The sequence below is a fragment of the Cohnella sp. GCM10012308 genome, assembly GCF_042649185.1.
Classification (GTDB): domain Bacteria; phylum Bacillota; class Bacilli; order Paenibacillales; family Paenibacillaceae; genus Cohnella.
In genome coordinates, this window is sequence record NZ_JBHRYU010000022.1 from 1 (window position 1) to 57671 (window position 57671).

Here is a 57671-nt window from a genome sequence, read left to right on the forward strand (position 1 = left end):
TACAACCGCAAACGAATCCATAGCTCGCTGGGATACCTGTCGCCGGCTCAGTTTCGTGCACAATTTTCTGTAAGAGAGATAAGCTAAAACTCGTTAAAGTACTGTCCACTTTCTTGACAGAGGTCCAGGCACATCGCTATTTTGAGGTAGAGCCCGGATTTTTGCGAAATAAGGATGTGGCACATCGCTATATCGAGGTAAAGCGTCTGATTTTGCGGAATAAGGATGTGGCACATCGCTATTCCGCCAGAGTTATCCCTACTCATAGCAAAAAAACTGTCGCGCCCGATATCGGATGCGGCAGTTTTTTTGGCTTCAAGCGTGCGGAACCGCCGGTTGCGGATGCCAGCCTTCCTTGTATACGGGCTTGGGGGCCAGGGCCAGCAGCGCGAGCATGAGGATCGCGAAGGACAGGAAAAATGGAGACAAATGCCCGCGGAAGGCGCCTGCCGCAACCGGACCGAGGAAGGCGCCGACGGAGGAGGCGATCGCCATCAGCGAGAAGGTACGGCCGTAGCGTGCCGGGCCGCTGAGCTGCAGCAGGAACGATGTCATCGCGGGAAATACGACGCCTTTGGCCATGCCGACGACGAACAGCAGCGCCATCATGGGGACCGGCCAGTCCGAGGCGAGCCCGTAGTAAGCTAACGCAAGCAGCAGCACCCCGATAATGCAGCGCGAATAAGGAAGGTAGCGCTGCAAAAACAGCAGGCCAAGCGTGGCGAGCGCGCCGAGGCTTACGACGGAGAACAGAATGCCCGTCTTCAGGACGCCGCCATCCTCGGCCGAGAGCGCCCGCAGCGGCAGCTCGAAGGAGAGGATGCCTTGCGCGAATGCCATGGCCACCGGCAGCAGGAATACAGCCCATGGAAACCTGCGCGACCCGGCCCCGGCCGAGGTCCCTTCCGCTTCTTCGGCCGGCACAGGCGCCCCGACCGAAGCCGAATCGGGCGCCAGCGCGGCTTCGCTCGCTACCCCAGCTGCGCCATCGGCAGCCGCGTCAGCCATAGGCGCATCCGCATCGGCGGCATGCTTCGGATCTCGCACGAACCAGAGCGACAGCAGGCCGGTAGCGAGCAAGCCCCAGCCGAGAAGCGCGAACGACTGGGCGAAGCCGACTTTGGCGGCGAGATAGGCGCCCGCGGCAGGAGATACGACGGAGGCGATCGTATGGACGAGCCCGTTCCCCGCCATCAATTTGCCGCGCTTAATGTGATCCCGCGTGAGCTTCGCCAGCAGCGAGAGGCATGCCGGAGACAAAAAGGCGAGCACGAAGCCGCTCACCGAGCGGACGTAGAGCAGATGCCAGGGATCGGTGACCCTGGACTGCAGCAGGAGCAGCACGCCGGCGCCGACGAGACTGGCCGAGATGAAAAAACGGCTTCCGAACCGGTCGACGCCGTATCCCGCCAGCAGATTGCCCGGCAGGTGCGTGAGCGAGTACATCCCCATGACCAGTCCGATGAACGAAGGCGCCGCGCCAAGCGACACGGCGAACGGCGTGAGCATCGGATACTGGGCGTGCAGATCGAAGAACGCGACGAATAAAAACAAATACAGCCAGATGGCCATCCTCACCGGCGTTCGCCTCCATTTGCAAAGACGCAGGAAGGGCGTCTTAAACGTTATTCCTACTTGTACGCGCAGTGGGACGAGGATATGACCTTTGCAGGGAAAGAGGAATTGAAGTGTGTGGCGGTGCGTGGTACACTGTGTATATAGTGTATGGTGTGTGGTCATACACTTCATACAAAGGAAGCGGGGTGTGGCAATGCCGCCGATCCGCATATGGAAGCCGGAGGAATTTCGGCTCGATCCGGCCCGTCCATTATACGAGCAGTTCGTGGAGCAGATGCGCGCGATGATCGCCAGAGGCGAGCTGGAGCCCGGAACGCGGCTGCCGTCCGTCCGCGAGGCGGCGGCGAGCCTGCGCGTCAATCCGACGACGATCATGAAGACCTATCAGGAGCTGGAGCGCACGGGAATAATCGTGACTTACAGGGGGCAGGGAACGTTCGTGACGGAGGATGAAGCGGTAATTGGGATCTCGCGCAGAGAACTGGCGCGGGAAGCGGTCGCGAGACTCGAAGAGACGGCTCGCTCGATCGGATTGACTCTCGATCAATTATTGGCGTTAGCCCGGGAAAAGGAGTGATCGTCATGGCGGAATCTCGATACTCGGACAGGAATATCCTTATAGGACCCGCAGCCAAGGCGCCAGCCATCCGCTGCGCGGACGTAACGCTTCGCTTCAAAAAGAAAACCGTGCTCGACGGCGTATCCTTTGAGATACCGGCCGGCAGTCTCGCAGGATTGCTCGGTCCGAACGGCGCGGGCAAGTCGTCGCTCATGCGCATTCTGACGGGCATGTACCCGCCGGACAGCGGTCGGGCGGAGCTGTTCGGCGCCCCTGCCGGTCCCGAGCGGCTCGGCGTACTGTCCTTTCTGCCGGACCGGGGACAACTGCCGCCGTACCTCGGCGCGGGAGAGTGGCTGCGGCTGGCGGCGGGTCTGTATCCGGATTGGAGCCAGGACCGGATGGAAGAGCTGAGCGTCAAGCTGGACGTGGATCGCGGCCAGCGGATCGGTTCGATGTCGCGCGGTCAGGAGGCGCGGCTTCAACTGCTCACCAGCCTGTCGCGGCAGGCGCCGATCATCATTCTCGACGAGCCGTTCGCGGGCGTCGACTTGGTCTCGCGCGAGTCGATCGCGCAGGCGGTGGTCGGAGAATTGGCGGACGGCGAGCGCACGTTCCTGATCGCCACGCACGATATCCGCGAGATGGAAAACTTATTCGACCGGATCGTGCTTATCGGCGAAGGGCGCTTGCTCGGCTGTCACGACGTGGAGACGCTCCGGGCCGGCGGACGTTCGGTCGAATCGTGTTACAGGGACGTGTTCGCATGAGGCTGAGGAGCGATCGCGACATGAGTCGGAACGAGTCGGCGAACGCCCGCGTTGCACTGCTCAGACTTGAATGGCAGGCCTACCGAACTTATTTGCCGAGGGACGCAGCCTCTTGGTCCTACTGGGCGCTTATTCTGGCGGCGCTGCTCGTCGCTGCCGTACTTTTTCTGGGAGACCGTTTCACGATCGAGACCGTATTCGCGCTCGGCGCCAGTCTGTCGTTTTTGATCGCTTTGTATGCGGGCGGCGGGATGGCATTGACGTTATGGGAAAACGGATTTCGGGAATGGTGGCTCTGTCTGCCTGTCTCCCGCCGCGAACTGGCGAGGGCAAAAGTCGTCGCTGCCTGCGGCATGCAGTACGTTACGGCAGGAGGCGTCTGGCTCGTATGCTGCCTGTTCGGCCTGGTCCGCTTGGCGGGACAGGACGATACCGCGGCGATGATAAGCGGGGGCGGCTTAGTGACTACGGCAATCAGCTACGGCTTGCTGTCCGCGGCGATCGTCCCTCTCGGCGTAACCGCCGGATATTGCCTGGCGGGCATGAACTACGGCTGGAGAAGGTGGTTGCTCATCCCATGGCTCGCGCTGTTTATCGCACCGTTCATCCTGTTCGCCCTCATATATGGCGCGGATACGGCAGACTACCTGGACGCCGGCAGCGCGGCGATATACGCCTGCTTGGCGGCGCTGCTCGCAACCGGCGCATACCGTGTCTGCCTCGCGCTGAATTCGAAGTACGGCATGGCGGATCTTGCGCGCCATCGGCCGGGCGGCACAGTCATGAGCGACAAGCGCGCGCGCCGCACGAAAGCGATCGGCGCCGGCCGAATCGGCACCGGCTTTTCCGCGGTGTATGCGCTGGAGCGTTCGCGGTACCGTTACTGGGGGGCGATCAAGTCGGTTCGCGTCATCTACGCAAGCCTACTCGCGGCGGCAGGGGGCGGCGGCTACTTCGGGGCCGGCAATCCGCACCAGACGATGGATATGCTCAGAACCATGCTGGTGATTCCTTGCATCCTGCCGGTCGTTGTCCTCACGGTAATGATGTCCCACGAAGCGAACAAACGCAGACTGGAGTGGTGGCTGGGGCTTCCGTATTCGCGGACGCGCCTGCTGATTGCGAGATTCGCGGCCGTTTGGGCGTTCACGCTGCGGTACGTCGGAGGACTATTGGCTGCGCTTTCTGCGGGCATGGCGCTGAACGGACGGGAAGCCGCGTCTTACTTTTCGGAAGGCGACAGAATATGGATTCCGGTCTATCTGCTGGGCGCATACGCACTTTGCGGCATGCTTGTCAGCGCGCTGTCCTTTACCCAAATTTACTCGATGCGCAGTACCCTGACGGGATGGCTATTCATGCCGCTCTGGCTTGGCTGCTATTTTCTGCCGGGCACGATACCCCGCTGGGCGGTGCCTGACGAATTGCTCGCTACGCGGGTCGGCACGGACTACTGGATCGGATTGGCAGCAGCCGCGGCGCTTGCGCTAGCCGTCGTTCCGCTTTGCTTCCGTTCGGGCGCCAAGTGGATGCATCTTTACCTTTTCAATACGACAGAAAACCGCCAGCGCAAGCGCGGCGAGCAAGCTTTTAAATTCCGGTCCTAAGTCCGGGGTTTTACGCGGGGCAAATCTGTAAAGTATAATAGAGTACAGATTTATAGCTATGGAGGAGATCCTATGAGCTTCGAACCAGAGGCCTGGAAGCAGTTCGTCACCGATCATTGGGTGTTGATTCTGATCGCAGTCGTCGCGCTGCTGGTCATATTGAACGTGGTCAAAACCGTGTTGAAGTGGGTGCTGGCCGCGGCGATTATCGTAGGCGTCGTCGTCTACGGCGGCTATACGGTCAACGATCTGAAAGAGATCGGCGGGCAGGTCGTGGAGACCGCCACTTCGGCCGTGAAGGACGAAGCGGCCAAAGCGATGGCCGACGAAGCCAAAAAAGCGACCTATACGTTGAACCCGGACGGCACCTATCTCGTCAAATCACCGAATCTGGAATTAACGGGCACCCCTAACTCCGGCGAGGTGGACGTGAAGTTCCGGGGCGTATCGCTGGGCACGTGGAAAATGGAAGGGCCCGTTCGCGACTTCGTGACGACGGCGCTTCAAGCATCGAAATGAGTTGGCTGGACGGGAACTTCGTCACTATCGCGCTGCTTGCGCTCGTAGCGGTGTCCCTGCTCCAAGGTATGAGGCGGGGCGCCAAGGGCTCCGCCAAGCAGTTGTTTTTGTTCCTGTCGGGCGCGCTTCTGACGCTCGTCTCGATGGCGGCGGCAGCCTGGTGCGCTTCGGCGGCGTCGCCGGCAGTCCAGCGCTGGCTTGCGGATCGCGAATGGGCGCAGCCCGCCGCGGACGCTTCGACGTGGCGCCAGCTTGGCTACACCGCCTATTCCGGCGTGCGGGATCTCCCGCTGCTGCGCTTTGCCGTCTTGTTTTTGATCGCCTACTTGCTGCTTCGTTATGTGCTTGGCACGGTTTCCTCGCTGCTCATTCGCGTGGGCGCCGCGCCTTTTGTTCTTGTACCGGGCGGCGGGCCGGTCAGCCGGACCGTCGGTGGCCTCATCGGTGCGGCGCTCGGCGGCGGACGGGCGATTCTCGTGACCGCCGTGCTGTTCGCTTATTGCGCGTTGTCGCCCCAGAGCGTGTTCGCCCAGTATATTGAGCAGTCCGCGCTTTATCGCGAGGCGGCTGCGCAGATTATCCGGCCGGCGGCCGGCGATCTGCTGACCGAGCGGCTGCCGGTGCTCGCCGCGTCGATGCAGGGCGAGATGGATAAGTTATGGCAGAAGCGCTACGACATCATCGACGCCGACCTGCCGACGGATATCGTGAGCGCGGCAAAGGAAGTGACGGCGCAGTCCGACGGCGACGAGGCAATGGCGAGGGCGCTGTACGACTGGGTCGGTACGCGGGTCGCCTATGACAACGGCAAAGCCGAGGCGTACGAGCAGCGCGGGGAGTGGCGCGAGCAGTCGCCGGAGGATACGTTCCGCACGCGCGAAGGCGTCTGCATCGACTATGCGCGGCTTTATGCGGCCATGGCGCGATCGGTCGGTCTCAACGTGCGCGTGGTGACCGGGCAAGGCTACAACGGGCAGGGCGGCTACGGCCCGCATGCCTGGAACGAGGTACTGCTCGGCGACCGAGGCGAGTGGATACCGCTCGACTCGACGTGGGCAAAGACGGGCGACTGGTTCAACCCGCCGCGGTTCGACGATACGCATATTCGCTCGGCGTAGGCGGTAGCGGAAAAAAGTTCCGCTATCGCGCCGGGTAACGTGTGATTGCGAGGCGGTAGCGGAAAAAAGTTCCGCTACCGTGCGGGCAAAAGTGTGTTCAGAGGCTGATAGCGGCAATCACTGCCGCTAATGCGGCGCCTACATCTTTATTGTCGGCCCATCACTTTCGGCCAAGTATTTACAGGAGGAACTGACTTATGAGCGACAAGCTGACGGAAGAGGCGGAGCGCAGAGGGTTACGCAACCGCCGTCACTTCAGCATTCGTCTGAACTTTTTCTTTTTTACCGTATTCGGATTGTTCTCCGTACTGATCATTCGTCTTGCTTACCTGCAATTTGTCGAGGGGCCGAGCCTGAAGGAACAAGAGCATCAGATGGCGACCAAGGACGTGTCGATTCCGCCGATTCGCGGCAATATTTACGATTCGACGGGGGTTCCGATCGCGTATTCCACGTCGACGCAGTCGCTCTACTTCACGCTGGAGCCGGGTACCAAGAAAGCCGCGGGTCTCGACCTGGCCGCGCGCATCGAGGCCGTGTTCAAGCAGTACGGGGATAAGACCAAGGAACCGCTCGCGGCGTCCGAGATTTACGACGACATGGACTTCGAGGGCAAGGTCCATTATCCGTTTCAGCAGCGCCGGATCAAGTCGGGGCTGACCAAGGACGAGATCGCCTACTTCAGCGAGCACCGCGACGAATTCAAGGGCATCGACATCGTCGAGGAGAGCATCCGCCAATACAGCACGGATCGCGTCGCGACGCAGCTCGTCGGCTATATGAAGCAGCTGTCGGGAGCGACCTCGCTTGATTTTTACAAGGACATTAACAAAGATCAGGACGATCCGACGCTTAAATACCTGGATACGGAGGACGTCGGCTTCGATGGTCTTGAGTTGATGTATCAGTCGGAGCTGCGCGGCCGCAACGGGCTGAAAACTTATCCGGTCAACAACCAAAGCCAGATCATCGGTCCGATGGAGCTGACCAAGCCGGTCAAGGGTGACAATCTCTATCTGACGATCAACAAGGACGTACAGCTGGCGACACAGAACGCGATTACCGAGCATCTGCAAAAAATTCGCACGTCGAACAACAAGCAGGAGCGCGCGTCGAACGCCAAAACCGGATATGCGGTGGCGATGGAGGTCAAAACGGGCAAGGTCGTCGCGATGGCGAGCATGCCCGACTACGACGCGAATGTATGGCAGGGCGGCATTAGCGCGAAGAATTACGAGCAGTTCCAATTTTATTTGAGCAACGGCGCGATCCGCGAGGTCCAGGCGCCTTATGCTGACGAGAAGGAACGCAAAAAGCACCCGTCCTCGCTCGTCAACCTGGGATCGACGCAGAAGCCGCTCACCATTTTGCTCGGCCTGAACGAAGGCTTGATCAATACCGGCTCCACGATGTCCGATCCGGGCTACTTCGAATTCGGCGCCGAAGGCCACAAGACGAAGGTTCGCAACGCGGGCAGCGCCGCCAACGGCACGCTCACGCCGTCGTCGGCGATCGCTCATTCGTCCAACGCCTACATGGCCAAGATGGTCGGCAATGCGCTTTACTTGCGTAGTGGAACCAAGGGACTGGATATCTGGGACAGTTATATGAAGGAATTCGGTCTTGGCGTCAAGACGGATAGCGGACTGCCGGGCGAATCCAAAGGCTCGGTCAACTATTATATCGAGTCCAAGCGGGGCAGCGCGCAGTCCGCGCTCATCTATTCCTCGTTCGGTCAACAGGGTCGTTATACGGCGCTGCAGCTGGCGCAGTACGCGACGACTCTCGCGAGCAGAGGAACGCGTCTGAAGCCGCAGTTCGTCGACCGCATCGAGGACACGGACGGCAACGTCGTGCAGGACTACGAGGCCGAAGTGCTGAACAAGATCGAGTTTCCGAAAAGCTACTGGCAGACGATCGAGAGCGGCATGTCGCAGGTTAAGGTGCAGGGCTTCGAGGACTTCAAGTACTCGTTCCGGCGGAAGACCGGTACGTCGGAGCAGGATGTCGGCGGCGGCCGGGTCGAGAACGCGGTGTTCATCGCCTACGCGCCTGCCAACGATCCAAAGCTCGCCGTCGCCGTCGTCGTTCCCGAAGGCGGCTACGGCGGCTGGGGCGCGGCGCCGATCGCGCGCAAAATCTTCGACGCGTACGACGCGGCGGTGGGATTGACGGACGCAGGGCCGACGAAGAGCGCGACGAATACGTCCGCAGGGCAGTGAGGAATAAAAGTAACACGCATGTTTAGAAGTAATGATAAACGCTCCGTCTGCACGACCGTGCTCTCCCGCGAGAGCCGATCTGCGGGCGGGGCTTTTTTTCTGGTTTAAATTACTATTAAGTTAAAAATGAGGATTTTATACCAGCATAATATTTATACTTATATAGTTATTTTTCTTCTTTTTTTCTATATATTCGACATGTTTCGTCAAATAAAGACTAATATATACAAATTCTCTGATGTACTGTGCTATTTTTAGCCATTATACTGGGCTTTGGGTTAAAAAATAGAGATAAAAATATCTTGGGGGATGGGAGGCTTTAAAATGTAGTAAGTACCATAAAAAGGGCATTTCTTTGTTATCTTATTCTGAATATTCAAACTAGTCTGAAAAGTGAGGAACTATTATGAAAATTAGTAGATTTAAAACATTGCTGTCCGCTCTTTTAATTTTCCTTTTGATTGGGCAAGGACAAGTCATTTACGCCAACTCAAATTCAATCGATAAAATAAGCGAAGACAATTCTTTATCCGTATCATCTGGCGTGTACGATCTAGAGGACTCTTATTTAAATCTGGATAATAAGTGGAATCCACTGCAGTCGGACACTAAACTCCGGAATGATAACAGCAATCCTGCATTTACGTATAGTTTGCAAGCGAAAAAATTTAAAGTCAGGTTAAACAATAAGGTTGATAAGCAAGCGGTTAGTTTCTCGGTTGCAGATCGAACGGTTTCTTATCGTGCTCAGAATATGAGCAATGTAGCAGGCACGGTTGAAAATAACATTCTTACCTATCGTAACGCTTGGGAAAGTACAGATTTAAAGTATGTCATCCAAGCAGACAAAATGAAAATGGAATTGCATCTGGCAAACGAACAGGCGCCAAAGAGCTATTCCTTTGCGCTCAGCGTAGCTAACGTTACGTATTCCAATGAGTTTGACGGTTCGATTGGTTTCTACGACGAGAACGGGGAACTGGCATTCAGAATCCCAAAACCGTGGGTGAAGGATTCATCGAGCGATAATTATCGTTACGACAAGGTTCAAATGAAAATGAGAACGGAAGGCAAAATAACGTTTCTTGATTTAATTCTTGATGATAGTGGATTGCAGTATCCTCTTATTGTCGACCCCACGACGACTATTCCCCAGTTCGGTAGCAGTCACACGCTCCGTATTAAAAGTGACGGTACAGTGTGGGCTTGGGGTACCAATTATAGCGGCCAATTAGGCAATGGTACGACTGTGGAGAGCTCTACCCCCGTACAGGTTAGCGGATTAACGAATGTAATCGATGTAGCTGCAGCCGAAGAATTATCATTGGCTTTAAAGGGCGACGGTACGGTGTGGGCATGGGGGAATCTCTACAATTTAACAGGTGGTAGCTTTGAAACGACTACGCCAGTTCAGATTGCAGGACTTTCAAATGTCGTGAAAATTTCGGCAAAGAATGGCAATGGCCATGCACTGGCACTGAAACAAGACGGTACGGTATGGGCATGGGGACTCAATGAATCCGGTCAATTAGGTGATGGGACCACAGCAGACCACTATGTACCTGCTCCTGTCAGCGGATTATCGAATGTTTCTGCGATTATCGCATCCAACGAAGGCTCAATCGCGCTAAAAAACGACGGTACTGTGTGGACTTGGGGCGGGATGGGCACGTTGGGCACGGGTTCAACGAATCCAAGCCTGGTACCTGTTAAAGTAACTAGTCTTAGCAATGTTATATCAGTCGATCTAGGTCAGGAATCGGCTGCGGCACTATTACAAAACGGAACGGTATGGACATGGGGTTCTAATCGTTACGGTGAGCTCGGCAATTCTGTTTCTAGTGGTAGCCTTACCCCCGTGCAGGTTACCGGCTTGACCGGTGCTACTAAAATCATAGGCGGTAGCCATCATTACCTTGTACTTAAACAGAACGGGAGCGTGTGGGGCTGGGGAAGAAATTCAAAAGGCCAGCTAGGCAACGGTACGACCTCAAGTAAAAATATTACGCCTGTTGAGGCGCAATCGCTGACGACCGTGACAAGCATTCATGCCGGAGGCTTGCAATCCGGAGCTGTGACAAGTGACGGTTCTTTTTGGGCGTGGGGTGAGAACGTCGCGTCTCAATATGGCGCGGGTTCGACTTCGCAGACAACGCCGCTTCTTTTTATTCCAGCCAATGATACTCAAGCACCGACAAAACCCGGTCCGTTAACAATGACAGCCAGTACACCAACGAGCATAACGTTAAGCTGGGGAGCTTCTACCGATAATGTGGGGGTTGCAGGCTACGATATTTATAATGGAACAGTCGTTATAGATACAGTTCCTGGAACGATGACAAGCAAAACAGTATTATTGCAGGCGGACATGCTATACGTCTTGACCGTCAAGGCAAGGGATATGCAAGGGAATATCTCCCCCGCAAGCAATTCCGTAACTTACAATACCGATAATACCCCTCCGACAGCTCCGACCGTGAAGCTCGGTGCAAGAACTGCGAGCAGCGTTACTTTGGAATGGACGCCTTCCTATGATCAATCAGGCGTTGCAGGCTATGAGATTTATAAAGGAAATGCTCTGATTGATACGGTATCGGGAACGACCACCAGTTATCTTGTATCCAATCTGACAGAGAACAGCATCTATTCATTTAAGGTCCGCGCATACGACACAAGTAATCATTTTTCTGACTACAGCAATATTTTGCAAGCAAGTCCGGATGTCACGGCTCCGAGCGCATTAAGCGTTCGCGTTAGCTATGATATCAGCTTTGGATTTTTCGTGTCCTGGGTGCCGCCAACCGATGCATCCGGCATAACTAAATACGAGATTTACTTTGAAGACCAGTTAGTAAAAGAGATTAAAACTTCAGAATCTACAAGCACGCTTTACCAAATAATCAGAACCTTCCAAGCGAATCACGACTACAACTTTAAAGTAAAGGCATACGACTATGGCAACAATGTAACGGTAGGTAGCTTTACTAGGAGCACGGATTTAACGCCACCTACTGTTCCCGGAGCCCTGCAGGTCACTAATCGTTCTGCAAACTCTATTTCTTTATCTTGGACTGCTTCTACTGATAACAGGCAATTAAAAGGTTATTTGATTTACAGCGGTAGTTCGAATGTGGACCCGATAAAGCAAGTCGATCATCCCCTTACTACGGCCGTGATAACAGGATTGGCAGCAAATCAAATATATAATTTTAGAGTGGCTGCCATTGATACAGATGGAAATATCTCATCAGTAAGTAATGAGGTCAAGGGAAGTACGGATATGACACCGCCGTCTGTACCTTCCGGATTAACGGTTACGAATCGTTCATCTACAGGCTTTACAGTATCCTGGCAAGCTTCTACTGATAATCTGGGAGTCGCGGGATATCAGGTCAGTATATTGGACACGATCACACAAACGACTACAACAAAAGAAGTGGTAACGCCCTCCATTCAAGTGAGTAACTTGGAGGCAAATAAAATGTATCGGGTTTCTGTAAAGGCTTATGATGGATCGAATAATGTATCAAATGCCAGTCCGTTCGTTAATGCAAGTACGGATATAACTGCACCTATTATGACAGGGACCATGCAAACGACCGCTAGAACATCGACAAGCGTAACTGTTACATGGCCAGCAGCAACGGACAACATTGGTGTGGAGGCATATCAAATCCTTAAGGGAAATGTTCTGGTTGCAACGTTGAACGCCAACCAAAGCTCTTATATGTTTTCAGGTTTGCCTTCTAACGATGGATTTATCGTTACTATTCAAGCTGTCGATGCTGCGGGCAACATAGCATCAAATCCGTTGACACTGCGGACAGGGACGGATTTGACCCCTCCATCGGCTCCTACATCCTTGGTAGTTATCAGCAGGAGCGCTACGAGCGTTAAACTTGGGTGGAGTCCCTCGACCGATAATGTGGGAATTTCCGAATATCACATATTCAACAACGGCCTATATGTTGTAACTGTTCCTTCAGCAAATGCCTTCTATAAGGAGTATACGTTAACAGGTTTAAGCGAAAATACAATTTTCAACTTTACTGTTAAAGGGATGGATTACTCCGGAAACTTATCGCAGGCAAGCAATTCGGTAAAAGTAGGGACTGACTTTCAAAAGCCGGACATTCCAAGCAGTCTAGAGGTTAAGAGTCATACCGCTTCAACGGTGACTTTGCGTTGGGGGCGGAGCTTGGACAATGTTGGCGTAACTTCGTATGACATTTATTTAGGAACAACATTGCTCGGAACTGTAGCTGAGCCGGTAGGCACTATAGATTATTACCGAGAATTTAAAGCAATCAACTTAGAGGAAAACAAAAAATATACTTTCAAAGTTGTTGCAAAAGATGAGTCCGGAAACGTGTCCGATGGCGCTGAGATTATCGCAATCACAGATGTAACAAAGCCTAGTGCGCCTACAAAGCTCGTCGTAACACAAGTTGGAAATAAGTATAAATTGGAGTGGGGCGCTTCTACAGATAATTTTAAAGTGGAGTTCTACAGGGTTTATTACGGGGATGATGTCTATAAGATGGCTTATGCCAACACTTCATCCTATGAATTTAGTTCTTCTAATGGAAGCAATTACAAATTCTCAATTAGAGCGATAGACGAATCGGGGAATATCTCTGATCCGAGCAATCAAGTTACTGCTATATCTACGGATAATGTGGTCACCTATGTTTATGATTCCAGAGGTCGACTCCAGTACATTTTGTTCGCAGACGGCAAGAAAATTTACTACGACTACGATGATAACGGCAACCTTATTCGTATTCGGACTTAAATCGATTACAAGGAGAGAATTATCCAATGAAATTAAATAATAAGCTCATTACGACCGCGATGTGTTTATCCATTGTCCTGTCCAGCTTCTCAGGTGTCTTCCAGAAGTCCAAAGCCACTGAGAACAGCGAGTACCAATTGACGGAAAGCAACGCAACGTTGGCAGAGTCTCAATTAACTCAGCCAAGTGGCTTTCAAGCGGGAATAACAACAAAACAGTTTATGAACAACGAAGTAATAACTAACATTGAGTCAATCCGTCTAGGACAAAATGCTACTCAAGCATTTTCGCTTGAAGCAGATGAAATGGAGCAAATGTTAGAAAAAGGATACGGGATAGAAGATATTTTTAAAGTGAATGAAGTAGCCAATCAATTTGCCTTAGAACCAAAAGATCTTATCGCTCTCAAATCCGAGAGGAAGGATTGGGACCAAGTAAAAAATGAACTTCTAGCACAAAAGCTAAATTCGTTCCGCAAGGAATTGCGAAGCAGTTTAAAAGATGATTATGCCAAAATAAAAAAATATAAACTAACGGAAGAAGAGGAAGACCTTCTCTTAATGAGCAAGCGGGAAAATGAAGGGCTTAGTGTGGAAGCAATTATGACTACTTACGCTAAGCAACCAGGCACTAAAAGTATGAAAAGAGCTATTGAAGAAAAGCTGGCTGGCGCGGCTAATACCCAAAAGATGACCATTATTGATTCTAAGACTAAAAAAGCTATGGATGTCAGCGATATACCACCGGTATATCTAAAAAAGCTCAAGGCTTATTCCGAAAGAGAGCATTTAGATTTGCCCGAGCTTATAAAAAAATATCGTGCGGAAAAACAAAAGCAAGCATCAAATGTAAAAATGTATAAAGAGGTGAAGTAGCATTATGCATGTATTCAAAAGAAATATGTTAAGCCTTGTTATCTCATTGATGTTATTTGTTGCTTTTAGCGGCAACGTTAGCGCAGAAGTAGACACACAAACACTCGAAAACGTATTAAATCATATTGCTAGCAAGCAGAAGAATGAGAACCAAAAGCCATATTTAGCTGATCGCAACCAATCAAATGAAATCATTGATCCAGTAACAGGCTCATTAACCTTAAATCAGACTGATATTGTTCTGCCAGGAAAAGATGGATTAGATCTTTCTATTTCCCGCATCTATAATTCAACCCAAGCAGAAGCGACGAACAAAAAAGTTACACTAAGTGCGTCTCCTGCCGTAACATCCACCGCAGATTCTTCATTAGGGTGGTATGTTGAACTTGAAAGAAACTTTATTGTATCAGGAAACATTATTCATCTTTATTATGGACCGTTTCCTTCTGAAAGTCTCGCGCTTGCTACAGAAAATCAAATTAATGATTCTATGGACGATTCAAGTGTTATTGATAGTGCAATTCATTTTTATGGACAGGTTCACACGACTTACACAACCTATAACATAACGAAAACCAATATTCCTGACAGATCAACGTACATGCTATCTCGATATAATCTTGGTCTTGGATGGTCTTTTGCCTTTCCTTCTATTCAAAAAGAAGAGTCCAACGGACTTGTTAACCTGACCTACCATGATGGAACGGGGGCTTCCTATGTGGTAGACTTCACGCAAGATAGCGGAGATTCCAACTTGGTGGGCTTTGAGGGCAAAGATGCAGAGTTTAAAGAGGTGGCAGCCGGGGACACAGAAAATAGTTACAGCTACGACCTAAGTACGGCTGCATACGTGTTCATCAGCTCCGACAAACGCAAAACCTTTTTTGCCGGCGATGGTAGACTTATTGGCATTAAGGATCGGTTTGGAAACGAAATCAAGTTTAAATATATAAAACGAAACTATTTAGGTAATGATCTTCCATTTATTTCCGAAATAAAAGACAGCATTGACAGAACAATTAGTTTTAGCTATCAAAACCCGGTAACCCATGAAGGCCCGACAGCGGGCTCAACGTTTACGACCGAAGATATTGTTATTAATGTGAGTGATCCGGTTAATTCTACTGAAAAAACCTCTTTTACTTATACTAGAGAGATGCTGCCAGTAAATCTAAGTAGTAGTAATACAGCGGGGCAATATTACATCCCTTCTCTCTGGATCGTAAAAGACCGCCTTGGTCAAAAGAGCTCCTTCGGGTATACTTCAGGGCTGAATCGCTTTAATTTTAATGCAAAAAATATCGAATCGGCATCGGCCGAAACATTTTCTTGGCTACTCACGGAAGCGCGCTACCCTAATTCCAGATCAATTTATAATTTTGAATCGGTTATCCGCAATCTAGGACCGGATGGAGCTGGAGAGGGATATCGCGTCAAAAAAAGATATGATGAAGTTGAAAGAGTTGGTACGAATAATGAAACACTTTACACCGGAAACGATCAGCTAACCCAAACCAAGATTAATGAAATAAATTATAGTTATGAAAATGATTATACGGGAGCGCCCACCTATTCTTCACTCGAAATGGCCCCGGAAACTTTCCGGATGTGGTCCGAATATACGCTGGCGAGTGGGCAAAAAGTAAAGCAAATTTACAACAAACATACTCAAAAGGTTCAATCGCAAGTTACGGCTGCGAATAATGAAAAGAAACTGGTTACTTATGAAGAGTACGATACGCGGTATTCAAATAAACCGACAAAAATTAGAGTTGAAGACGTTGATCAAGCCGGCACTTCCTATAACAAAATGTATATTGGTCAAACCTATACAAATTGGGGTGGGATTGCTACTACAACTGATCCGTTGACGGAATCTCAGTATCAAAATGAGACGGTAAAAAGCAAGCATACCACTGCTTTTACGTATGAACCTATCTACAAGCTAATTGCTTCGAAGGCGTGGTATCAAGATGAAAACACATTGCTAGGCGAATCATTTTCATACGATAGTTTGGGAAGAATCCTCACCTATACGAATGCATTAAACGAAACAACTCAGTACAAGTATACGCAAGTTGCAGGCGGTAACCAGATTGAGGTAACGAAAGCGCTAGAAAATAATAAACAGTCGAAATCCGTCTCAATCTATGGATCCAGTGCTAAATATGCGTTTCCGACAATGATTAAAAAATATTACACAGACTCAAACAATCAACTTGTTGAATCTTCCTCAACGCTAACGTACGACCTCCTGCAAGGATTGGTACTTACAGATACCAATGAAAAAGGAGACACGACAACTTATGCGTACGACAAAGGCGGAAGAGTAACTTCAGTCAGTATGCCGCCTTACCAAGACAAGGAAGACAATGACTTAGAATATTTTATTCGTCAAAATTATTCTTACACACCAAGAGCAGCATACGAGAATGTATCGGAAAAGCTGATTACGACCTTAATGACCTCTTCCCTGGAGGTTATTAAAAAGGGAAGTACATCCGGAACACAATACAACCAGAAGTATGAATACTTTGACGGGTACGGCAACCTACGCAAAGCATTTGATAACAGCAATGGAGGAGAAGGCGCGGAATATAAGTACGATGAGTTCGGAAGAGTCATAGAAGCTAAAGATAAATTAAATAATAAAGTAGGCTATAAGTATGACGTTTGGGGAGATGTGCTAGAGACCTCAGATACTTATGGCAATATCAATCGAAGCGAATATGATTTTAAGACAAGGACAAGAAAAAATTATTTTGTTGCTGCGAATAATGTAAGCCCTACGAATCAACCTTTAAGTGATTCTGTGAAAGAGAACGTTACAGAATCCGTAATGGATCAGTGGGGGAATGTCCTTCAGGTACAGGTGTACCCGGAGTGGCCGCTTAAAACAAATCCAAACAAGCAATCCTATACTTACAATTTGCTGGGTAACGTAAAAACGGTTAAGGATCCAAAGGGGAACGATACGAGCTTCGGCTACGACAAACTGGGACGATTAACTTCGGTGACCGATCCTCTTCTGGCCACTACAACCTATTCGTACAACATATTAGGGGAACTAAGCGGTATTAATCAAGGAGGAACCTGGACAACCAATATTACGTTTGACGAATTGGGGAGAGCAGTCACCAAAACCGATGCCGGCGGGAAAGTAGAGAACTTTGTTCCCGACAAGCTGGGCAATTTGACTTCAAAAACGGATCTAAATCAAAAAGTATTTAACTATCAGTATGATTCAAACAGTCGAGTGACTCAGGAAAATATTGGACAATTTGAAACGCGAAATAACTATAAGACTCCTTTTGGAGTAAGCAGTTCAACGCTATATCAAAATGCAGTTGAATTACAAAAACAAACGCTAACGTATACCAATGAAGGACTCTTGCAGTCCGAGACTTTAAAGATTGACGGTATTGATACGACTACCGCATATCAATACGATAGTATCAATCGTTTGAAGCAAACAAAAGATAATTATAATGGCTACACGAATTACTATTATGACCGAGAAAGACTACAGCGCGTACAGACAGACGGTCAAAACGTGCCTGACTCAACGAACAGCCAGTATGCGGAATACAAATACTATGCGGATGGGAAGCTTGAGTCTGTAGCCTATCCGAAGTTCTCCGACGGAACGCAGTTAAAATCGACATACCTATACGACAAAATTAACCGACTGACCGATGTTATTAACAAAAAAGGAGATGCGGAGCTATCTACGTTCAAGTATGGATATGATAACAACGGAAATGTTACATCCGTTCTAGACAAGAATGGTACCACAACTTATGTATACGATAAACTAAATAGGCTTGAAAAAACGATCGCTGCAGACGGTACAATTTCCGATTACACCTATGACGCATTTGGGAACCGCAAAACAAAGAAAAATACAGGTTCTCCGGCTCATTTCTTATTCAATGAGACGCAATTCAGCTACGATCTTTGGAATCGTCTGGAGAAGTCTAGCAGATCAGGCGATGAGACTAGTTACCAATATGGTCTGAATGGTCTGCGTATCAAGAAAACGAGTTCAACGAATACAACCAGGTATCAGTACAATGCTCAAGGAGAATTGATTGCCGAGTCGGGGAGCGATAAAGTGGCTATACCGGCGGCAACTGCCCAAAATAACGGAATTAACACGGCCAACTCGGCGGCAACTGCTACTGATTTTAAAGCTATTGAACATGGTTTTGCGGAAAATACAAGTCCTGACGTTGACCGATTTGTTAATGAGTCCTATGCAGCAGGTAAAACGCACTGGACAATCGCAACTTCGGTATCTCAGAACATGCGGTTTCTTTTAATGTCTAAATCGGCTGTATCTGTTTCTGACGGCGCTGTCTCTACTACTGATGGGACTTCTTATGATTGGGTTCTTCAAGCGTGGGCAGGAATCAACTATAGTGTCGCTGTCCAAAAGGATATTCCATCCGGTATAAATGTAGGATTAGCTGATTTGGCTATTGTTCAATCTGGCACGTTGGCTTCGACACCGACACCGACACCGACACCGACACCGACACCGACACCGACACCGACACCGACACCGACACCGACACCGACACCGACACCGACGCAGACACTGACAACGTTTAAAGCTATAGACCACGGCTTTGCGGAAAATACAAGTTCGGACGTTGACCAATTGGTTGATGAGTCCTATGCAGCAGGTAAAACGCACTGGACGATTGCAACATCGGTATCTCAGAATATGCGGTTGCTTTTAATGTCTAAATCGGTTGTATCTGTTTCTGACGGTGCTGTCTCTACTGCTGATGGAACTTCTTATGATTTAGTTCTTCAATTGCGGGCAGGAATAACCTATAGTGTTGCTGTCCAAAAAGATATTTCATCCGGCCTAAACGTAGGATTAGCTGATTTGGCTATCGTACAATCTGGCACGTTTGCTTCGACACCGACACCGACACCTGATTCAGAAAATAACATCCTTAAAGCTCAATACATTCACGGTCCCGATCGCTTGCTCGTCAAAATCGAAAAAGGAACAGAACCAAGTGCAGATAAAAAGTACTATTATCTGTACAACGGACATGGTGATGTGGTCCAGATCGTCAATTCCACAGGGGCTGTCGTGAATAACTATTCGTATGATGAATGGGGCAACACGATAGTAAAAGAGGAGACGATTCAGAACCAGTTCCGATATGCGGGAGAAATGTACGATGAAGAGACGGGACTCTATTATTTACGAGCTCGGTATTACGATCCTTCTATCGGACGTTTTTTGAATAAGGATACGAATGAAGGGGACATTTCCAACCCTGTAACCTTAAACCTTTATACGTATGTTTATAACAATCCGTTAGGGTTTGTAGACCCATCAGGCAATATCGGTATTCGCCAGATCGACAACTTGCTCAAAGGCATTGCAATTTCCGCAGGCGAATCTATAACGGATATGCTGAAATCGCCTTGGACCATACTGCAATTAGGCAAAGCGCTTCTTACCGGGAAACTATCCATTGTGGATTTAGGAAAGGCAATCGGAGCTAGTGCAGTAGATCCCATTAAATATCTGGTTAATAACTCCAAACATATATGGGGAGGCAAGCCAACAGACGCCGAGGTGCAAGAATACGGCAGACAGCTTGGGAATGTATTGCAGATGGCGCTGGGAAGTAGTGCGGCCATTAAAATCATATCTAAGGCTGTTCCAAGAATGGCAAAAGCTTTAAGGGCTGTTGAAAAAGCGGGTTGCAATTGCTTTACGGCGGGGACGAAGGTCTTGACAGACGAAGGGGAGAAGAATATCGAAGACATTGAAGTCGGAGATAAGGTTCTCGCCAAGGATGAGAATAACCCTGATGGAGAGTTGGCTTACAAGGAAGTAACAGCTTTATTCCGCAACCAACGTGATGATATTATTAAGTTGCATGTTGGAGAGCAAGTCATTGAGACGACTAATAATCATCCATTCTATGTTGAAGGAAAAGGTTGGGTACTTGCAGGTGAGCTTCAAGCAGGCAATAAACTCCAAAAAGCTGACGGAAGCAATCTAACGATTGACAAGGTAGAGTTTGTCAAGAAAGATGAGTCTGTTACAGTTTACAATTTTGCCGTTGCTGACTACCATACGTATTATGTAACCGATTTAGGAATTTGGGTACACAATACGAATACTGGTGATTGTATTATTAAAACAGGTGACAAGACACCTGGAGGTCATTCATTTAGTGAACATGGTGCAGAACGTGCAAATGAGAGAGGGTTTTCATCTCAAACGATTGACAACATAATAAACAACAATAAAAAGAATAGGAAAAGTAAGGTTGATGACCAAGGGCGGAAAACATGGGAATATACAGATGCTCGGGGCAATAAGGTTGTAACCAACGAAAGTGGAGGAATTATTTCTGTCCATTCCCCTGCTTCGGGGGGCGTGTATATTCCTAAACCTTAATAATGATAATTGGAGTTGATAAGAAAAGATGAATAAGGATGTATTATTAGAATTATCAAAGAATCTAAATACTGAATATGAGATAGGGATTTGGTCAGAGACAACGGACTTCTTTGAAAGACAGGATAATATCGCGGACTTTTCTGTTAAATATGATGATGGTCAGTATAATATTGTGATTAAACTAAAAGACTTTAACTTAAATGCGGCAAAAACCATATTCGCCTCATTAGTACGATTTATAGAGTATAAATCGACATTCTATGTGAGGGAAGATAAAAAAGATTCATTCGTATACTACCTACTCTCTTCAACTGATAGCAAAAAAGCGTTCTTATTTTATGTAGTTATTCAATAAGTTTGAGACCTTGAGGCGGCAATCCTCAGGGTCTTTTTTTTCCCCACCCAGTGCCGAATGAATCGGGCGGCAAGTCCCGAAAGAACCTAACCCTCATCACCTCCGTATAATATTCCTCTAAATGCCTGTACGCACATGCAATGCTTGAAAATATAACCCTTTATCACAACCCTTTAATCTCACCATAGACTCAATATCATCAGATACCACCATGTTTACTTCAAATACCTTATCTTTGTTTTCTCACGGATTTTCTGAAAATAATATTCTGCAATTATCGCAACAGATTACAGGCAAGTCTCGATAGAGAGGTTGAACAGGTCAGTTGTCGCACCTATTTAGACAGATGCACCGACTATAAATAGTGAGGGTGTAAAGTTAATTTTGTTCCGCAACTATCTAGACATTTGCTCCGATTGTTACTGTGCAAGAACACTCTGGTAACGTGCCAGTTAACATATACAGGTAAGGCAACGTGAAGGCTAGCCACCTTGCCCTCTAATTATAGACGGAAATTCGTTAAAAAATTTCCGCAGGGGGATGAGCAATGAATGGAGTAAAGGTTTCGATTGACCGTATTGTAGTTGACTTTACGAACGTGTATTGGAAGTTCTTCAATCCGCTTCGTCAGCGGCTTTGTGATTACTAAAACGCTTCATTTTATGTTAAGGACAAGGGATTCAAGTACCGTGTTCGAGTTAGAGAGGGGAAACATTGGGCGTATCTTTCGTATAAGCTAGTTTATGCCCGAATGGCGAGGAAGCATACGCTTCGGCTAGAATGCCCTCCTGACTCTTTGGTTCATTTCCAATCTTGGATTTCAGAGATTGGAAATCATTCAACAGAAATCCTCTATGTACGCTCTGACGTAGCATTTGACATTCCGTTATCCTTGACTGAAATGTTCGTCCTGTCCTTGACGGGGCGGAATATGAAGAAGAGGAAGGGAACGTTCTACTCCAACAAGCGACATCAGCGGCAAGTAGCAGGATATTGCCGAGTGTATGACAAGAAGTTGGAACTTCTGCAACGGCGTGGGGTGATAGTCGAAGGTGAATTAACGAGGTTTGAAATCGTGTATAAGCCTGATGAGAAAATCCCGATGCAGGTTTTAGTCCAGTTTCCGGCCCGTTTCAATAGGCTTTATATGTGTTCCCAAGTCGTTGGACTTGAGCAAATGAAACCGAAACTCCAACAAAGAGTGCAGGCCTTGATGAGCGGCGAACTGGAACAAAAGCAAGTAACGGCTTATTACCGCAGGGAAATCGAGAAGCAGATGCGGCAGTGTCCGACTTTGGACTTCGATAAACTAGCGGAAGAACAGTGGGAGGATGTCATAACGATACCTTGTGCCATACTGGGCGGCGTGGTGAGCAAAGTACCAGTGGCGTTATGACTTACTCGTCCTCCATAACAAGCAGTTCATGGAGACTTATGTCCAACGTTCGGCAGATGTGTTCCAAAGTGTCAAAGAAAGCAGTAGTTACGTTATCTTGGCATAATCGGTTAATGGTGTTTGGTCTTACTTGCATTAGTCGGGCTAGTTCACGTTGCGACATATTTCTATCAGCAAGTATCTCTTTAAGCCGTATTCTGATTGGCATATTGCATCTCTCCTTCAACGTCCAATATAGCACAAAAATTCCTTGTGTGAAACGCACATGAGTTATATAATGTAACCTATATAAGTTACATAACTCAAGTGCGTTACGATAATCAAAGTTATCGTAACTGAGGGGGAATCTGCATGAATGTCATAGGCTACATCAGAGTTTCAACTAGCGGACAGGCGAAAGACGGTTACAGTTTAGCCTACCAACAGGATGAAATCCGCTCCTATTGTCAGGAGCAAGGATGGAACTTGCAAGACATCTTTACGGATGAAGGAATTAGTGGGGCAAAGGTGGATGAGGATGCTCTTGAAGTGGACAGAATCGGCTTTCAGAGCATGTTAGCCGCCCTAGCCACACGAATCTATGATGCTGTTGTTGTCCTCAGTACAAGCCGTTTAAGGCGGTCTGACATCGTGAAAGTGTTGGTTCATCGGGAGTTTAAGAAGTACGGCGTGGATGTGAAAAGCATCGAACAGCCGACCTACTCCATTCACAAGAAAGATCCTAGCGATTTTCTCATAAATGGACTTATGGAATTGCTCGACCAGTATCAGCGGCTAGAAATCGCCCTCAAGCTAGGCAGAGGACGTAACAAGAAAGCACAGCAAGGCGGTTATGCAGGTGGACGGGCGGCATTTGGTTACAGAGCCCGTAAAGGACACAAGGCAATAGAAGTGAACGACAAGCATGCCCAAGCAGTGAAACGGCTCTTTGACATACGGGAACAGAACCCGAATTGGACGTTATCCGAAATCGCATTTCAATTGAATCAAGAAGGCTTCACGATACAGCAAGGCAAGCAGTTCACGAAAGTACAAGTCAAACGGATACTCGACCGCAGAGCGTTATACGAAGGTCAGTATCAGTACGGTGGCATAACTGCAACAGGACTACATCAAGCCATTTTATAGCGTTTATAGAGGAAGAATAGACACGCTTACCCTTCAATGTACGCCTTTGGGCGAATACTAAACAGACGATGCGGCTATTCTTTTTCCCTAAACGCTATAAAGGCTAAGGGGGATACTCGAAATGAGACATCGTAAAGAGCAGTATATCTATGTTGGCGTTGATTTACATAAGCGGACGCATACCGCAGTTGTCATCAACTGTTGGAACGAGAAGCTAGAGGTCATTGAGTTTGAGAACAAGCCATCGGCATTTCCTTCGGTGGTAAACAAGGTCAAGAAGCATGTGCAGGACGGTATGACGGTTGTATTCGGTCTTGAGGACGTGGGCGGCTAAGGAAGGTCTTTAGCCGTATTCCTAGTCGAGAATCATTTCCTTGTCAAAGAAGTAAATGCTGCTCTATCTAACTGGAAGCGCAAAAGCTATGCCATGACGGAGAAGCATGACAGTTGGGATGCGGAGAACATCGCCAAACTGTTACTCGATGAACTGGACAGGTTGCCGAATGCTCACCCACAAGACGATTACTGGATTCTGAAACAACTAGTGATGCGGCGGTACAGTTTACGGGATACCCTCGTCATGCTCAAGAATCAGCTTCACACGCAATTAAGCTACAACTATCCAAGCTACAGCAAGTTTTTCTGTGAAGTCGATGGACAAACGGCATTAGCCGTGTGGCATGAGTTCCCTTCACCGTATCTATTGGAGGGCGTGACCCTAGAAGTATTGGCGGAGTTCTTGCGGAAGAATAGCCGTAATGTGTGTTCGACCAAGAAAGCTGCTCTAATCCTTGAGTCTGTTCAAGCTGACGGGAATACGAAGCGGAACGGACAGGATTATCGTGATTTCCTTGTGCGAAGCCATGTAAACCAAATCCGTGACGTTCAGCGAGAAATGAACGATGTAGAGGACAATATCCGTCACATCATGCAAAAGCTAGACTTCAAGCTGAACACATTTACAGGAGTTGATGATGTAACGGCTTCGGCTATTGTCGCTGAAATCGGAGATATTAGCCGTTTTACGAGTGCTGACAAGCTAGCTAAGTATGCAGGGCTTACTCCAAGCCAAATGAGCAGCGGTGGCAGGGGCAAAGACCGCAACCAACGGCAAGGAAATCGTGCCTTAAACAAGATTCTGTGGGGGCTAGCTGTAAGGCAAGTGCATACCGCTAGGACTTCTAGTAAGCCGCTCAATCCTATATTCCGTGAATACTACGAGAAACGATTAGGAGAAGGCAAAAAGAAGAAACAGGCAATCATCTGCATCATGAGAAGGCTTGTCACCATTCTATACAGCATGATTAAGAACAAAACCGAATACCGACTTGACGCTTTATCTGAAAGGGCGGCAAGCTAACGATACAATGGTGGTAGCTGAAAAACAGTTGCCACCTTCTTTATTCCCTGAATCAAGGTTCTAACTAACGAAGGAGAGAAGAATATTGAAGACGTTCGAGTCGGAGATAAGGTTCTCTCGAAGGATGAAACGACTGGTGAGTTAGCTTATAAAGAGGTTTCAGCGACATTCAACCACGAAACGGGAACAGACGAAATTTATAGAATTCATGTTGGTGACCAAGTAATTGAATCGACCTTTAATCATCCTTTCTGGGTTGATGGACGAGGGTGGACATTTGTTGAAGATCTTAAAGTCGGGGACTTGCTAGTTCAGAGTAATGGAAATAAGCTTAAAATAGAAAGTATTAAACTGGAGCATGAGTCAGCTAAGGTTTACAACATGACGGTGGATGAGTTCCATACTTATTTTGTAAGTGAACTTGGGATTTGGGTTCATAATACGAGTTGTATTCCATGGTCGTCAAAAAGTGTTGGAAACGCAGCTAACCAATTAAGTAAGGGTGCAAAAGATGTTACAGTGGGGAGCAGGTCGGAGGCAGAAGAATTGTTCCTGAGACTTTATCAGGGGAAAGGATTTAAAAATACAACAGGAATGTCTGCAAAAGAGGCAAAAGATTTCTTTGGAAAGAAAAGTACGTATCATTGGGATGATGAAGTTGGTGCAGATGGCAGAGTTACTGGGCATGGCCCCGGAAATGCACATGGAGATATGCCGCATCTTCAAATTCATGATGAAAACGGAAAGGTAATTAGAATTTTCTTTAAATAACTTAGGGAAGTGTTTCAAACGCCATGATAAAGTTTGATACGAGGCAAATTAATAATCTTATCGCAGGAAATACACTAGCGGTAGAAATTACCTCCTCTTCAGAGGAGAGACGAGCATTTGTTGTCGTTAGCTCCTCTGAAATGGGTGGGAGTCTTAACACATCAAATATTTCTAAGATGATGTATTGGCTACGAAAATATGAAATTTCTATCGAACACCTTGAGAATGATTGGGATGTTTCGGATGAAGAACTAGTCAATTCTATTCATGTTACAGATATTTTAGGATTGGAGAATCTCGAAAAGGAATTGTCAAAATATCTCTCCAACTTCTCTAAGTTGGATGTGGAATGGAAATGTGACAATCCACTCTAAATTTGTTAGACCTCGGATGGAGTAATCCTTTGAGGTCTTTTTTAATTCTTAGTGCTTTGCCGGATGAACTCCTTGTGATTTAGCTATTATGGGGAGTAATCGTTAATTAGCTAATAATAAAACTAGTTTATTACAATCGATGATATGCTGATCAGACATGCATTCAAACATCGAATATTCAATGATGAAGCCGGCATCCCGAACCGAGATTTCAATTTCTCGGCCTATTCACGGTTACAATGATATTCGGGGTAGCCAAGCCGGAAAAAATGTTAAGCAATAAATTGCAGCTGTGCCGTGAATGAAAATTGTTTTTGCGACTCTTAAGCGGGCAGGAGCAGTTGTTCTCATGGAACTACAGAATGAAGACTAGTTGGAAAGCTGGACGCAACTAGAAAACGATTTATATTCACACTGTTGAAGGTTATGAGTCATGCTTATCATTGAATCTTGGTTTATATTCATTAGGCAAATGATTCAATCGGTCGGATGAACCAACATTAGGGCAAATACTCGGTTGAAATGATGGCTGGGCACTTTAACTTTAGCAAAAACAACAGTGCTTTTTAATTTACAAATCCAGCATTAGCATCTGACTGCTTTAAAAGCTTACAATGACATGTATTAAATAGTTTTGCTCCTTAAATAGTAATAAATCGAAGAACAAATCAAAACAAAACTTGCTTGATTTTAAGAAAGTATTGAATGTAATCGCGTCTATTTTTGTCACGTCTCAAAAAAGATAATCTAGACAGTTCGGCAGGCCGAAATTAACCTGACGTTCCTTTTATAAATCTAATTCTTTTGAAAATAATTTTAGCGCAAGTATGCGAATATCGGTTTTCACTATTTAATAACGGAGGAATCCGCCCATGCACGAAAAAATAATGGTGATCGAGGACGAGCGGAAAATTGCCGACGCCATCGCCTATGCCCTGAAGCGGGAAGGCTATGAGGTCGAGGCGGTCTACGACGGCGGCGAGGCATTGGCAAGACTAAGCGTCTACCAGCCGGATGCCATAATCCTGGACGTCATGCTGCCCGGCATGGACGGCTATGACATTCTCAAAAAGCTCCAGAATAAAGGACGCATCGGCGTCATCATGCTGACGGCCAAGGAGGATATCGTCAACAAAATTCTCGGACTGGAGCTTGGCGCCGACGACTATATGACCAAGCCGTTCGATATGCGGGAGCTGCTGGCGCGCCTCCGGTCGCTGCTGCGGAGAATGCAGGCGGCGGGGGAGAAGGAGGCGTCCGCCGAGATCGAGCTGGAAGGCGTCGCGCTGCATATCGGCAAAAGGCGGGCGGAGGCGGGCGGGAGACAGCTCGACCTGACGCCCAAGGAGTTCGACCTGCTGGCACAGCTCGCTGCCCGGCCCGGCTTAGTGTACACGCGGGAGCAACTGCTGGACCTGGTGTGGGGCATGGATTTCGCAGGAGGCACGAGAACCGTCGATATCCACGTGCAGCGGCTGAGAAAAAAGCTGGGCGAGCCGTACAGCGAGGCGATCCAGACTGTACACGGGATCGGTTATAAAGCCGCGGGAGGCGGGCGCGTTGAGAATTAGCATCAAGCTGAAAACGAGCGCTTTTCTGGCTGCGCTGCTGCTGCTGACGGTTATTGTGCTAAGCCTGCTCGTGCTCCAGGGCATTCAGAAAAATCAGCGCGCGCAGGTGGAGCAATACTTGGCGCAGCAGGCTTCTACGGCGAATACGTATTTGTATCAGTCGCTGACGGCCGAGCCGAACAAGGTGCCCGAGACTTACCTCGCTTCCAAAGGAGCGGAATTCGGCAAGCAACTGGAGTGGATCAGCGGGCAGACGGTCGAGCTGTACGATGCGGACGGGAAGGCGATTTATAAAAACAAATCCGGCGCCGTGTCCGAGGGCATCGGGCAGACGCTGTCCTATGCGCTTCAGCAGAAAACGGCGTATTTAGTCGAAGGAGATTCGCTTTATTATCTGTCCCCCTTAAACGTCGGCAACGAGCAGGTTGGCGTCGTGCAGTTTTATTACGATCTGGCTGCAAACGACGTTTTTTATCATCAGATCAGGCAGCTTTTTGTGTTTATCGGCGCCGGCACGTTTCTGCTGAGCTTTATTTTGGCGTATTTTTATTTCAACGCGCTTTCCGGCAGCATTATCAAGCTGAACCAAACGGTGAACCGTATCAGGGAGGGCAGCTACGAGACGGCCGTCCTGGCGCGCAAGGACGAGCTCGGCGAGCTTGGCGAAGGCATTCGAATGATGAGCGAGCGCATCAGACGGACGATCCGGGACAAGGACGAGGAGCAGGAGAAGCTGAAGCTGGCGGTCGACAAGCTGTCCAAGCTGGATCAGCAGCAAAAGCAGTTCATCGGCAATGTCACGCATGAATTCAAAACGCCGTTAACGTCGATCAAAGCCTATCTCGACCTCATGGATATGTATCCGGACGACGAGGAGCTGCTGCAGACGGCCAAGACGAACATTGCCGGCGACACCCAGCGTTTGTACGAAATGGTCGAAAAGGTGCTGCAGCTTTCCGCGCTGGAAAAATACGATTTTGAATTTTCGAAGGAAAAGGTGGACGTGCGTCGGACGATCGAGTCGGTGCTCGGCAGTCTGCAGGGCAAGATGGAGAAGTTCGGCCTCCGTCTGGAGACGAACCTGACGGAAGCCAGCGCGGACGCGGACCGCGACAGCTTGACGATTGTGCTGATGAATCTGCTAGACAACGCGATCAAGTATAACAAGGCCAAAGGCAGCATCAGCGTCAGCTGCGCGGAGCGGGCCGGTCAAGTCGTCATCGAGATTGCCGATACGGGCATCGGCATTCCGCAAGCGGTCGTGCACAAAATTTTCGAGCCTTTTTATACGGTGGATAAGAACCGGTCGCGGGAAAACGGCGGCGCCGGCCTGGGACTCGCGCTGGCTAAAAAATATGCGGAAATGCAAGGCGGCTCCATCGCGCTCCTCCGGTCGGATGCGGAGGGCACGACGTTCAGCGTCGCTTACCCGGCCTGGGGCAGCAGAGAATCCGCATAAACATCGCACATTTTCGATATGTTTGTTTACATTTTCGAAATAATCGGCCGTACTTTATCAACATTTGATTGGTAAATTGAATGGCAAGGAGGGGATTTAAATGAAAGCAAACGTATTGAAACTCGCGGTCGCCGTTCCGGCGCTGCTCATGACGCTCGCTGCGTGCAGCGACAATCAGGCCGGCAATCGCGAAGTGATCAAGGAGCCCGGCAAAACGATAACGGTCATCGACGATGCCGGCAAGGAAGCGGGCACGCCCGATATAACACTGGGTAAAATCGAACCTCACGAGCATGTCGCGATTACCGGCTGGCTTGACGAAGAGACTACGGTCGCGATTAAAGCCAATGAAGCGCTGGGCAAGATGAGCCTGGCGGAGCTGGCCGATTCCTACCCGAGGAGTCTTTACCGCTACAATCTCGGAACCAAGAAGTTCGAACCGCTGAAGGAACAGAAAAACGTGAATTTGGGCGACGGGGAGCTGTCGCCGGATAAAAAGCATCTGCTTTACAGCGAATTTTCGCTGGGCGATCCGATCTACCGCGTGCTCGACCTTGCGACGATGGATACGTTCCCGATTACGGACGGTCCGACGGCCGGCGCGATGAGCGCGCATTGGACGGACGACGGCAAGGTAATCGGCGCCGCATACAGCGGTGGAGCCTATACGGCGAGTGCCGACGGCAAGATCGAGGCTCTCAAAGGGGTTCCGGCGGAAGGTCTGATCATCGTGAGGCAGATGAACAGCAAGATTTATTACAATAGCAATGCGGACGAGACGCTGCATATGGCAGACCCGGCCACAGGTACGCAGACCAATCTGAATCTGGCGCGCGTAGCCGATCTGGTGCCGTCCCCGGACGGTAAGCAGATGCTTGTGCTGCAGTACGCCGATTCCAAAAAGACGTTGACGATGTACGATGCCGAAGGGAAAAATCCGAAAGTCATCGCGGAGGGGACGGAGCTTGACGGCGTTTCCTGGTCGCCGGATCAGCGGCTGATCGCATACGGTCTCAAAGGCGCCGCGTCGGGAACGAATGTGATGGGACTTTACGTGTACGACCTGCTGGCCGACAAGTCGACCAGCATCGCGGTGGACGTCGAGAATCCGCAGACGGTCTGGAGTCCGTCCGGGCAAGCCTTTGCTTATACCGTATGGGACGGCAAGGAATTCAACAGCAGCGTCGTTCATCTGACGTTGGGGATGAAATAAGCCGTTCGGCGCTCCGGATACTTCTATGTTTCTCCCGAAAGATCGTTCTCTGCCCAAGGCCACGAGCCGGGCAGCGGACGATCTTTTTCGTGCTCAGCTCTCATAGTCGACCATCGATCAGTCTGTTAATAAGCTGGCAATATTGAATAAAATTTCAATATCTTTATTTATTTAAGAATTTGTTCAGCGGCGTCTGATATGATTCGCACGAGGAAACACGAAAAACGTCTTAATATGGAAGTTTTTTATCGTCTAAACGGCGCTGCATTGCAGGTTGATTCATGTTTATAAAGGAGCGGATTCAATTTGATCACTCGCAGTCCATCTTTTGCAGCAAAGTGGTTATCGGCCATGCTGGCATTATTGCTGGTATTGGGTCAATTTACGTTTTACCCGCATAAGGCGGCAGCCGCGGACAACTTAAGCTGGACGGCGTTGAATAATTCACCGTTAGGTTCTGGTCAGCAGATCAACGATGTCATATATGACGGGGGTAGGTTTGTAGCTGTTAGTCAGGGGCTCAATAACCGGCAAATTGTCACTTCCGTAGACGGGGGCCGCTGGACGAATACGACTAACGACCTCACGACCGAAGCAATGGTTGCAGTCGCATACGGCGGGGGCATCTATATCGCCGTCGGCAACGGCGGCGTCATAAGCCGTTCTACTGACGGCGTTAACTGGAGCAAAGTCGCTCCCTCTCCTACTTCAAACAGTTTGACGATGGTCAAATATTTGAACAACAAGTTCTGGGCTGTTGGCGTGGCCGGCACGGTCATGTCTTCGACGGATGGCCTGACCTGGAGCGTGGGCGTTTACCCCGACGTATCCGCTACCAACACGATAATCGATATCGATTATAAGGACGGTAAATACGCAGTTGGGGATTCAAACGGCAAAGTTTATTTTTCTACGACCGGCGCCTCCGGTTCCTGGGGCAGCGGTACGTCCCTTGCTCCGGCTCAGAAACAAATTAATTATCTCTCCAATTTAAACGGAATCTGGTTTGCTATTGACGCCAACGGTAAGGTTTATAAATCAACTGACGGCTCCATCTGGAGTTCCTTCACTTTGTCCAAACAAGTGTTCGGAGCCGCATACGGCAACGGCACCTATGTCATATATTCGCAGTCGGGCGGCAGTGTCTTTACGTCGACGGATGCTTCAACCTGGACGGAAGTGAGCTTGCCTTCCGGGGCGACGTGGTACGGCATGACATACGGCAACGGCGCCTTTATATTGGTCGGCAATAACGGTTATATCCTGCGCTCGACCGACGGCACCAACTGGACGACAGTCGATCCGTTCGTCAACCAGGCGATTTATAACAACGGTCTTTATGTAGCGGTAGGAAACAACTCCCCATCAGGCACTATTTTTGGCACCATTTTGAGTTCGACGGACGGTAGGGCATGGACAAACCGGTTAACGACAGTTGGCAATTTGACAAGTGTGGCATACGGCAACAACCGATATGCGGCGGTTGGCACTGGCGGCAAGATCTATACGTCCGCCGACGGGATCAACTGGATATCCGTCGCGACGACCAACACAACTGAAAATTTGGCGGGTATTCGATATGTGAACGGGATGTTTATGGCCGTTGGAGCGAACGGCACGCTGGTGGTCTCGACCGACGGCACGACATGGACTGCGCCGGGTTCGACTGGCTTGACCGGCAGTTTAACTTCCGTAGCCTACGGCAACGGAAAATATCTCATTAGCGGAAATACCTCTTCGCTTTGGTATTCTTCCGATGGAGCGACGTGGGAAAAAACGACAGCAGGCAGTACCAGCGCTATCGCATACAACGATGTAATTTATGCCGGGAACAAGTTTGTCGCGGCCGGCGGGAGCGTTAATATTTACACATCGACGGACGGTGTGATTTGGACGCAGCGCAAGTCGGGAACCGGTATATTCAACAGCCTGGCTTATGAAAACGGCATGTATGTCGCCGTCGGTACGGGAGGCATGATCTATTCTTCGACGGACGGCGAGACATGGACGGCGGAGACGTCGAATGTATCTTCCATCCTAAAATCGGTTCATTATGACGGGAGCCGATTCTTCGCCATAGGCGCATACCTGGGGATGACAACTGCTGCGTACGGCGCGACCGCGTCGGCAGAACTGCAAACGGCTGAAGCCGACGGCGCGGCCGGCACGACGACGTCGACGAAGATCGACCTGACGTTCGATACGGATGTGGCGGGTCTGACCGACGCAGACATCACGATTACGAACGGCACAGGCGCCGCAGTCAAGGGCGCGCTGACGGGATCGGGCAAGAACTGGAGCATCGCGCTCAGTTCGGTTGCGACCGAAGGGAATGTCTCGGTGGCTGTCGCCTCGCCGAACGGATATACGATCGGCGGTTCGCCGAAGACGGTGTCCGTTTACAAGGCATCAAGCCAGCCGGACTTTTCCGGGAAGATTTTTTGGACAGACTACGACAATAATTCTATTGTAAGCATGGATGTAGGCAGTTTGGCCCAGACAATCATGGTCAATGACGCTTCGGCGAAAATGCCGAATTATGGTCCTTATTCCGGCGCGTTGGATGCGGACACGGGCAAGGTTTATTGGTTCGAAGACGGGTATAGCACGATTCGAAGGGCCAACTACGACGGTTCGGACGTAGAAGATCTTTTTACGGGTTTATCAAATCCCAGCGTGTTGGCTCTTGATAAAATTCACAACAAGCTCTATATTTCCGATTACGCCAACGGAATAATAAAACGCGCAAATCTGGACGGAACCGATCTCGAACAGGTGGTCATTGCGACCGAGAAGACCGGCCAATACGGCGCCAGCAACCTTTCGATCGATGCGGTCAATGGGAAAATCTATTGGTTTGAAGACGGATATAACACAATACGATCAGCTAATCTGGACGGTACCGACGTTAAAACCTTGTTCACTGGCGTTGGCAATCCTACTATTGTGTCGGTCGACCAGGTCCATCGCAAGCTTTATCTCGCCGATTATGCCAAAAACGCGATTGAGCGGTCCGATTTGGATGGCTCCAATAAGGAGACCGTGATTGAAGTTGTATCCAGCGACAATAACAGCGGCGCAGCCAGCTTCGCATTGGACGCTGAGCACGGCAAGATGTACTGGTTCGACGATGGCGAATCCAAGTTCAAACGGGCGGATCTGGATGGTTCTAACGTTGAAACCATTTTTAACACGTCGACTTATATCACGGGCATTTTTATGCCTTCCAGGACGCCGCCTTTATACAGTTTTGGGCTAAGCGAGACGGGTAACCATGAGTTTGCCACGGCTAGCGCAGATTACGCGGCACCGACGCCATACAATGTCACAGTCAGCAATTCGGGCACGGAAGCGGCTGGTCCTCTGACGATCGCACTGACCGGTACAAATGCGAATTCGTTCGCCTTATCGAAATCGTCGATCGGAAGCATCGCGGCCGGCGGCAGTGATAGCTTCACGGCAGTACCTAATACCGGTTTGACTCCGGGTAATTATTCGGCGACGGTAATCGTTGCCGGAGGGAGTCTATCAAAGAGCTTTACTGTCAGCTTCACGGTGACGGCGACGGGCAACACTTTCACCGTCGTCAACACAAACGACAGCGGTCCTGGCTCGCTGCGCTGGGCGATCGCGCAGGCGGGCGCCGTAGCCGACGGCAAGGTCGTATTCGATCCGGCGCTGGCAGGGCAGACGATCACGCTGGCGTCGGATCTGACAGGCTGGGACGAATTGGCTAGTGAAGGTACGACAATCGGAAACGATTCGACGAACTTTACGCTGACCGGTCTTAAGGATGCGTCCGGCTTGCCGGCCATCACGGTGGATGGCAACGGACACGCGGGTATTCGGGCTACGGGTTCCGGTTCGTTCAGCCTGTCCGATATTCGGTTTACGGGCTTCGAGCTTAACGATTCGACTGGCGTCTACAATGGATCCGGGGCCGTGCTCGCGGTCTCCGGAAGCGACTATAGCAGCGTTACGATCAGCAATGTACGCTTCGACCACAACAGAATGACATCCGAGAATAACACTTCGATCGTTGCGCTTAGCAATGATGCGCATATCGATCGGGTCGTTTTTGCGGACAATGAACTGAACGCCTTCAGGGCGGGCGGACCAGCTTATCAGGCAACTTTATTATTTATGGAAACACAGAACGGCGAGATCACAAACTCCCTGTTCTTTAATAACAGCACTAGCAGTCATACAAGCGGAGATGCATACGGCGGCACGATCGGCAATTTCATGGATTTTAATTTGAAAGTTGTAAACAACACTTTCTACGGCAACAGTGTGTCCAATACGGGGACGGGTCAGGCATTGGGACCGGTCGGCTATGCCATTGAGTCCAACGTCAGTTCCGTTGAATTCTATAACAACTTAATGATCGATAACATAGCGCAAGGTCAAACGGTTTCAGCATTCGGAACGGTCTTTTATGATGATGGCGGCAAAGTTACGACACCAAACGGAAATAATGTGTACGCAGGCTTCCCTTTTATTGACGCCATAGGGGGAGACTTCCGTCTGGCAAGCTCTGCGACGGGAGCGATCGATCAGGGCGACGACAGCAAGTCCGTCGGCAGCTTTGATCTGAGCGGCAAGGCGCGCAAGGTCGGCAGCGCTGTCGAAATCGGCGCATTCGAGTACGTGCCGGGACCCGTGAGCAACGATGCGTCGCTGACGAGCATCCTCGGCAAAACGGACGCTGCGCCGGGAGGCGGAGCCGGGACATACAGTGATCCGATTACATGGTCGATCAACGTGGCGAACAACGTGACGAAGCTGGACAAGGCCGATATCGTGCCTGCCGACAGCAACGCGATCGTCTGGTTCTACGACAATTCGGATTTTACAAGCGGCAGCGTTTATGGCGTTCGATCGTTGAATCTGCCGGCGGGCGGATCGGCGACCGCATACATTCAGATCGATAGCGGCAGCGCAACTCGATACTACGCCGTTACCGTTAACAGAGCTGCGGCCGCAGCACCCGCCTATACAATTAACGGTACCTCGCAGCCTTGGCAAGACGCCACGCTGGCTGCGGACGGCGACGTGCTGGAGATCACGACGGACGATTCTCCCGCTTCGGCGACGCGCATTCACGTGACCGCCCCTGCGGGCTCGACCGTTACGCTGAAGGGCAAAGCAGGCAAAATCTATGACAACGTGCATGTGCTGGTCGACGAGCCGATTACGTTGAAGCTTGAAAACTTCAATATCGCGGCGCCCGCCGGCGACACCTACAACGGCATAGGCCTCGTCAAGCACAACAGTCCCGGCGATATCGTGCTTGAAACGGCGGGGAGCAATACGATCGAGGGCTTCAACGGCATTTTTTCGGATTCCAACCATCAGCTTACGATTAACGGTACGGGCACGATAACGGCGAAGGGACGCGCTGCCGCGGATCCTGCCGCAGATAGCGGCAACGGAATCTACCTGTTGTCGGACAACACAAGCGGCAATACGAATCCCGTGGCTTCGCTGACGGTGGACGGCAGCGTCATGGTCAAGGCATACGGCGGGGATTCGGTTAGTGCCTCGGGCGGCAACGGCATTGCGCTTAATTGGGGCAATCTGCTCATAAAGAGCGGCGACGTAGAGGCGTACGGCGGCAGGACAAACGGTGATCGTACCGACCTTCCGGCCGGTTCCAGCGTCACTCACCGGGGAGGGGCGGGCGTCTATCTGGAGGAGTTCGGCTCCCAGGGCGAGGCAGGCAAGCTGAGCGTCGAAGGCGGTTCGCTGAAGGCCGTCGGCGGCGAGGCGCTGGCGGACAATGTCCGAGGCGATTTTTACGAAGGCGGCAGAGGCATTCGGGCTTACCATAGCGTGGCCGTCAGCGGCGGTACGGTGCAGAGCACCGGCGGGGCCAGCGTTTCGCAAAAGGGCGGCGACGGCATTTTTACGCTGAAACTCGATATTACGGGCGCTGCTGCGTCGGTTGCGGCAAACGGCGGAACGAGCTTGTCAGGCATTGAAGCGGGCACCGGACTGTACGTGACTAACGACATCGTTATCGACGGCAGCACTGTATCGGTAGTAGGCGGCCAAGGCATGGTGAGTGGATACGGAATCTATTCGCCGAACGGCGGTCTGACGATCAAAGGCGGCGCGGACGTGAACGCTTCCGGCGGCAGCGGGGCTGCTGCAGGAGCATCCGGCGGGATGGCGGTTCGCGTGCAAGGCAACATCGACATTGCCGGTTCGTCCAAGGTGAGTGCTGTCGGCGGGGCCGGACAAGTCAATGGCGCTCATGGACTGTTTTCAGATTTAGGCTATATCAAGATTGAAGATCATGCGAACCTAACAGCTCAAGGAGGTAACGGCACAACGGGAGTCGGCGGCGCCGGCCTGCGTGCCTTTGGCAGCGGCAACGGCAGCACGGTCGAGATTGCAGGCGACGCCGGAGACGTTTACATGCGCGGCGGTCAAGGCGCATCTGTCAGGCGGCCTGCTGTCATCGCGAAGGATGTGCGGATCGCGGCCGGCAACGTGGGGCCGATCGCCATGGAGGGCACGGGCAATCCTCGCTCGATCAAAAATAAATCCGGCGGCGACGATGTCTACCTGGTGACCGTCACGACGAATCCGGCCGCGGCGACATCGGTATTTTCGCAAGTGAGCGGAACGCTGGCCGGCAATTATACGTATGAGGCGCCTACGCTGGCGGACGGTCTCGCTTATATGTGGCTGCCTTCGGGGACGCAGGCGGTAGGAGCGGCAGGTTATCAAAATAAAACGCCGAACGTCGCGACAGACGACACGGCATCAACCGAATTAACGCCGCTTCCGGTCATCGCTCACTTGAAGCACGGCAGCTCGACGACCGATTTTACAAGCATTCAAGCTGCGCTTGACGTATCAGCGGACGGCGATACGGTCACGATTGAGGCAGGCACGTATCGCGACCAATTGACGGTTACGAAAAATATCACACTGCAAGGCGCGGGCATCGGCCAGACGATCATTGAATCTCCGAATTCCAACGAATTGGTTGCAGCCAACTGGAAGACGCTTAAAAATCAAACCTTGTATCCTGTCATCGGCGTCAAGACCTCGACGACCGGAGAAGTCGTCATTAAGGACCTGACGATAGACGGGCGCAAACAGGGCTATATTGCCGCACATGCTGGAGACGCAAACGTCTATACGTTCAACGGCATCGCAGTTCGCGATACTTCGGCGACGATCGACCAGGTAAAGGTCATCGATGTGCGGGACGTTTATTCGGATTACAGCGGAAGCCCGGTCGCTCCGCTGCCAGTCGATTATTTGCCGCAAGATCAACCTTCCGGCGCGAACCATAACGAGAGCATTCTGCTAGAAGGCGCGGCCGGCACAGGCGCGCACAAGGTGACGGTACAGAACTCGGAAATTGTTCGTTTCCACAAGACAGGCATACTTGCATGGGGACCGGCGCTTGAGGTCGACATTCATGACAACAAGTTGCAGGGACACGGCAAGACGCTTTACAGCACGGGCAACGGTATCCAAATCTCATCCTCGGATTGGAGCGTGAACGGCGGAGGCGACCGCCGAGGCACGACCGGGATCGTGAAGGACAACGAGATCTATGACATCGGCCTGGTCATTCCGGAACCTGGAGAGACTGGCTCTTACTTGAATCTCGGGCTGGGCGGACCGACGGGAATTCTGCTGTACCAAGCGGGTGACGGCTTTGTCATCGAAGGCAACACCATTACGGGCCCATCGGTTCCGTCTTGGCATAACAGCAGGACGTCCAATGACGGCGGCTATTCGAACGACGGCATCGGATTCAGCAGCAGCAAAGACATGACGATCAGAAACAATACGATTACGGGCTTCGGTACAGGGATCGCCGAAGGCGGGGCTGTGGCCGGCTCGACGATCGAAGACAACACGTTCAGCGCGAACGAGTTGGATATCTGGACGTTGTCGGGGAACGACACGATCACGCTTGGCGCCGGCGCCGAGACGATTGCTTACAACCAGACGGGCAACGGCATCGATACGATTGACGGCTTTGGCGCAGGCGACCGTCTGAACGTCATCGGTTTCGTAGACGGATCGGTGAACGGAGAGATCGGGACGCCCGTTAATGCGGAATACGTGACGGAGACAGGCGGTACGCTAGTAATTAACGGCTACACAGACGCGCTTCCGGTCGTCGATTTCACCGGCGGCAGCGTGACGGCCGGGGACGGCACGAACGTGGCGGCTCGCTCCGTGGAAGTCTCCGTAGCGGACGGCGTGACGACGCTGTATATCGACACGGAGGGAGACGACGACGCGGCGGAGCTTGTGATCAAGCTCGCTGGTGTGTATGCGCCTGGCAATTTCAAGTTGAATGGCGGATATATTTCTTATATAACGCTGGTTCCGGCAACGGGGCTGACGGTAACGTCGACGGACCCGGCCGGCTCGAGCAATGACGGCAAGACGAAGATTGAAGCGACGCCGATACCGGCAACCGGCCACAAGCTGGTGTACTTCAACTTCGGCACGGGCACGGTGACGATCCCGAACGTTGGCGATACGCTGCCAACTTACGAGAATCTGCCAAATGATGGTCTGGTGACCGCCGCAAACGGCGACAATATCGGTGTCGCCGAAGTGGACGCAAACGGCAAGGTCGTGCACTTTGGCCAGACGACGGCGAACGTGACGGCGGAGCCGACGCCGATGCAGGCCACAGGCCTGACGGTCACGTCGACGGACCCGACCGGCGCAAGCAACGACAACAAGACGAAGCTTGAAGCGACGCCGGCACCTGCAACCGGCCACAAGCTGGTGTACTTCAATTTCGGCACGGGCACGGTGATGATCCCGAACGTTGGCGATACGCTGCCAACTTACGAGAATCTGCCAAGCGACGGCCTCGTATCCGCAGCGAACGGCGACAACATCGGCGTGGCGGAAGTGGACGCAAACGGCAAGGTCGTGCACTTTGGCCAGACGACGGCGAACGTGACGGCGGAGCCGACGCCGACGCAGGCCACGGGCCTGACGGTCACGTCGACGGACCCGGCCGGCACGAACAATGACGGCAAGACGAAGCTTGAAGCGACGCCGGCACCTGCAACAGGCCACAAGCTGGTGTACTACAACTTCAGCACGGGCACGGTGACGATTCCAAACGTTGGCGATACGCTGCCGACTTACGAGAACCTGCCAAGCGACGGCCTCGTATCCGCAGCGAACGGCGACAACATCGGCGTGGCGGAAGTGGACGAAGACGGCAAGGTCGTGCACTTCGGCCAGACGCCGGCGAGTGTATCGAATACACCGGGCACAACGCCGGAAGCGATACCGACTGCCGCGATCAGCTACAGTGATGAGGTACTGACGGGCCTGACGCCGGGAGCGGAATATCTCATCGGCGGCGTGACTAAGACGGCGGGTATCGACGGTAAAATTGCGATCGAAGCCGGCTGGCTCGGCACATCGCTGTCGATCGTGAAGGTCGGCGATGGTACGTCAACGACGAACTCGGCACCGCAGACGCTGGTTGTGCCATCGCGTCCAACCACGCCGACCGGCGTAGGCAAGACGGACGAAACTTCGGCCGGGAATGACGGCACGATAACCGGCGTCACCAGCGAGCTGGAGTACAAGAAGGGCACCTCGGGTACTTGGACGTCGATTGCCGGCACGACGGTAACGGGTCTGGCACCGGACACCTACTATGTGCGGACGGCAGCAACGGCAACGGCGTTTGCTTCGGAGGCAACATCGGTGACGGTGGGGGCGTTCACGTCTACGCCGGAGACGACGCCGAATGCGGCGATCAGCTACAGCGACGAGGTACTGACGGGCCTGACGCCGGGAGCGGAGTATCTCATCGGCGGCGTGACTAAGACGGCGGGTAACGACGGTAAAATTGCGATCGAAGCCGGCTGGCTCGGCACATCGCTGTCGATCGTGAAGGTCGGCAACGGCACATCGACGACCGACTCGGCGGCACAGTCGCTGAGCATTCCGTCCCGTCCGGTCGCGCCGGTCGTGACGGCCAACGATGCCGCCAACACCATTGCCGGACTCGCCCTCGGCATGGAGTACGCGGTCGACGGCGGCTCCTATGTGAAATATAACGGCACGAACGCACCTGACCTGTCCGGCACGCATACCGTTCAAGTTCGCACGTCAGCTACCGAAACCGCGCTGGCTGGTACGGCGGCGTCGCTGCACTTCACGCCGAATGCGCCGGCGGCGCCAAATGTATCGGCGAACGATATATTAAATACGATTGTCGGCGCAGATGCGACGATGGAGTACGCGATCGACGACGGCAACTGGGTGACCTACGATCCGGCGAATCCGCCGGTCTTGAGCGGCGATCATACGGTGATGGTTCGCGTAAAAGCGAATGGCAGCACGCCGGCGGGCACTGAAAAGACGATCCTTTTCACAACCAACGGCACCTATAGCGTACTCGGCACGGTGGTGGACGACGCGCCGGACGCCAACTACAGCGTTGATGCGACCGTCAAGGTGATGAAGGGCAACGCCCAGATCGGCACCGCCGCGTCGACTGATGCGAACGGGCATTTCAAAGTCACCGGCGTGCCCAACGGAACCTACAACCTTGTCGTGACCAAGGGCGATCAGGTCATTACCGTTGCCGTTACGGTCAAGGATCAGGACTATGACTTCACGCCGCAATTCATCGTACTGCCAAGAGGCAACAAGAACAGCGCGCTGGAAATCAAGGGAGACACGCCAAGCGTTGTCGTTGACGGGCTCAACGAGCTGTTTTCGGATACGCAGCACGTGTATACGGCTGATGACCAGCTGCTTGTCGCCGACGGCGGATCGGTCAAGATCACGCTAGGCGTGGAGAAGCAGGACGCAGCCGCAGCGACGGGCGCTTCCGATCTGCGGAATCTGGCAAGCGGACAAAGCATCGACCTGTATCTGGACATGACGCTGACTAAAACGAGGATCGATACGTCCAACCAGACGACCACGACCGCACTGTCTACGGTAGGCAGTCTGCTTAAGATTATCGTGCCGTACGATCTCTCGGGTAAAACCAACGTCACGCTCTATCGCTTCCATGACGGCGTGGCGCAAAAGATGACAAAGCTGCCCCTTTCCGCAACGACGCCGTCTTCGGAAGGCTATATGATCGACGCAACAGCCAACCAGATGATCATCTGGGCGCAGAACTTCTCGACTTATGCCGTCGCCTACGGCGAGATCGTCTCCACGCCAGGCACCGTATCCGTCGGAAGCCTGACGATCGCGGCGAGCGCGGATGCAGGAGGCAGCATCAGTCCTGCAGGGAATGTCGCGGTGAACAAGGGCGGCAGCCAAACCTTTACGATTGCGCCGGATGCGGGCTATGCGATCTCGGACGTGACGGTAGACGGCAAGAGCGTGGGCAAGGTCGGCAGCTACACGTTCAACAATGTTACAGAGGCGCATACGATCAAGGCGGTATTTGCAAAAGTAAAAGCCGCCGGACTGCCTTACTACGTCGATGGCGGCAAAAAGGTCTTCATCGGCTTCTCTACCGAAGCTTCCGGAGAAATGAAGTATTTCGCGCCTGCCGGCAAGACGATCGAGTTCCAGGCTAATCCCAAGGCGTTTGGCGACATCGCAAACCATTGGGGCAAGTCTTACATCGACTTCGTCGCCGAGCGCGAGCTCTTCGTCGGCGTTAGCGACCGCACCTTTGCGCCAAACACGGGCATGACCCGCGCCATGCTGGCTACCGTCATCGGCCGCCTGTACGAGAGAAGCTACGGCCCATTGGCCGCGACCGGACAGCATGCGTTCACGGACGTGAATTACGACAGCTGGTACGGCGCGTACCTGGATTGGGCTGCGAGCAACGGCATCGTTCAAGGCGTCGGCGGCACGCGGTTCGATCCGGACCGTCAGGTGACGCGTCAGGAGCTGGCCGCGATGCTCTATCGCTTCGCGCAGTTCATTAAGGCGGACACAGAAGCTGCGTCTGGTTCGGAGCTAAGCTATTCCGACGCATCGGCAATCGATGCCTGGGCACGCCAAGCGGTATTGTACGGCCAAAATAACGGCTTGATCACCGGCCGTCAGAACGGCGCCTTCGCGCCGGACGAAACGGCGACGAGAGCTGAAGTTGCGGCTATTCTGAAGCGATTTATCGAGTCCGTCGTCTAAATCCAACGACATGCACCGGCCCAGCTCCCAAAGAGCGGCGGCCGGTGTTTTTTTGCCGGCTAACGACTTGAAATGCAGGGAAAACGGCCGCCTGCTCCGCGGCTTCATTTATGCTAGAATGATAGAGAGTCCGAGCCGGGAGGGAAGCTTCGCGATGAACGCCGAAGTCAAGACAGAAGAGCAGAAAAAAAAGGAAATACGCAACCGTCGCCATTTCAGCATCCGGCTGAACGTTTTTTTCATGCTCACCTTTCTTCTATTTTCCATGCTGATCGTACGGCTGGCGTATTTGCAGTTCGTCGAAGGCCCGAGCCTCAAGGAGCGCCAGACGAGCTTGATCACGAAGGGCGTGTCCATTCCGCCGATCCGCGGCAATATTTACGATTCCAAAGGGCAGCCGATCGCCTATTCGATCTCCACGCAATCCCTTTACTTTACGCTCAAGACGGGCATGAAGCAGGAGACTGCGGAAGCGATGGCCGCGAAGCTCGTCAAGCTGTTCGACGAAAAAGGCGACCAGGCGTCCGAGCCGTTGTCCGCGGAAGACGTCGTCAAAGCCATGGATATTAAAGGCAGAACGCATCTGCCGTTCCAGCAGCGGCGGATCAAGTCGGGGCTGACGAAGGAAGAGATCGCCTACCTCAGCGAGCACCGCGACGAGTATCCGGACATAGAGATCGTGGAGGAGAGCATCCGCCAGTACAGTCCGGATCGTGTAGCCGCGCAGCTGGTTGGTTATATGGCCAAGATGAAGGGTGCCAAGGAGAATCTCGATTTTTACAAAAAAATAAATGAGGACCAGTCGGATCCGGCGCTCAAATATCTGGATACGGAGGATGTCGGCTATGACGGCGTCGAGCTCATGTTCCAGAAGGAGCTGCGGGGACTCAACGGCTACAAGTCATACCAGATCGACAGCATGAGCCGGATCGTCGGCGACATGAAGCTGACCAAGCCTGTCAAGGGGCAGAACCTGTTTCTGACGATTAACCGCAACGTGCAGCTCACCGCGCAGCAAGCCATCCTCGATCAGATCGCGACGACCCGCGCATCCACGGTCAAGACGCTGAAGGACGCGCAGCCGACGACAGGCTACGCGGTCGCGATTGAGGTGGAGACGGGCAAGGTCGTGGCCATGGCGAGCATGCCGGACTATGACACGAATGTCTGGCAAGGCGGCATCAGCCAGGAGGAGCTCGACGAGATTACGCCCGCGATGGGCAATGGCGCGATTCGCGAGGTGTTCCCGCCCTACGACGATCCGAAGGAACGCTCGCAGCATCCGACGTCGCTCGTACCGCTGGGCTCGACGCAGAAGCCGCTGACGATTTTAACCGGGCTTATGGAGAAGGTCATTACGCCTTCGTCAACCTGGACGGACCCGGGTTACTTCAAGTTCGGACGCGACGATCAGGCAGAAGTCCAGAATGCGGGACGCGCTTACAACGGCGAGCTGACGCCTACGAAGGCGATCGCCAAGTCTTCGAATGCGTTTATGGCCAAAATGGTAGGCAACGCACTGTATATCAAATACAAGAAAGAAAGCGTCGATATCTGGGATAAGCATATGAAGGAGTTCGGACTCGGCGTAAAAACCGGCAGCGGGCTGCCGAAGGAATCGCCGGGCATCGTGGATTACTTCAACAGCGCGACGCGGGACAGCTACCAATCAGCGATGATCTACTCCTCCTTCGGCCAGCAAGGTAAGTATACGGCGCTGCAGCTCGCTCAGTACGCCGCGACGCTCGCGAGCCACGGCAAGCGGATGAAGCCGCTGTTCGTCGACCATACGACCGATGCGGACGGCACAGTCGTGTCGACGATGAAGCCCGAGGTGCTGAACGAGATCGATCTGCCGGATTCGTACTGGAGAACGATCGAGAACGGCATGGCGCAGGTTAAGGTGGAAGGTTTCGACAACGTGCGCTACGACTTTTACCGCAAGACCGGTACGTCGCAGCAGCAAGGCGTCGGCAAGCGCAAGTTCGTCGAGAACGCCGTCTTCATCTCGTTCGCCCCGCAGGATCACCCGAAGCTCGCGGTCGCGGTCATCGTGCCGGACGGCGGATACGGCGGCTGGGGCGCGGCGCCGATCGCACGCAAGATTTTCGATGCTTACGACGCCGAGGTCGGCCTTACGGACGCAGGTCCGAGGCCGCCGCTCGGAACGAACGCGTCGATCGACATGACGCAAGAGCCTTAATAGGTTAGCATGCGGGCCGCTGCCCGCTCCGCCCCCGTACCGCCGCTTGGACGCGGCGAGCCGGGGGCCTTGTCGTTTTTTACCCCCCGATTATGTTAGAATGACTAAGATTGCAAGCAGGCTGCGGCCGGCATCAGAAGGAGTGGTAGGCTAGGTGGTCAAGTACAAGCTGCTGGCGCTCGATCTGGACGGGACGCTGCTGAACGACCGGCAGGAAGTCAGCGAAGAGAACAAAAAGTGGGTTCAAAAAGCGAGCGAAGCCGGCGTGACGGTCATCGCTTCTACGGGACGCGGCTTCCCGTCGGCGCTGCCGATCGTCGAGCAGCTCGGGCTGCAGACGCCGATGATCACGGTCAACGGCGGCGAGATCTGGACGAAGCCGGGCAGCATCCATCGTCGCATACCGATGGAGACGGACAAGATCATGAAGCTGCACATGCTGGCGGAGCGGTACCCGGTCGCCTGGTTTTGGGCCTACGCGACGGACGGCATTTACAACAAAGAACAATGGGTGGACGATACGTATTCGCGGACGTGGCTGAAGTTCGGCTACTATGACGAAGACGCATCGGTCATCGCCAAGCTCTGGGAAGAGCTGCTGACGTGGGAGGGCCTGGAGCTTAGCAATTCATCGCCCTTCAACATCGAGGTAAATCCGGCCGGCGTGAACAAGGCGGCGGCGATCGAAGAGGTGTGCCGCATGATCGGCTGCGACATCTCCGAAGCCGTAGCCGTCGGCGACAGCCTGAACGATCTGGCGGCCATCCGCGCAGCGGGCCTCGGCGTCGCGATGGGCAACGCGCAGGATGCCGTTAAGGCCGAAGCGGACGTCGTGACAGGCACGAATAACGAGCACGGCGTGGCGCAAGTGATTCAAAACTATATTTTAAAGGCGTGATGTCCGAATGGATATTTTGGGCTGGGTGCTCGTCATCGCATTATTCGCCATCGGCCTGGCAGGCGCTGTCTATCCGATCCTGCCGGGGGCGCTGGCAATCTATTTCGCCTTTTTCGTCTACGGCTGGTTTTTCTCGTTCGAGCCGTTCGGCTGGTGGTTCTGGAGCTTCCAGACGATTATCGTCATCATCCTGTTCATCGCAGACTACGTGGTGAACGCCTGGGGCGTCAAGCGCTTCGGCGGATCGAAGGCGAGCGTCTGGGGCAGCACCATCGGGGTCATCATCGGACCGTTCGTCATCCCGGCCTTCGGCCTGATCATCGGCCCGTTCGCAGGCGCCTTCCTGGGCGAGCTTGTGAGCGGTTCGAATTTGAAAAAGGCGATGCTCGTCGGCTGGGGCTCGCTGGTCGGGCTGTTCACCAGCACGGTGGCGAAGGTTGTCTTCCAGGTGGCGATGATCGTCATCTTCTTCATCTGGCTAATCTAGCGATAGGACTGATACCCGTAGATGGTTAAAAAGGATTCGCTTATCAAAGGCACGCTGATCCTGACGGCGGCGGCGCTTATCGCGCGCGTCATCGGGATCTTTCAGCGCGTACCGCTCGAGCATGTGATGGATAAGGTCGGCAACAGCGCGTTCGGCATCTCGAATACCGTTTACTTGCTGTTGTTGGTCGTCGCCACCGCCGGCATTCCGAGCGCGATCAGCAAGATGGTATCCGAGCGCGTAGAACTCGGACGAGGCAACGAAGTGAAGCGCATCTACCGTGCGGCGATGAAGTTCGGCATGATCGCAGGCCTTGTGCTCACGATCGGCCTTCTGTTGTTGGCGCCCGTCTATACGTGGCTTGCCGGCACGCAGCATGCGACGCTGGCGATCCGCGCGATCGCTCCGTCGCTGCTGCTCTTCCCGGTCATCGCGATGATGCGCGGCTACTTCCAGGGACGCCAGCTTATGATGGCGGGTGGCGTGTCCCAGGTCGTCGAGCAGATCGCCCGCGTCGTCACGGCCATCGGCTTCGTATTTGCCTTGCACGGCTGGGGCTACGGGAATGAAAAAATGGCCGCCGGCGGTGCGCTGGGGAGCGTTGTCGGCAGTGTCGGCGCGTTCGCGGTCATGGTTTATTACGGCGTCAAGCTAAGAAAAAGCGACGAGCGAACGGGCGAGTTGGAGCGTGCGGAGCGGTCGCCGGGTAGGAGCGCTGCGGGCGGTCCGCCGGTATTGCGCAACAACCGAGAAATTTACCGCGCCATTTTCCGCATTTCTATTCCGATTCTGGTGACGGCGATGACGGTGCAGGCGATCTATATGATCGATCAGACCCTGTTGACCCGTCTAAGCGAATGGCGCTTCGGCGAAGAGAAAACGCTGACCTGGCTCGCTTATTTGACGACTAACGCCCAATCGATCGCCGGCATCCCGCCGGTGCTCGCGATCGCCCTCAGCCAATCGATATTGCCTGTACTGTCGGCTGCTTATGCGTCCGGTGACCGATCGCGTGTCGAGAAGCAGGCGACGCTCGCGCTTCGTATCGGCATTTTCTCGGGTATGCCCATCGTGCTGCTTATGACTGTAGGCGCTCATGCGGTTAACGGATTATTGTTTTCCACGCCTGAAGCTAGCTTGATCGTCGGCATGCTGGCTGGCGGTACGATTTTTCAGATCACCATGATGACATCAAATTCAATACTATACGGACTTGGCCAACAGCGGTTGGCGATGAAGCATACGCTGGTCGGCATCTTCATCAAGCTGGTGCTGTCTCTTATCCTGACGCCGCTGTTCGGGGTGTATGGCCTTGTCACGGCGACGGCGCTCTGCTTCATGTTCTCGACGATGACCAACATGATGTCCATTCGCAAGCGCGCCGGCGTGCGCGCGCTCGGCGACCGCTGGACAGGCTTCGCGGCGACGGTACTGCTGCTCTCCGCAGCAGGCGGTGCCCTCGTCTATGCCGTGCTTCACCTTGCAGCACCGCTCGATGGCAAGTGGCCGTATTTGCTCGCGACTGGCGCGCTCGGCCTGCTCATCTGCGCCGTATATCCGGTGCTGCTCACGGCGTTCGGCGTGCTCCGCGCGGACGACCTGGAGTCGTATCCGGCGCGCATCCGGCGCGTGCTGCGTCCGTTCCTGCGCTTCGCGCGCGGCGGGCGAAGGGCGAATGACGCAGTGTAAACCAAAATGTACAGGCCCCGTTTATCAAAACGGGGCCTGTTGTCATTGCTATAAGATCGCGCAGCGCGATGCGATTTGTGCAACAAAAAAGGCTGCTCCGACACGACGCGGAGCAGGCCTTAATTTTGAACCTTTATTTTCAGCAGCTCGATGGACTCCTCGGCCTTCGCGATCAGATTGCGCTGCGCATCCAAAAACGATGGCTCATCGTCTTCAGTTCCGACACTTCGATCTTAAGACCGGATACGTCTGATTGGAGGTCGGATACGTCTGATTTGAGGTCGGATACGTCTGATTTGAGGCCAGCTACATCCGATTTTAACAACGTTACATCTTCCGCAGTCTTGCCGACCTGTTCGAACGTTGCGTTCAACGTGCGTTCTACTCGATCCAGTCGTTCATTTACTTCTTTGAATCCTGCAACTTGACCCTCAGCTAATCGTTGCTGACCCTCAGCTAATCGTTGCTGACCCTCAGCTAATCGTTGCTGACCCTCAGCTAATGATTGCTGACCCTCGACAAGCTTTTCCACAGCTTCCAGCACGCTCATCAACGTAGATGTCACTTCAATGCGCTCCATGAAACGACCGCCTTTCCGTTCGCTACTTCGATTATGCGTCCTCCCGCCGCATGCGTCAAGCCTTCCAAGACCTCCATTTAGCACCTTTAATTGCACTTGATTTTCCAATTGTTCCAACTGATAATTTAGAGTTGCAGGATACGAATTCGATCGCCAACCGGGCCAATCGCAATGCAGAGTCATAGCCGAAGGATCGATAATATTAAAATTAAAGAAGGAGGAGAGCGGCTTTGTCAAAATACGCTGAGCTTGGAGGAACCGCTTCATCGAACCCGATCCGTCGAAAGGTCGCAAGCGTATTCATCCCGGTCCAAAATATCGAGCGATCGCGCGCATGGTATTGCCGGCTGCTAGGCTTCGAGGAAAGCGAACGCGATATTTTATTCGGCCATATCTGCGTGCTGCCGCTGGAGGGCGCCGACGTCATCCTCGATACGATGCCGAAGTGGGGGGGCGGCGAGCCGGGCGGCGCGGCGGCAATCGGCACGCCCGTGCTGATGCTGCCAACGCCAGATCTCGAGGCTTCGCTCGCGTACGTCGATGCGCTCGGCGCGGAGAGAGTCACGGATATCGAGGACGGCCATTGGTTCGTGTTCAAGGACCCGGACGGCAACAAATTGATGATCTGCAGGGAATGAGCAGGCAGATGGCCGCTCAGGGACGAGCGTTGCACTCGCAGCAGCATTCGATGCGTCAGATGATACGCGTCCACCGATCAAGCCTCAGACCGCGATGCCCGCTGCTTAAGACTTTCCAGCGCCATCGTCGCGGCCTGGAGCTTGCGTTGGCCGAATTCATGCTCATGCGTCATCGCGAACATGATCGGCGCCCGCAGCGACCTGAAGTGCTTGAGGATGTCCAGGTTGACCAGCCAATCCCCTTCGCACACGCTTCCGAGCGGCCGGTCGGGCCACGCGTCCGCCAGCTTGGGACTGTACCATGCCCGCTCGGATTCCCCTTCCGCAGCTCCTGCTGATCCGTACTGATCTTTTTGTGCGGTGAACCGCTCCGGCCAATAGTCGGCCCGCGAGCCCGTATGGCTGACCGTCTCCGCATAAGCCAGCGCGCCGCCCAGCACCTTCGGGTAGGCGAACAGCATGGCATACAAGCTTTTGCCGAATGCGATGCGCTCGTCCACGTTCGAGAACGACTCCAGCACGCGGCCCGCCAGCACGGTGTCGGCGTTTTCCTCCGCGCGGTCCGCCAAGCCTTTATGCAGCGCACCCGATTTCCCAAGCTTTAATTCCGCGGTCCGCATGCCGCCTAAAGGTACGATCACCTGCTGCAGCTGCAAAGGACGCATCCCTTTAAAAGCCGCGGAACCGAGCACCGTATCCTTGTATACCGGATCCTGAACGACGCGACGCTCGATCACCTGCTGCTCGTTCACGATGAGGGCGACCGTCAGCGCGGTCGCGTCCCGTTCGATCCAGAAGCGCTCCCAGAACGGACGCATAAACGCCGATACGCCAAAAGCAGGCAGCAGCGCGAACCGGCTGCGTCCCGCCCGGCGGCTCTCTCCGTAAAGCCGCAGCTGCGGATAGGCGTCCCGGAAGATGAGCGCGTTGCAGGACTCGAGCATGCCGAACAAAGTCGCTCTATCCCGGTGGGTGAGCAGCTTCGGCAGCCAGGCGCCTTGCAGGTCGGTCATGTTCCAGCCGCCGTTGCGCGACACCAGATGCGCGAGCAGCGCCCAATGCAGCTCCGGAAATGTCTTGTACATTTCCATATAGGCAGCCGTGCGCGTCACGTTGTTGCGATTGTGCGTTTCGGATTCTTCCCGTATGCAGGCAACGAGCGCAGCGTTGGACGCGTCCAAGTGGGAGGAGGCGCCGCGCCATCCCCGATTGAGGCCTTCGCTAAGCTCAGCCTCGGCCCAGGCGGCGATTCCTTTGGGCAGCCGCAGCGACGTGCGCGGGCGCGCGAGCCTAAGGGATTCCAGCAGCGCCGCTCCTTTTATGGCTGCGCCTTTGACCAGCCCACCGGTCACGGCGGTCCAAGCAGGCTCGTCGGGCAGCGCGCTATTTTTCCGGAAAGCGCCCGTCGTGTCTTCGATCGTCATCTCCCCCTCTCGCATGAATCGTTCTATATTGGAAGGATTTCCAAATGTCGCGTCGAACTATCCATAACCGGGTATCAATTAAATGGATATCATTGGATGGTTATTATCGGGAGGGATAGGTTTCGTGGTTAAAATGAAGAAACGTGGATTGGGGATGGCATTGGTCGCCCTCCTGATCGTCGTGCTCGTCGGCTGTCAAGCCGTGGGCGGCGTGAATCTGAACGAGATGCTGACCAAGCAGCTCGACGTCCGATCGTCGGCAGGCAGCGGCTCCGTCGAGGTTCAACTGAATTGGGACGAGGAAGCGATCGCGGCCGAGGATGAGGAGACGCAGCGGATGATTAAGCTTTTCAGCCGAATCAAGCTGCAGCTCGATCAAGTGCGGTCGGATGAAAAAGGCAATATGAATGCGAGCGGCAGTCTATCTCTGAACGAGCGGACGGTTCCGTTCGCGCTGCAGGTCGACCCGACGACCGTCGTATTGACGGTCGAAGGCGCGAAGCGCCCGCTCGTGCTGGATGCGGAAGAGCTTCAGGCGGGCTCGCTTACCGGAGAAGATCTGTTCCCGGGAATTAGCGGGATGACGTCCCAGGTCGCCGAGCAGGCGGTACGTGATGCGCTCAAGCAGGTCGTATCCTTCGTGGTCGGGCATCTGCCGAATCCGCCGAAGATCGAAGCCGCAGCGGTGCAAGTGCCGATCAACGGCACGCAGACCGACCTGATGAAGGTGCATGCCGAGTTAAACGGCAAGGAGCTGGGCGAGCTGATCCCGGCATTCCTCGATTCGGTGCTTACCGACGGCCAAGGCGTGAAGGGCCTGATCGAGAAGCTCGCCGCCTGGGCGTCGGACCTGCCGCAGGATCTGAAGGACGCGCTCGGCCTCGAGCCCGAAGATACCGAATGGTCGCCGGAGGATCTGACGGAAGCCGCGCAGAGCGTCATGGACGGCGTGAAGGAATTGCGCGACGACTATGAAGAAGCGAGCTCCGACGAAGATTGGAAGCAGACGTTTAACGAAGCGTTGACGTTCAAGGGCGATTTTTACGCGGACAAGTCTCTGCACATCCGCAAATCCGACGTCGAGATCGCGCTTGACGCGAGCTTGTTCGACGAGGAAGATATCCCGCTTAAAGGCGTGGTCATCCGCACTTCCCAGGAGACCTGGAACATTAACGAAGATCAGGGGCTTGGAGAGGTAGAGGTGCCTGCGAACGCGATGGACGTCGAAGAGCTTGCAGCCATGAAGCCGCGCAAATTGCTTAACCAGCTGAGCGTGGATTCTGCCGTATACGGCTTGCTCAAGAACGACCTGCAGATCGACGACCAGTATTTCATCCTGAGCTCGGAGTGGGGCGTACCGTTCGCGAGCGACGACGACGGCAACGTCTACTTGCCGATCAAGGAGACGATGCGCGAGCTCGGCAATCCGATCACGTTCGACGCGACGCGCAAGCAAATCCGTTTCTACGATGAGCCGACGATCCAGGAGTTCGTGCTCACGCTCGGCTCGGATAAGGCGCTGGTTAACGGCGAGACCGTGCAGCTTCAGTCGCCGGTCGCAAGGCTCGGAGGCGTCTCTTATATGAGCGCCGACGACCTGCTTGGCCTGCTGCATGCGACTTATGAGCTGACCGACGGCTATGACGGCGAGCAGCTCCTCGAAGTGAAGCGGGACCTGTAACGCAGACGCTTGCTTGCATACATGCGTTCCTTGGCGAACGGCGATTGTACGGCAACGAGAACGGGCGTATAATGACCGTTAACGACACGGACGCCGATTCCGGCGCTCGTCCAAGGAGGTTATGCGGCATGGAAAAGATCACGAACGAGTCCGACTTCAGGGAGCGCGTAGGCGCGGACGGATTGACGGTGGCGGTGTTTAAGACGACCTGGTGTGCGGACTGCCACTTCATCGATCCGTTCATGCCGGCGGTTGAAGAGGCGTATGCCGATCGGCTCCGGCTGATCGAGATCGACCGCGACGATCTGCCCGATCTGTGCAGCGAGCTGCACATTCTCGGCATCCCGAGCTTCATCGCTTTCCGCGAGGGGCGCGAGCTGATCCGGTTCGTCAGCAAGCTGCGCAAGTCGCGCGAGGAGATCGAGCAGTTCTTAGACCGCGCGGTGGCGGTATCCGCCGAGATCTCGCCGAAGGTCTGATCGCTGCGAAGCCATTGGTGCCGCGTGATTTAGGGAGATAACCGGGATAACCGGTTAACTGCGATCTGCGAGTTGGGCGCCGTCATTTTCCGAAATAACTTCTACTGCCATAAAGGATGGGGCGTTGCAGGAAGTCTTCTGCTTCGTCCCGTCCTTTTTATTGCCGTTTATGACCAAATTCGACGCCTTTGTGACACTCTTCACAAAGTTCTGGGCCGTTCACAGTTTGAACATAGCATTGACTGCAATCGCTCGGGTATAATGAAAACGGGCTGAAGCCGACTACTTCATTATAGAAATTAGGGATGGAATATGACTGCTAGAGCTTACAGGCTGCTCGCCTTGTGGAGCTGCATCGGCATGCTGCTCGTGCTCATCGCCGGCGTCGTCGTCACCAATACCGAATCGGGCCGCGGCTGCGGAACGGACTGGCCGCTTTGCAACGGGAAGTTTATTCCCGCCTACACGGTCGAATCGATCGTCGAATACACGCACCGCGCGGTCAGCGGTCTCGAAGGCCTCCTGGTCCTCGCCGTTTTCCTGCTCACGATGCGACTGAAGCCGGCCAATGGAGAGGCTCGCCTGTACGCAGGCGCTGCGCTGCTTTTTACCATCTTCCAAGCCGTTCTTGGGATGCTTGCCGTCATTATGCCGACGTCGGACGCCGTGCTTGCCATTCACTTCGGCATCTCGATGATCGCGTTCACCAGTACGTGGCTCTTGTACGCTTGGGTTAGACGCTGGGACCGCGCGCTCCGCACCGGCGATGCCGGGGCATGGCCGATTATGAAGGGGACCGTCCCTGACGCAGCTTCGCTTGACGCCGGGCGGCACAGCAACGCTGCACCTAAGCCAAGTCCAATTACCGCGGGCGTCCGTGCTTCTGCGGCCGTTGTACCTGCCGGCCTGTTCGGCTGGATCTTATCGGTCATTATTTATTGTTATGCGGTCGTTTACTTAGGCGCCTACGTGCGTCATACTGATTCGGCGGGCGGATGCATCGGCTGGCCGCTCTGCAACGGCGAAGTCGTACCGGAGCTGAACGGCGCGACCGGGATCGTATTCGCCCACAGGCTCGGCGCAATCGTACTGTTCCTCTTCATCGGCGCGATCGTGCTGCTTGTCCGGCGGCGCACCGGCGGACACGAGGAGTTGACGCGGATCGGATACGTGTCGCTTGCGCTCGTCATCCTGCAGAGCCTGAGCGGCTGGCTGCTCACCGCCACGCTCGAGCACCACGACGTCTATGTCTTTACCAGTCTGCTGCACACGATTATCATAACTGTCTTGTTCAGCGGGTTGTGCCTCTGGGCGATCCGCGCCTGGCAGCTATCCCGTCGCTGACGTCATTGGAGGAATCATATGAGTTTTTCTTCGCTTCGTCCGTTTTTGGAAATGCTGAGGCAGGAGGGCGACCTGGCGGTCATCGAGACGCCGGTCGACCCTGTACTGGAGATCGCCGAGATACATCGCCGGGTCATCGATGCAGAGGGCCCGGCTTTGCTGTTCACAAATGTCAAAGGCGCCGCCTTCCCGGTCGTCACCAACTTGTTCGGGACAAGCCGCCGCGTCGATAAGGCGTTCGGACCGCGCCCCGAGCAACTCGTCAACCGGTTGATCGGCGCGATGGACACGCTGATGCCGCCGACGATCCCTGCGCTCTGGCGGGAAAAGGACATGCTGCTCGATCTGATGAAGGTCGGCATGAAGAAGGTGTCGCAGGATGCTGCGCCCGTGCTCGGCGTATCGAAGCGCGAGCGTCCGCTGGCCGGGCTGCCGGCGCTGACTTGCTGGCAGGAGGACGGCGGCCCGTTCATCACGCTGCCGCTCGTCTACACGGAGTCCCCTGCGCATGGCAAAAAGCACAATTTAGGCATGTACCGGATGCAGGTGTACGACGATTCGACGACCGGCATGCATTGGCAGATTCACAAGGGCGGGGGCTTCCATTACCATGAGGCGGAGCAGATGAACCGCGCGCTGCCGGTATCCGTTTTCCTCGGCGGTCCGCCCGCGCTTATCGCCTCGGCGATCGCGCCGGCGCCCGAAGGACTGCCGGAGCTGCTGCTTACTTCGCTTATCCTGGGCGGCAAGCTCCCGATGGCGGAGGATCCGCTCGGCGGTCATCGCATTCCGGCGGAGGCCGAGTTCGCGATCAAGGGGAGCGTACCGCCGCATCTGCGCCGCCCCGAGGGGCCATTTGGCGATCACTTCGGCTACTACTCGCTGACGCATGACTTCCCGGTGTTCAACGTCGACCACGTCTGGCACCGCAAGGATGCGATCTATCCGGCGACCATCGTCGGCAAGCCGCGCCAGGAGGACTACTACCTGGGCGAGTTTTTGCAGCGTCTCTTGTCGCCTGCGTTTCCGATGGTCATGCCGGGCATACGGAGCCTGTGGACGTACGCAGAGACGGGATTCCACGCGCTCGCCTCGGCGGTCGTCCGCGAGAGCTACTCGCGCGAGGCGCTCGGAACGGCGTTCAGCATTCTCGGACAGGGGCAGCTGTCGCTGACCAAGTTCCTCATGCTGACGGATCGCCCGGTCGAGCTGGAGCATTTCTCCGCGCTGCTGACGACGGTACTGGAGCGGTTCGATCCGCTTAAGGACTTGTTCGTGTTCGACCATACGTCGCACGACACGCTGGACTACACCGGCCGCAGGCTCAATCACGGCTCGAAGGCCGTCATGATGGGCGTCGGCGATCCGATCCGCGAGCTGCCGCGCGAATACGCGGGCGGCGACCTGCCGGGCATCGCGGACATCCGCGTTTTCGGCCCGGGCTGTCTCGTCGTTCGCGGCGACGCGTTCGAGCGAGAGCCCGAGCTGGCGGAGCGTCTTGCCGAGGTCCTGTCAGCGAGAGAGAGTTGGCAATGGCCGCTCGTCGTGCTGGCGGACGATGCGGACATCGCCGCATCAGAGCGCCAGTTCCTCTGGACCGTGTTCACGCGCTTTAACCCCGCGCATGACATGTACGCCAAGACGATCGCGAGCCGCCACCATATCGGCTACGGGTTGCCGATCGTTATCGACGCCCGCATGAAGCCGGGCTATCCGGACGAGCTGTTCCCGCGCGAAGACATCGTCAAGCTCGTGGACGACAGATGGCGGGAATACGGGATTCGCAAGTCATAATACGGCAATCGACGGGACGCAGCTTGCGTCCCGTTTTGACAAACGAGGGAGGTATCGACAGATGGATAGGGCGACTCTTGGCGCGGCGATCGGCCTGCATCCGGACGCAGCGGCGCTCGTGGAGAAATATGAGCGGCTCGAGGGCGACGATTTTCCCGCACGCAAAGCCTATTTTCTCCAAGACCGCGAAGCGATGCTTACCTCGGTCAGGCAGAGGACAGATTACAGACCGTTTTTATTGTATTTTTTCATGAGAATGGCCGTTGATGCTTATGACGAGTACAGGCTAAGGGAAATTCCGGACGAGGTATACATCGACACCTTCTCGGATATCCGTATTTGGAGCGAGGTTTTTAAGACGACATACGGGGAGTACGGCATCGAGGAATCCGGCTGGCTGCAGGAGCATGTGCGACTTGCCTTGTTCCGCCTCGGCCGGCTGCAGTTCCAGCCGATCGCGTTGGATCGCGATTTGAGCGTAGGGGACCGGAAGTTTGCGAAAGGAGACCTCGTGCTGAACGTCCACATCCCCGCGGGCGAGCCGTTGGATCCGGAGGCGGCTTTGGCGTCCTTCGCGCGTGCGCGCGCCTTTTTCCGAGGCGTACCGCCGGTATTCGTCTGTCATTCCTGGCTGCTGTATCCTGGCCTCGGCCAGGTGCTGGACCCGAGCTCGAACATCATGCAGTTCCAGCGCTTGTTCGAGATCTACGAGCTGGACGAGGCCTCCAGGCAAGCGGAGGAACGGATCTTCGGCGCGAAGCAGGACGATCCTGCTGCGTATGATACGAACACCGGTCTGCAGCGGCGCGCCAAAGCGTTCTTGGAGGCGGGAGGCAAGCTGGGCGCGGGATTAGGTATTATCGTAAGCCAATGACGGTGGCAAGGGGCGCGGGAAGCATGAGGCTGCATGCGAGAAAAGCGCCGCTACAGCGCCGCCACTGCTCGCAGGCACCGCTGTAAGCGAGAAATCCGCCGCTTTAGCTCACAAGTGCCCGTGCAAGCGAGAAAAGCACTGCTACAGTGGGGAAACCGCTCGTCGACGCTGCTGTAAGCGAGAAATCCGCCGCTGTAGCACACAAGTGCCCGTGCAAGCGAGAAAAGCGCTGCTACAGTGGGGAAACCGCTCGTCGACGCTGCTGTAAGCGAGAACTCTACCGCTGTAGCGTCAATACCTCTCGCGCCAGCTTTACCGCGCTTAAGCGCCATACCTTTCCTCCGCACTTTTCGCAAACCATACAAACACAAAAAAGTCAGGGAGCCGCTTCCCTGACTTTTTTCATCTCGCCTTTCGCCTACAAGATCGGCGACAGCAGCCTCGAGATCGATTCCTTGAACTTGATCCGCAGCGGCCGGCTGCGGTATTTCTCGATCGTGAGCAGCTCCGACACCGCGATGTCCTGCTTGAATGCCTCGACGAGCTGCGAGGACAGGCTGGCGTCGTAAATGAACGCATTGACCTCGAAGTTCAGCTTGAAGCTGCGTACGTCCGTGTTGGCGGTTCCGACGGAAGCGATCTCCTGGTCCACGACGAGCGTTTTCGCATGGATAAAGCCGTTCTTGTACAAGTAAACGTTCGCGCCGGTCTCGAGCAGCTCTCCGATATTGTAAAGCGTCGCCCAGTAAATGAACATATGGTCGGGCTTGTCCGGGATCATGACATGGACGTGAACGCCGGACAGGACGGCGATCCGCAGCGCATCGAGCATGCTCGCATCGGGGATGAAGTAGGGGCTCTGCAAATAGATCGAGTCCTTCGCGGAGGCGATCATCTTGATGTAGCCCTGCTTGATGTGCTCCAGCCTGGAGTTGGGACCGCTCGCCACGATTTGCATGCCGACCTTTCCGGCGGGGGCGTCTTCCGGGAACAGCTCTTGCCCGTAAGTGATATCGTGCTTGCGCGTGGCCTGGTTCCAGTCGAGGATGAACCGCGTCTGGAGGCTGTGCACCGCCGAACCGCGGATGCGAAGATGCGTGTCTCGCCAGTAGCCGAACTTCGGATCGAGACCCAGGTACTCGTCGCCGACATTGAAGCCGCCCACATAGCCGATCCGGCCGTCCACGATGACCAGCTTCCGGTGATTGCGGTAGTTCATCCGCAGGTTGAAGACACGGAAGCGGGAGGGAAAGAAGGCCGCCGCTTCGCCACCCGCTTCGATGAGCGGCCGCAGCATGCGTTTGGTCAATCTCCGCGAGCCCAGCTCGTCGTACAG

33 protein-coding genes and 1 pseudogene (1 of these 34 running past the window's edge) are annotated in these 57671 nt (G+C 53.4%); 29 read left to right on the forward strand and 5 right to left on the reverse strand.

Going from position 1 to position 57671, the window contains the following annotated elements; all coding sequences use genetic code 11:
* Window positions 1–315: 315 nt before the first annotated feature.
* Window positions 316–1578: an MFS transporter gene (locus tag ACFOTD_RS21540; protein ID WP_378121998.1), complete on the reverse strand. Its 1263-nt coding sequence runs from the start codon at window positions 1576–1578 to the stop codon at window positions 316–318.
* Between the two features lie 193 nt (window positions 1579–1771).
* Between ACFOTD_RS21540 and ACFOTD_RS21545 the strand changes: the two genes are divergently transcribed.
* From ACFOTD_RS21545 to ACFOTD_RS21595, 11 genes are all read left to right on the forward strand, one after another.
* Window positions 1772–2155, forward strand: a complete 384-nt coding sequence (locus ACFOTD_RS21545; protein WP_378122083.1) for a GntR family transcriptional regulator — start codon at window positions 1772–1774, stop codon at window positions 2153–2155.
* A gap of 5 nt (window positions 2156–2160) precedes the next feature.
* On the forward strand, window positions 2161–2907 hold the full coding sequence (locus ACFOTD_RS21550) for an ABC transporter ATP-binding protein (protein WP_378121999.1): 747 nt from the start codon (window positions 2161–2163) through the stop codon (window positions 2905–2907).
* Window positions 2908–2927: 20 nt separating this feature from the next.
* Window positions 2928–4514 carry a hypothetical protein gene (locus ACFOTD_RS21555; RefSeq protein WP_378122000.1) on the forward strand — a complete coding sequence of 529 codons (1587 nt, stop codon included), beginning with the start codon at window positions 2928–2930 and terminating at the stop codon, window positions 4512–4514.
* Between the two features lie 72 nt (window positions 4515–4586).
* The gene (locus tag ACFOTD_RS21560; RefSeq protein ID WP_378122001.1) at window positions 4587–5033 is read left to right on the forward strand and encodes a hypothetical protein; all 447 of its coding nucleotides are present in this window, start codon (window positions 4587–4589) and stop codon (window positions 5031–5033) included.
* Window positions 5030–6151, forward strand: a complete 1122-nt coding sequence (locus ACFOTD_RS21565) for a transglutaminase domain-containing protein (RefSeq protein ID WP_378122002.1) — start codon at window positions 5030–5032, stop codon at window positions 6149–6151. The genes ACFOTD_RS21560 and ACFOTD_RS21565 overlap by 4 nt, the downstream gene beginning before the upstream one ends.
* Window positions 6152–6348: 197 nt before the next feature.
* On the forward strand, window positions 6349–8373 hold the full coding sequence (locus ACFOTD_RS21570) for a peptidoglycan D,D-transpeptidase FtsI family protein (protein ID WP_378122003.1): 2025 nt from the start codon (window positions 6349–6351) through the stop codon (window positions 8371–8373).
* Between the two features lie 406 nt (window positions 8374–8779).
* Window positions 8780–13168: an RCC1 domain-containing protein gene (locus ACFOTD_RS21575; RefSeq protein ID WP_378122004.1), complete on the forward strand. Its 4389-nt coding sequence runs from the start codon at window positions 8780–8782 to the stop codon at window positions 13166–13168.
* 26 nt (window positions 13169–13194) lie between these two features.
* Window positions 13195–14043: a hypothetical protein gene (locus ACFOTD_RS21580; RefSeq protein ID WP_378122005.1), complete on the forward strand. Its 849-nt coding sequence runs from the start codon at window positions 13195–13197 to the stop codon at window positions 14041–14043.
* 4 nt (window positions 14044–14047) lie between these two features.
* On the forward strand, window positions 14048–20482 hold the full coding sequence (locus ACFOTD_RS21585) for a polymorphic toxin-type HINT domain-containing protein (RefSeq protein WP_378122006.1): 6435 nt from the start codon (window positions 14048–14050) through the stop codon (window positions 20480–20482).
* Window positions 20483–20510: 28 nt separating this feature from the next.
* A complete protein-coding gene (locus ACFOTD_RS21590) occupies window positions 20511–20840 on the forward strand; it encodes a hypothetical protein (RefSeq protein WP_378122007.1) in 330 nt (109 codons plus the stop codon).
* A 1000-nt stretch (window positions 20841–21840) separates the two neighbouring features.
* Window positions 21841–22236: a hypothetical protein gene (locus ACFOTD_RS21595; RefSeq protein ID WP_378122008.1), complete on the forward strand. Its 396-nt coding sequence runs from the start codon at window positions 21841–21843 to the stop codon at window positions 22234–22236.
* A gap of 1 nt (window position 22237) precedes the next feature.
* Here ACFOTD_RS21595 and ACFOTD_RS21600 read toward each other — a convergent pair whose 3' ends face one another.
* Entirely contained in the window at window positions 22238–22444 is a 207-nt protein-coding gene (locus ACFOTD_RS21600) for a helix-turn-helix domain-containing protein (RefSeq protein WP_110757878.1), read from the reverse strand.
* Window positions 22445–22587: 143 nt separating this feature from the next.
* Here ACFOTD_RS21600 and ACFOTD_RS21605 point away from each other — a divergent pair, with 143 nt between their 5' ends.
* From ACFOTD_RS21605 to ACFOTD_RS21660, 12 genes and pseudogenes are all read left to right on the forward strand, one after another.
* A complete protein-coding gene (locus tag ACFOTD_RS21605) occupies window positions 22588–23364 on the forward strand; it encodes a recombinase family protein (protein ID WP_378122009.1) in 777 nt (258 codons plus the stop codon).
* A 121-nt stretch (window positions 23365–23485) separates the two neighbouring features.
* Window positions 23486–24724, forward strand: a pseudogene (locus ACFOTD_RS21610) (IS110 family RNA-guided transposase).
* Window positions 24725–24775: 51 nt separating this feature from the next.
* Entirely contained in the window at window positions 24776–25495 is a 720-nt protein-coding gene (locus ACFOTD_RS21615; RefSeq protein ID WP_378122084.1) for a polymorphic toxin-type HINT domain-containing protein, read from the forward strand.
* A 23-nt stretch (window positions 25496–25518) separates the two neighbouring features.
* Window positions 25519–25869, forward strand: coding sequence for a hypothetical protein (locus ACFOTD_RS21620; protein WP_378122011.1), 351 nt, complete (start codon window positions 25519–25521; stop codon window positions 25867–25869).
* A gap of 872 nt (window positions 25870–26741) precedes the next feature.
* Window positions 26742–27440 carry a response regulator transcription factor gene (locus tag ACFOTD_RS21625; protein WP_378122012.1) on the forward strand — a complete coding sequence of 233 codons (699 nt, stop codon included), beginning with the start codon at window positions 26742–26744 and terminating at the stop codon, window positions 27438–27440.
* The gene (locus ACFOTD_RS21630) at window positions 27430–28899 is read left to right on the forward strand and encodes a sensor histidine kinase (protein ID WP_378122013.1); all 1470 of its coding nucleotides are present in this window, start codon (window positions 27430–27432) and stop codon (window positions 28897–28899) included. The genes ACFOTD_RS21625 and ACFOTD_RS21630 overlap by 11 nt, the downstream gene beginning before the upstream one ends.
* 100 nt (window positions 28900–28999) lie before the next feature.
* Window positions 29000–30112, forward strand: a complete 1113-nt coding sequence (locus tag ACFOTD_RS21635) for a hypothetical protein (protein WP_378122014.1) — start codon at window positions 29000–29002, stop codon at window positions 30110–30112.
* A gap of 351 nt (window positions 30113–30463) precedes the next feature.
* Entirely contained in the window at window positions 30464–42244 is an 11781-nt protein-coding gene (locus tag ACFOTD_RS21640) for a DUF4073 domain-containing protein (RefSeq protein WP_378122015.1), read from the forward strand.
* A gap of 154 nt (window positions 42245–42398) precedes the next feature.
* Window positions 42399–44447, forward strand: coding sequence for a peptidoglycan D,D-transpeptidase FtsI family protein (locus tag ACFOTD_RS21645; protein ID WP_378122016.1), 2049 nt, complete (start codon window positions 42399–42401; stop codon window positions 44445–44447).
* A gap of 154 nt (window positions 44448–44601) precedes the next feature.
* The gene (locus ACFOTD_RS21650) at window positions 44602–45345 is read left to right on the forward strand and encodes a Cof-type HAD-IIB family hydrolase (protein ID WP_378122017.1); all 744 of its coding nucleotides are present in this window, start codon (window positions 44602–44604) and stop codon (window positions 45343–45345) included.
* Between the two features lie 7 nt (window positions 45346–45352).
* Window positions 45353–45832, forward strand: coding sequence for a DUF456 domain-containing protein (locus ACFOTD_RS21655; RefSeq protein WP_282907270.1), 480 nt, complete (start codon window positions 45353–45355; stop codon window positions 45830–45832).
* Between the two features lie 21 nt (window positions 45833–45853).
* On the forward strand, window positions 45854–47521 hold the full coding sequence (locus ACFOTD_RS21660) for a putative polysaccharide biosynthesis protein (RefSeq protein ID WP_378122018.1): 1668 nt from the start codon (window positions 45854–45856) through the stop codon (window positions 47519–47521).
* A gap of 172 nt (window positions 47522–47693) precedes the next feature.
* On the opposite strand, the gene ACFOTD_RS21665 is transcribed toward ACFOTD_RS21660, so the two are convergent.
* On the reverse strand, window positions 47694–48101 hold the full coding sequence (locus tag ACFOTD_RS21665; protein ID WP_378122019.1) for a hypothetical protein: 408 nt from the start codon (window positions 48099–48101) through the stop codon (window positions 47694–47696).
* A 230-nt stretch (window positions 48102–48331) separates the two neighbouring features.
* Here ACFOTD_RS21665 and ACFOTD_RS21670 point away from each other — a divergent pair, with 230 nt between their 5' ends.
* Window positions 48332–48739, forward strand: coding sequence for a VOC family protein (locus tag ACFOTD_RS21670; RefSeq protein ID WP_378122020.1), 408 nt, complete (start codon window positions 48332–48334; stop codon window positions 48737–48739).
* Window positions 48740–48816: 77 nt separating this feature from the next.
* On the opposite strand, the gene ACFOTD_RS21675 is transcribed toward ACFOTD_RS21670, so the two are convergent.
* On the reverse strand, window positions 48817–50163 hold the full coding sequence (locus ACFOTD_RS21675) for a DUF2515 family protein (RefSeq protein WP_378122021.1): 1347 nt from the start codon (window positions 50161–50163) through the stop codon (window positions 48817–48819).
* Window positions 50164–50296: 133 nt separating this feature from the next.
* Here ACFOTD_RS21675 and ACFOTD_RS21680 point away from each other — a divergent pair, with 133 nt between their 5' ends.
* The 5 genes from ACFOTD_RS21680 to ACFOTD_RS21700 all read left to right on the forward strand — a co-directional run bounded on the left by ACFOTD_RS21680 (window position 50297) and on the right by ACFOTD_RS21700 (window position 56335).
* The gene (locus ACFOTD_RS21680) at window positions 50297–51844 is read left to right on the forward strand and encodes a stalk domain-containing protein (protein WP_378122085.1); all 1548 of its coding nucleotides are present in this window, start codon (window positions 50297–50299) and stop codon (window positions 51842–51844) included.
* Window positions 51845–51972: 128 nt separating this feature from the next.
* Window positions 51973–52323 (forward strand): thioredoxin family protein, encoded by a 351-nt coding sequence (locus tag ACFOTD_RS21685; RefSeq protein WP_378122022.1) that lies wholly within the window; start codon window positions 51973–51975, stop codon window positions 52321–52323.
* Window positions 52324–52635: 312 nt separating this feature from the next.
* A complete protein-coding gene (locus ACFOTD_RS21690) occupies window positions 52636–53667 on the forward strand; it encodes a COX15/CtaA family protein (RefSeq protein WP_378122023.1) in 1032 nt (343 codons plus the stop codon).
* An 18-nt stretch (window positions 53668–53685) separates the two neighbouring features.
* The gene (locus ACFOTD_RS21695; protein WP_378122024.1) at window positions 53686–55461 is read left to right on the forward strand and encodes a UbiD family decarboxylase; all 1776 of its coding nucleotides are present in this window, start codon (window positions 53686–53688) and stop codon (window positions 55459–55461) included.
* 61 nt (window positions 55462–55522) lie between these two features.
* Complete coding sequence (locus ACFOTD_RS21700; protein ID WP_378122025.1) at window positions 55523–56335, forward strand: acyltransferase domain-containing protein; 813 nt, start codon at window positions 55523–55525, stop codon at window positions 56333–56335.
* A 418-nt stretch (window positions 56336–56753) separates the two neighbouring features.
* On the opposite strand, the gene cls is transcribed toward ACFOTD_RS21700, so the two are convergent.
* Window positions 56754–57671 carry the 3' portion of a cardiolipin synthase gene (gene cls / locus ACFOTD_RS21705; RefSeq protein ID WP_378122026.1) on the reverse strand. Its footprint extends 534 nt past the window's final position, so only the last 918 of its 1452 coding nucleotides appear in the window; its start codon lies beyond the right edge, outside the window — the gene reads right to left on this strand; its stop codon occupies window positions 56754–56756.

What these genes read in the sequence shown, in the direction of transcription:
- ACFOTD_RS21545 (WP_378122083.1), top strand. Translation starts at nt 1,772, where the DNA reads ATGCCGCCGATCCGCATATGGAAGCCGGAGGAATTTCGGCTCGATCCG.
- ACFOTD_RS21550 (WP_378121999.1), top strand. Translation starts at nt 2,161, where the DNA reads ATGGCGGAATCTCGATACTCGGACAGGAATATCCTTATAGGACCCGCA.
- ACFOTD_RS21555 (WP_378122000.1), top strand. Translation starts at nt 2,928, where the DNA reads ATGAGTCGGAACGAGTCGGCGAACGCCCGCGTTGCACTGCTCAGACTT.
- ACFOTD_RS21560 (WP_378122001.1), top strand. Translation starts at nt 4,587, where the DNA reads ATGAGCTTCGAACCAGAGGCCTGGAAGCAGTTCGTCACCGATCATTGG.
- ACFOTD_RS21565 (WP_378122002.1), top strand. Translation starts at nt 5,030, where the DNA reads ATGAGTTGGCTGGACGGGAACTTCGTCACTATCGCGCTGCTTGCGCTC.
- ACFOTD_RS21570 (WP_378122003.1), top strand. Translation starts at nt 6,349, where the DNA reads ATGAGCGACAAGCTGACGGAAGAGGCGGAGCGCAGAGGGTTACGCAAC.
- ACFOTD_RS21575 (WP_378122004.1), top strand. Translation starts at nt 8,780, where the DNA reads ATGAAAATTAGTAGATTTAAAACATTGCTGTCCGCTCTTTTAATTTTC.
- ACFOTD_RS21580 (WP_378122005.1), top strand. Translation starts at nt 13,195, where the DNA reads ATGAAATTAAATAATAAGCTCATTACGACCGCGATGTGTTTATCCATT.
- ACFOTD_RS21585 (WP_378122006.1), top strand. Translation starts at nt 14,048, where the DNA reads ATGCATGTATTCAAAAGAAATATGTTAAGCCTTGTTATCTCATTGATG.
- ACFOTD_RS21590 (WP_378122007.1), top strand. Translation starts at nt 20,511, where the DNA reads ATGAATAAGGATGTATTATTAGAATTATCAAAGAATCTAAATACTGAA.
- ACFOTD_RS21600 (WP_110757878.1), bottom strand. Translation starts at nt 22,444, where the DNA reads ATGCCAATCAGAATACGGCTTAAAGAGATACTTGCTGATAGAAATATG.
- ACFOTD_RS21605 (WP_378122009.1), top strand. Translation starts at nt 22,588, where the DNA reads ATGAATGTCATAGGCTACATCAGAGTTTCAACTAGCGGACAGGCGAAA.
- ACFOTD_RS21620 (WP_378122011.1), top strand. Translation starts at nt 25,519, where the DNA reads ATGATAAAGTTTGATACGAGGCAAATTAATAATCTTATCGCAGGAAAT.
- ACFOTD_RS21625 (WP_378122012.1), top strand. Translation starts at nt 26,742, where the DNA reads ATGCACGAAAAAATAATGGTGATCGAGGACGAGCGGAAAATTGCCGAC.
- ACFOTD_RS21635 (WP_378122014.1), top strand. Translation starts at nt 29,000, where the DNA reads ATGAAAGCAAACGTATTGAAACTCGCGGTCGCCGTTCCGGCGCTGCTC.
- ACFOTD_RS21640 (WP_378122015.1), top strand. Translation starts at nt 30,464, where the DNA reads ATGCTGGCATTATTGCTGGTATTGGGTCAATTTACGTTTTACCCGCAT.
- ACFOTD_RS21645 (WP_378122016.1), top strand. Translation starts at nt 42,399, where the DNA reads ATGAACGCCGAAGTCAAGACAGAAGAGCAGAAAAAAAAGGAAATACGC.
- ACFOTD_RS21655 (WP_282907270.1), top strand. Translation starts at nt 45,353, where the DNA reads ATGGATATTTTGGGCTGGGTGCTCGTCATCGCATTATTCGCCATCGGC.
- ACFOTD_RS21660 (WP_378122018.1), top strand. Translation starts at nt 45,854, where the DNA reads ATGGTTAAAAAGGATTCGCTTATCAAAGGCACGCTGATCCTGACGGCG.
- ACFOTD_RS21665 (WP_378122019.1), bottom strand. Translation starts at nt 48,101, where the DNA reads ATGGAGCGCATTGAAGTGACATCTACGTTGATGAGCGTGCTGGAAGCT.
- ACFOTD_RS21675 (WP_378122021.1), bottom strand. Translation starts at nt 50,163, where the DNA reads ATGACGATCGAAGACACGACGGGCGCTTTCCGGAAAAATAGCGCGCTG.
- ACFOTD_RS21680 (WP_378122085.1), top strand. Translation starts at nt 50,297, where the DNA reads ATGAAGAAACGTGGATTGGGGATGGCATTGGTCGCCCTCCTGATCGTC.
- ACFOTD_RS21685 (WP_378122022.1), top strand. Translation starts at nt 51,973, where the DNA reads ATGGAAAAGATCACGAACGAGTCCGACTTCAGGGAGCGCGTAGGCGCG.
- ACFOTD_RS21690 (WP_378122023.1), top strand. Translation starts at nt 52,636, where the DNA reads ATGACTGCTAGAGCTTACAGGCTGCTCGCCTTGTGGAGCTGCATCGGC.
- ACFOTD_RS21695 (WP_378122024.1), top strand. Translation starts at nt 53,686, where the DNA reads ATGAGTTTTTCTTCGCTTCGTCCGTTTTTGGAAATGCTGAGGCAGGAG.
- ACFOTD_RS21700 (WP_378122025.1), top strand. Translation starts at nt 55,523, where the DNA reads ATGGATAGGGCGACTCTTGGCGCGGCGATCGGCCTGCATCCGGACGCA.